This is a genomic window from Vibrio sp. 1457, assembly GCF_033340195.1.
Taxonomy (GTDB): domain Bacteria; phylum Pseudomonadota; class Gammaproteobacteria; order Enterobacterales; family Vibrionaceae; genus Vibrio; species Vibrio alginolyticus.
In genome coordinates, this window is the sequence record NZ_JAWOWA010000014.1 from 1 (window position 1) to 57671 (window position 57671).

The following is a 57671-nucleotide window of genomic DNA, read 5'->3' on the forward strand; positions in this document are numbered from 1 at the left end:
CACCTCCGCAGCCATTTATTGGTGTGGTCTACAGAGGATTATGTCTTTTTAGAGGGGAAAATCCCTAGAACCCCAAAGTGGTACCACGTCCAATGAAAGTTTGAGTACTTATCGTTGCGCCCAGGGAAATCAAACTCTACCCACGCTTCAATCCATTTGTCGCCGAGCTCAATATTTCGGTTGTTCCAATCGACTCGCTTGGTGTCGACCCAGGATTTACCATCCGCACCGCCACGGTGGTTAAACACTACATCACCATAAATCTGGATATTGTTTTTATGGGCAGCATTGATGGCGCTTAGGTACTGATCTTTGGTGCCATACTTGGTTCGCACCGATCCTTTTTGATCAAACTCCCCCAAGTCATACATATCGTAAACGCCATAACCGACGTCGTTGCTGCCACCAGCACCTTTATAGGCGGGCGGTAGCCATAACGCGGTGAAGCCGTTGTCCGATAGTGCCGGCGCGTTGTTTTCAACTTGTGTCCAGAGTGCACCGTCATTTGGCACATACCAATGGAAGTACTGCATCATGGTGCCATTTTGTGCCGCCATTACAGGCGAACTGAGCAGCAAAGTTAAGGGTAAAAGTGTAGGTTTAAGGTTGAATGTTTTCATTATTTTTCTCTCACGTTAAGGACTAGAATCCTCCTTTCTGCATATACGCACCAAGCGATGCTAACTATGACGCTAGCTAGGTTGCTGCCTGTAATACAAAAAGTTCGGATTACAATCGAAGAGAAACTATCACCAATCACACTATACAATTATTGAGTTGTCTAACATTTATAAAATCAATGATTAGCGCGTTAAAAATATTGAATGGTGATCAAAACATGGGAGACTTTAGGAAAGCGCGAAGGGTTACGAAAAGGTGGACTAAAAACGAAAAAAGCCAGTCATTTAAGACTGGCTTTCGAAATAGTGGAGGCGCCTCCCGGAGTCGAACCGAGGTCCACGGATTTGCAATCCGCTGCATAGCCACTCTGCCAAGGCGCCTTTCTGATTTTTTATCTCTGTCACCAAAGATTTTGATGGTGCCCCGGGCCGGACTTGAACCGGCACAGCGCGAACGCCGAGGGATTTTAAATCCCTTGTGTCTACCAATTCCACCACCAGGGCAACGCAATCATGCGATGGGTTAGACACCATCTGTCTCAGCGACCTTTGCCGTGAGAACGAGGCGTACTTTAACGGATTAATTTATCTGGTCAACAATAAATTTTATCTTTTTGATTTAAGTGCTTAAAAAGCGATCTACCTAGTATATTTGGCATTCAATTAGACCAATAAGCACCCGTTCCCTTTCATTAGCTATAAAGTCATACGCATACTAGTGCCCGAAACTGCTTCGAGGTAAACACGCGACTATCAGCTATGAACGCTGATCTTTTCACCGCTGTAACATCTGTAACAATTTGATTCCCTACTCTTGGCACGACTGCATACAGAACATCATATTTTGTTACCGATAACTTTATATCGAATGTGGTCGTACCTTTATAAAATCATTGACTTTTTTTATTTTCAAACAAAGCTCAATTCATTATCGAAAATATCAATAAATAATGGTACGTTACACGAGTTGCAGTAATTTAATGGACATATATCACATATAAGGATGTGGTTTACTTTGGCGACACAACATAAGAAAAACAAGGTATATCACTAATGTCTATCAAGAATCTTTCTATAGCGAAAAAGATATCGCTATCGTTTTTACTCATTGCCATCGTCAACATTGCATTTGGCGTGTTTTTATCTACAGAGCTCAAAAGCATCAAATCTGAGCTTTTAAACTATACCGATGATACGCTTCCTGCAATGGAAAGGGTCGATTCGATTCGAGATCATTTGTCTCGCTGGCGCCGAGCTCAATTTGCTGCGTACACTTATGAAGACGCAGACCAAGTCAAAACTAAAATTTCTAACAATATTAGAGAACGCGAAAAGATCACTAGAGAGCTCAACGCTTACGGTGAAACTATCTGGCCTGGCGAAGAGCAGCAAACTTACCAGCGTCTTATGCGTCAATGGAAAAAGTACTTGGTTACTATGGACCAGTACAATGAAGCGATGCTAGCTAACGACAAAAGCAAGGCCCACCCTATTTTGGCGAACTCTTTGTCTGCTTTCGAAGCGGTTGACTCAGAGTTAGGCGAACTAATCCGTCTCCTTAAAGAAGCTATGGACAGCAACAAAACTCACATCCTGTCCTCTGTAAATGGATTGAGTAATTCTTCAATTGCAAGTAACGTGATTATTCTACTGATCATGGTAGGCATGACATACGTGCTGACTCGCCTAATTTGTGGCCCACTTAAACTTGTTGTTGAGCAAGCAAATGCCATCGCGACAGGTGATCTATCAAGTGACATTGACCGTAAAGCAATCGGCAATGACGAGCTTGGTGAACTGGCAGACGCGACCACTAAGATGCAAGATGACTTACGCCAAGTTATCGATAACGTGATTGCTGCAGTTACTCAGTTAAGCAGCGCTGTCGAAGAGATGAACCAAATCTCCGATATTTCTGCGTCTGGTATGAAAGATCAACAGCTGCAAATTACGCACATCGCAACAGCAATGACAGAAATGAAAGCGGCCGTAGCCGATGTTGCTCGTAACACTGAAGACTCAGCGAACCAAGCTAACGAAGCAAACCGACGCACACAACACGGTGTTCGTGAAACCCAAGGTATGGTTGACGCGATTCAAGAAGTTTCAAACGTAATTGGCGCTGCAGGCGATACCGTAGCAGAGCTTGAACAGCAATCGAATAAAATTAACGTGATCGTGGATGTTATCCGCGACATTGCCGATCAAACCAACCTACTTGCACTTAATGCAGCCATTGAAGCGGCGCGTGCTGGTGAGTCTGGTCGTGGCTTTGCCGTCGTTGCAGACGAAGTTCGAACTCTTGCCGGCCGTACGCAAGATTCAACGAGTGAAATCACTTCGATCATTGAGCAGCTACAATCACTTGCAAAAGACGCAAAATCAGCTACTGAACTTTCTAGAACCAGTATCTCAGAATGTGCAGAACAAGGCATTCAATCAAAACAGCTGATGAGCGACATTGAGCATTCGATTTCGGACATCTCAGACATGGGTACCCAAATCGCCACGGCTTGTAACCAGCAAGACTCTGTTGCGGAAGAGCTTAACCGCAGCATTGAAAACATACATTTGGCATCTCAAGAGGTCTCGCAAGGTTCGGAGCAAACCGCACAGGCGTGCCGCGAACTAAGCCAGCTATCTATTTCTCTTAAAGATGTAATGAGCCGCTTTAAACTGAGTTAAACTCAGTGGATACCTTAGTAGATATCAAATCAATCCCGATTTGCTTAAATTGAATGTCATCACTGAGGTATATTTAGGTATATATTAAATCACTATCTTAATAAACGCTCCAAAGCACCACTTGGAGCGTTTTACTTCGTCAGGTACTTTCCCCAAGTACTCAATAACATAACCAATACAAAAAACGCGTACGGAGACTTTATGCGCTTAAATAAAACCTTACTATCACTGACTATCGCTGCTGCAGTCGCGGTTCCTGTAATGCAAGCCACTGCCGCTCCTCTTCAAATTAGCAATACAGCAGCAAAAGCAGAGCAAGTTCAAGGTGCTAACGCTTGGCTAGAAATAAACTTAGGTCAGTTCCGCGATAATATTGAGCAGTTTAAATCGCACATGGATGGCAAAACGAAAATCTGCGCCGTGATGAAAGCCGACGCATACGGCAATGGTATCGCAGGCCTGATGCCGACTATTATCGAGCAACAAATTCCTTGCGTTGCCGTTGCAAGTAACGCCGAAGCACAAACTGTTCGCGACAGTGGCTTTAAAGGCCAACTTATGCGTGTACGCTCAGCGGATATTGGCGAGATTGAAGCCGTAATCGACCTAAACGTCGAAGAGTTGATAGGCACAGCAGAGCAAGCTAAAGCACTGTCTAAACTAGCCGAGAAAGCTGGTAAAGAAATCAAAGTTCACCTTGCTCTGAACGACGGTGGTATGGGACGTAATGGTGTTGATATGACGACAGAAGCGGGCAAGAAAGAAGCGCTAGAAATCGCTCAACAAGCTGGCGTTAATATTGTTGGTATCATGACTCATTTCCCTAACTACAATGCAGACGACGTGCGCCAAAAGTTAGCTTCATTCAAAGACAGTTCTGCATGGCTGATTAAAGAAGCGAATCTAAAACGCGACAACATTTTACTGCACGTAGCAAACTCTTACACCGCGCTTAATGTTCCTGAGGCGCAGCTTGATATGGTTCGTCCTGGTGGCGTTTTATACGGAGACTTACCAACTAACCCTGAGTACCCTTCTATCGTGTCTTTCAAAACACGCGTGGCATCCGTTCACCACCTGCCAAAAAATAGCACAGTCGGTTACGACAGCAGCTACACAACAAGCAAAGAAAGCTTAATGGCGAACATTCCTGTTGGTTACTCTGATGGTTATCCACGAAAAATGGGGAATACGGCAGAAGTTCTGATCAATGGCCAACGTGCAAAAGTTGCGGGCGTTGCTTCAATGAACACCACAATGGTAGATGTGACAGATATCAAAGATGTTGAGCCTGGTTCTGAAGTTGTTTTGTTTGGCTCCCAACAAGGCAAAACGATTTCAGCTACTGAGATGGAAAAACACGCAGAAGTCATCTTCCCTGAACTATACACGGTTTGGGGAAGCGCGAACCCTCGTGTCTACGTAAAATAAACCTACTCAGTTATTCGTAACAGAGCGAAAAAGCGAGCCTCGTGCTCGCTTTCTTTCTTATTTACTAATCTGTACTAGCTCGTGATGTTATCAATTAAACAGAGCTTACTATTTCTGTTGTTTTAATCTCCTTTAGCACTACCAAGTACGACTCTCTACACTCTGTTTCTTAAAGCCGCTTGGATGGCTCATTTTCATATAGCACTTAGTGTTTGAAAGCCCCTCTAATTGATGTTAAACATGAAGTTTACAAAAGAACAACAAACACACTCGTATGGCACTGCCCCTTTGCCTGCTAGCTAGGTATCTCTATGACAGAAAATACTCAACATCTTCAACGCTCCTCCACTGAGTTGCACGAATTTAATCGGCTTGACGTCTGGAACGGCTTCACCCAACTTTTACCCCTCTCTATGTTCGTGGTCATATTTGGCCTCGCTTTCGGTGTTGCTGCCGTACAGACTGGACTAGATGTATTTCCCACTATGTTGATGAGCACACTGGTCTTCGCCGGTGCTTCACAATTTGCCACGTTAGAAATGTGGGGAGCAGAAGTCCCTCTCATTCCAGTACTTATTACTGTATTTGCGATTAATGCTCGTCACCTCTTGATGGGAGCCACACTTTATCCATGGTTACGACAACTCCCACCAACAAAACGTTACGGTGTAATGCTGGTAGCATCAGACGCTAACTGGGCAATGGCACTCAATGCATTTGGTAGAAGAGAACCAGGCTTTGGCTTGCTTGTTGGTGGCGGCTTAGCGATGTGGTCTTTTTGGATTGTGGGCACCTGGATCGGCATTTATTTTGGTAGCGCAATCAAAGATCCGGTGGGCCTAGGGCTCGATATGGTTATGGGATGCTTCCTGCTGTCTATGGTGGTAGCCGGGCCGAAAGACTTAAGAATCTTTGCGATTTGGGCCATAGCAGCAGCCTCTTCTATGTTGGCGTATTGGTATTTGCCAGAGAATAGCCACGTAGTGGTTGGCGCCATTACTGGCGGAGTATTGGGTGCTTGTTGGAAGGAGAAGAAAGCATGAACATCGAAACAACCATAGGTGGCACACTGCTTATCATCATCGCTATGGCGTTAGTCACGCTCATAACCCGCTGGGGCGGAGTGTATGTTATGTCATTCATTCCAATTAGCGAACGGGTTCAACGTTTCATTACTGCGATGTCAGGTTCCGTACTGGTTGCGCTTTTAGCTCCGCTAGCAGTAGAGGGGGATAATGGTGCTAGAGCAGCACTGTTTTCTACTGCCGTTGTCATGTTCATCGTGAAAAAGCCTCTACCCGCAATTGCAGCAGGCATCATCGCCGCCGCTGCAGTACGTGCTCTTTAGTCGCTGTTTCAACGCCGATACCAGTCATCAATAAAAGACCCAAAACACAAAACCCTGATGTCACGAGTGTCATCAGGGTTTATCTTATGCCCATCATTTTAACGATGAACAACGATTATTAATCATGGTGAGACAGCACATTACGCACAGCAGTTACAATTACGCTTATATTTGTCCATTTTCCCAATACCAGGGTTAAAGGTATTGGTTGGGTCTAATTCGTGGTAAAACTTCTGCAACGAGTTTTCGGCTTCATACAAGTGACCCACGTTATGTTCTGCTGGGTATTTGGCACCACGGCTATTGAGGTGCTCTAGCATCATCTTTTTCATCAACTTCGTGTCAGTCCCTTTTTTGAAAATGTAATCTTGATGGAAGACGTAACACATAAAGTGACCATAATAGAGCGCTTGAACAAGGTTCTTACTTACCTCTTCAGGCAAAGTTTCTAGCCACTCTTCATCATTACGTCGCAAAGCAATATCAAGTGCAACGATGTCTTCTACGTCTTTTCGGTGAATCGTCTCGTAACGAATTGCTGCACCTGCTGCTGCAAAGCGATGTAAATAAGCTTTTTTACCCTCTTCCGGCGTACACTCGAAGAAATCACAGTCGTCTTCAACAGCCCAAACTTCTTTGAGGTATTTTTGCGCCTCAGCAATACCACCATCACTCATTTTCAATACCAGGTGATGCTCATACTTGTCACGGAAATCCAGCATTCGTTCTGGTAAATGTTGTGGGAACAACTTGCTCGCGTAGTACAAAATGGTGTCTGGTAGATATTTACTGACAAATGGGATGCGCTCTAAGAAATTTTCTACCTTAGCTTTAAGTGCGAACATTTTTGGCAACTTATCTGTACCTAACAAGTCGATGGATAAGAACACATCCTTGCCGTACTTCTCTGCCATGTTGAAGATATCTCGATGCAAGTATTCTCCCATCTCAGGCAAGTTATCAAACGTAGATAAGAAGTCTTTTCGCAACTTCGTTAGTTTCGCAGGGTCATTGGTGCCAAGGTAAAAAACCTGCTCTTTTTCGGGTACTGGGTAGCTGTCAACCCGAACGGCAAAAACCCCCAACTTACCAGCGCAGCCACTGGCTTCAAATAATCGGCGTTCATCGGCATTAAAGCGAGAAGGAATGTCAGAAGTCACGTCTCGAACACGTTCATCGTATTCTTTGTCTGATGCCATTCGCTCATCATGAATGATCTTCGCTGGGTCAAAGTTCCCTTCTTGCAGGTTTGTTAGAATTTCTTCTGGCGTTTCACCTAATCCTTCAATACCAAGGTGGTTCACCAAATGTAACTGGCCTTGCTTATCCACCTGCGCATAGATCGCCAGTTCCGTATAAGCAGGACCACGCTTAACTAGCGCACCGCCTGAGTTATTGGCGATACCACCGACCACAGTGGCACCTAGCGATGAAGAGCCGATGATAGAATGCGGTGCTCGGTTCACTGCCTTCAACTCTTTCTCCAAAGAGTGTAAGCTCGCACCAGGCAAGCAAACCGCCTGCTTACCGCCATCTAATAAGTGAATCTTCTTGATTTTGGTAATATTGATCACAACCACATCGCGATCATAATCATTACCACTCGGAGCCGAGCCCTCTGTTAAACCTGTTTTAGCCGCCTGCATGATAATGATGCAGTTTGCTTCAACACACTGTTTAATAATCTTCCATTGTTCTAGAAGAGTGTTAGGAAACACGATAGCAAGCGCATTACCACTACCCGAACGAAACCCCGAGCGGTAATATTTCGTTTTAACCTCGTCGGTTAGAACATTTTCTTCCCCCACGATGGTTTTAAATTCTTCAATCAGCTGCTTTTGTTTCATATCCGTATCTCTAGTTATTGTACTTCGCTCACAACACCGCTTAGCGGCAGGCATGGCGTTTGAGCCACTATAAGCAGTCCATTTCTCTGCGTCTATGTCAGGCGGACGAACAATACGTAATCAATAAACAACAAACAAAATAATTCTTTATTTTTCTGTTACTTATCTTTCACATTTGAGAAATTTAACGTAAGAAACAGACCGTTTCTTAAAAGAAACAATAGCAAAACCATTTGTTAACAGTTGTGCGGGGTATCTTGTTATCAATATTAGTGAAGAAAACGAGGAGAAGCGTAAGCTCCTAAATTTAAGAGGACTCTTAGAAATGAAGATGGAAACATAAGCTCAACACCAACATAACGATCGGTGTTGAGTTATTGGCTTAAAATCGATGGTTTTGACTTTGAAAGCTTGTGTATAGATGATCGATAAAGATCTTAATTTTTTCTGGTTGCTGACGAGTGTAAGGGTACACCGCATAAATACCCAAACATTTGGCTGTTTCGTCTTTAAATAACTGAATCAGACTGCCTTGCTTTAAGTCTTCATAAACCAATACACGCGGCACATAGATGATTCCCTGCCCTAACAGCGCCACATTTCTCAATACAGAAGAATTGTTAGTACAGAGGTTACCGTCGACGGTGATTTGATATACCTCGTCTCCATCTTTAAACGCCCACTCATGCGCTCCGGTTTCTTGGTAGGAATAGACTAAACAATTGTGTTTAGCCAAGGCTTGAGGTTGTTTAGGTATGCCATGTTTAGCTAGGTATTGGGGTGACGCGCAAATGATCCAATTTGCATCCACCAGCTTTCTTGCAATCAGACTAGAATCTGGCAACACACCCGTTCTAATTGCCAAATCAAAACGTTCATTCACGATATCGACGAAACGATTATCTAGATCCATATCGATATTGATGTCTGGGTATTTCTGATTAAATTCATTAATCACTTGAGGAAGAATTAATTCACCAGAGATAGTAGGCACCGAAATTTTAATGTTTCCAGATAAGTTTTTACCTAAACCCACAATGGATTCTTCCGCCGTTGCCACCGCTTGATAAACCGCTTTTGCATGAGTAAAAAACGCTCGTCCTGCTTCAGTCAACGTTAGCGTTCGCGTTGTTCGGTAGAGAAGCTGTACACCAAGCTCTTGTTCAAGCTTGGCAATCCGTTTACTGACGACCGATTTGGTCAGTGACATATGTCTCGCGGCAGCACTGAATGAACCTTGCTCGATCAAGTGATAAAAAATGATGTAATCGTCGGTATTTCTCATGCGTCTTCGTCAAATCCTTTGGAAGCCCGTATTGTAAACTGAAATTGGCTGAGGTGCGAAACATCGGGTCACACTTAATATCAGAAACTCGTGACAGAGATGGGGTTGCTAAGCTCACAGGTAATGAAAAAGAGATGGTGTGAATTTATCAGTCTTCAGATACAAAAAAACCAGCTTTCGCTGGTTTTAAGTTGATGCACTTGGCATCGAGATACCGCCATGGCCATATCTGAATAATTTGGAGCGACACACGAGGTTCGAACTCGTGACCTCAACCTTGGCAAGGTTGCGCTCTACCAACTGAGCTAGTGTCGCATTTATTCTCGAAAGCCATTCGCTCTCAAAAGAATAATGGAGGCGCCTCCCGGAGTCGAACCGAGGTACACGGATTTGCAATCCGCTGCATAGCCACTCTGCCAAGGCGCCTTTTATTACGCTTCAGGGCTCTACCCCGTTGCGTTGGTGGCTACTTTACGTATTGAGAGAAGATAGTCAAACAAAAATATTTCATTTTCTGTTCGTTTGATTTCTTTTAAGTCAATTCGACCAAAGTTCGATCTTATTGGCTTAAAACGAAGCAATATAAATCTAGCTTTCAGTTCGTTTTGTCCCATGAAACATTAAGGCGTTTAATAGTTGCTGACCCTTTTTAGCAATCTTCCCACAACATTAGGGTGATAAGACCAAGTGTGATCAAACATCGACATTAATGCAGGATTTCCGTATTTCGATAAGCTAATCGCGTGAAAACGGTTTTTCTTCGCTTTGAGCACATCCACTTTGGCCAGTAACTCGTCTTGTTGTTTTGGCGCGATAAAGTCGGAAATGACTACCATGTCTGCGTTTTTATATTTATCACCGCTCATCAAGTCGATAGATTTAATCAAAGTTGGCTCTAAGTCTGTACCACCATGGAAGCTATAAGTTAGAAAGTCCGCCGCCTCGCGCAGACCATCTTGTTTGGTTAGTTCGTAGGTAATGTGTTCCGTAGAAAAAATAATGACATAGCAATCACGTTGCTCCGCTAGTGCGATTTGCATCAGAGCATAAGCCATGGCTTTGGCGCATTGCTCAGGAAAGCCACTCATGGAACCGGACGCGTCCACACAAACAATGAAGGGGCCTTTTTCGATATCTACCGCTTTATGGTCAGGTCGGTGAGCTTTAACTTTACGTAACGTGCGCGATTTGCCTTGTGTACGATAGTTCATGAGCCGTTTATCGACTAAGTGTTTATAGAACACAACTTCAAGTTCAGGATACGCCAAAAACATCGTTTCGTTGGGAAGTAGCTTATTTAGATCATCGCTTTCGTGAATACCAACAATATCATCCGTCGCCTCATCACTTTTCTCTTCGACCAATTGAAGTTCTTCAGTGGGCGCACGATTTAGTTCAGGATCATTTACTTGCCCCGCCATACGACCGAGTTGCTCCGCAATTTCTTGCAAGCCTTGGTGCTTCTTCAGAAACTCAGCATGGCGTTTCATCACCGTTAAGTCTGTTTTACTCAACTTGGCAGATGCCATATCCCACAGGCGCCCTACACTTTCAGCGTCACCCGACTCCGTGACTTTATCCATATTACGCATGGTTTCCATACGTTGATACAGGTCATTCAGCACCTTTTCTTTATTGGCTTCAAGCTCGCTTACTTGCGCTTGTTTTATAGCATCGGTGAGGCTTTTGTACCATTGATCACAAAAGTAATGAGGGAACATAGGGTTATTCATCCCTTTGTTCTTTTCCATCATTCGGCGAGCTTGCATGTAAAACGCAGAGTGCCATTCCAGCTTTTTAATCACATCTTCGATGTTTTCAAAAAACGCCTCTTCATCCCAATGAATAACCTCTTGATATAAAGACAGCTCTTGTTGGAAACGCTCTGTCTCACATACCTTGGTGATCCGTTTTTTGACGCTGCCTCGCCACTTTAACAAGTGACCTTTGACCGAAGATTTAACACCTCGGTTTTCTGCCATCATCATGACTTGTGAACGAGCCATCAAATCATTAACTGCGCTATCGATGATGCCGGAGTCGGCCACCATCAGCGCGAGGTTAAGTCCGTCTGCACCTAGCATGTCGTCTCCTTATGAGAAAAACTGATTTAAGTTTTTAAAGCGTTGGATAACTTTTTCACTTTCTGCTTGGATTGATTCAAGTCTCTGACTGACCTGTTGCAGACTCGACTCCATTAGGCGGGGTAGTTCAGGATCAACAAAGCTATGCGGAAGCGCATCATGAAAGTTCGCTTTCACCTTGCGCATATGGTGTTCTGCCTCACTAAGCTGATTTACGGCTTTTTCGCTCTGCGTTAACCACTTTTGGTAAAGCTCTACATCCAAGCCCTCTTGAGTCACTAGGCTAACCAAAATGCCTCGGTTCGCGATATCACGGATAACTAGATTATTCGCCGCGTCAACGTCAAATCGTAAACGGCACATGTTGGTGTTTTGATTGACGTAACCATACACATCACCGCTTCCCTCTTTAATGACTCGATCTAACTCATCTTTGGGTACATAAACCCAGCGGCTATCACCTTTTTCTGATTCTGAAACCGACATGTTGCTTTGCAAGACAACCAATTTAACTAAGTTAACGGCTGCGCCAACTTTGTACATCTTGGCTTTAGAGGTATCAAAGCGCATGGTTTCTTTACGCAAAATACCCGTTGCCGCTTCAGACGTTAACGTCATGCGGTAGGCATCTTCAAGTTCATGTTGAACATCAACCAAAGACTCTCGGCAGTACTCAATTTCCTGCTCCGCGTCTTGTTGATCAAATGCATGTTTTAACGCGAACTCTTGAACCACTTCACGTACCACATCTCGCGATTCAGGACTGTTCCATAAACAATCTTGCAACAGTAGAAGGTCAAGCGGATTGATTTCATCGCGACCATTAAAAAACGCGCTCGCTTTTAACAACTTCACGGCTTTCTTCCAGCGGCGGTCAGAGACATACATATCGGTATTGGCCACATCACCAAACTGAGCTTCAACTTTGCTTTCTAACATCGTTTTAAGCTGGAAAAGCTTTTCGAATGCATTGTCGGTTAACGTCAATTTGTCGAGCTGTTGTTGCCATTGATGATATTCTTCATCAGTTATCGCTAGGCCTTCTGGTACTTGTGCCTCTTGCGATGTGCCCACAGTCAACATCGACTTAAAGTTTTGTTTATTCTGAATTCGATTCACAAACACACGCACCAACATGCGGTCGTAGAGCGCATCCAATCCACTATCTTCATCGGGTAATTCATTGGAAGCCGATACCAACAAGCGCATTGGCACACGCTCGATATCGCTGCCATTTTTGAATGTTTTCTCATTAACCACTGTCAGCAATGTATTAAGAATTGCAGGGCCCGCCTTCCAAATTTCATCCAAAAATACTACTTGTGCAGTTGGCAAATACCCTTTAGTTAAGCGAACATAACGGCCGTTGTCTTTTAGCTCTTGGATACTCAGTGGCCCAAACACCTCTTCAGGGGTTGAGAAGCGCGTCATCAGGTATTCGAAGTAACTGCTGTTATCGAACGCTTGGATGAGTCGTTTGGCAATTAAGCTTTTTGCAATACCAGGCGGACCTAAAAGAAAAACACTTTCACCAGCAAGTGCAGCAAGAAGGCAGAGCTTGATCGTGTGTTCACGCTCATAAACGCCATCCGTTAACGCTTTCGCCAATTTATTGATGCGTTCTGAGAGAAGCGCTTTTTCGGCATTTGAGGCAAATAAGGTTTGTGTCATACGTTCTCCGGCTGCTGAAGTGGTATTGCGTTAACATTTTTATACACTTGTTATAACTTTGTTACAAATGTATTTTGTCGAATTCCCCTTATAGCAGATGCTTTTCCCCTTCTTGACGAAGCAATCAAAGTTTCCATTTATGAGACATTGCTCACTTAAAGTGCAAACGCTTTCGTCGTGTTGCAGTATTTTTTGCTTTTGTTTCCCACCATTTGTGGTTAATGTCGAAAAACGTCAAAAATGCGGTAACAGCTAGGGTTCATAACTGCATGAGCAAAATAATTCATAAATGGAAGCAAATTTCTCTGATTGAAGAAGACGTTATGCTTCCTACAGGACAGGCAATTACGCACACCACAATCCATCATCCGGGTGCTGCGGTGATTCTCCCTATTACAGCGGAGGGTCACATTGTCCTTGTCCACCAATTTCGGCCTTCACTTAATAAATGGCTATTGGAACTGCCTGCTGGTACCAGAGAAGGCAACGAAGAGCCACTCTGCTGCGCCAAAAGAGAGTTAGAGGAAGAAACTGGGTTTAGTGCAGAGAAATTCACGTCTCTCGGCCAAGTCACCCCTCTTGCCGGATTTTGTGATGAGATACAGTATCTATTTGTTGCCGAAAAGCTCAACAAAACAAACCGTTACGAGTGCGACGAAGACGAAGTGATTGAGGTCGTCACCTTGTCAATCAAGCAACTCGAAGAAAAGATTGTCGATGGCACGATCACCGATGCCAAAACGATCGCTTGCTTAAGCAAAGCGCGCCTTTGCGGATATATTTAGGACTTTGACCAAGGAGACATTCATGGATTTTCGATCAGATACCGTTACACAGCCCACCCAAGCCATGCGAGAAGCCATGTTTAAGGCCCCCGTTGGGGATGATGTTTATGGTGATGACCCTACGGTCAATGAGCTTGAAAAATTTGCTGCGCAGCTTGCTGGTTTCGAAGCAGCTTTGTTTACCACTTCAGGCACTCAAGCCAATCTGCTCGGTTTAATGGCGCATTGCGAGCGGGGAGATGAATATCTATGTGGGCAACAAGCACATAACTACAAATACGAAGCTGGTGGCGCGGCGGTTTTGGGATCAATTCAACCTCAACCAGTCGAAAATAACCCAGATGGCACGCTACCATTTGATAAACTGGCTGCTGCGATTAAACCAGATGATTGTCACTTTGCTCGCACTAAGCTTCTCAGCTTAGAAAACACAATTAATGGTAAAGTACTACCTCTGTCTTACTTAGCAGAAGCACGTGACTTCGTGAATAAACATAACTTGCAGATGCATCTAGATGGCGCTCGCGTTTTTAACGCAGCCGTTGCACTTGATGTTCCGGTAAAAGAGATCGGTCAGTACTTTGATTCAATGACGATCTGTCTGTCGAAAGGTCTGGCTGCCCCTGTTGGCTCGCTACTGCTTGGTAGCAAAGACTACATCGCAAAAGCACGTCGCTTAAGAAAGATGGTCGGCGGTGGTATGCGTCAAGCGGGTATTCTTGCCGCAGCAGGCAAACTTGCCCTTACCGAACAAGTGGAACAGCTAAAACAAGATCACATCAACGCAAAAACCTTAGCGGAAGGTTTAGCAGAACTGCCTGGTTTTTCAGTCAACCCTGAATTTGTTCAAACGAACATCGTGTTCGCGAAGCTTGATCCTCAAGTGGACATAGTAAGTATCGCTGCGAAACTAAAGGAACAAAACATCACGATAACCCCTGGAAATCCAATTCGTTTTGTAACTCATAAAGATATTTCAGCGAAAGACATCGACACTTTCTTATCAAGTATAAAATCTCTACTTTAATTTGATTTTGATCATTGAGCTTCCCCTAAGGGGAAGCTTTATTGTATCGGCATGATTTTTAGCGAATAGATAACCTCCATGCTCAGATTTGTACTTTTAATCTCTTTTATTTTCTCTTCCGCTATCTATGCCGAACCGTTTGGTGATGCTGATAAAGGTAAAATCAAATCACCTAGCTGTGTCTATTGCCACGGTGTTACAGGCATCGCAACGAACAACACCTATCCAAGCCTTGCTGGTCAAAATGCTCAGTACCTTTACAATGCAATGAAATCTTACCAAGCCGGTGAGCGTAAAGGGCCACTTGCAGAAATGATGGCAGCACAGTTAAAAATGTTAAATGATGGAGACCTTCGTGATGTCGCTGCTTTTTATGCAGAACAGACAGAAATCAAGTAATTAGATCACCTGTAGATGACTATGAAAGCTCGTGAATCATCCAAACTCAACGCATATTGAAACATTAACCCAACATTTGACCACAAAACAATCAAATTAACTTCACTTCAAATATTTGATGAATTTATAGTTCAACATAAGCATTAATATTGACTTTTTATTCTATTTTATCGATATTTCATGCTTTATTGAATTTGACGTGAAGTAAGTTATGTCTCACACACATGCGCAACCAGCAGACTCGGTTGCTACCCCTAAGTCGTGGCAGATGCCAGATACCCTCATTTTGATCTTCATTGTTGGTATTCTTGCTGCGATTCTTACCTACTTAATTCCTGCTGGTCATTTTGATAGCCAACAGGTGACCTACATGGTCGACGGTGCAGAAAAAACTCGCACAGTTATCGATCCTTCTTCTTTCTCTTATGCAACCGACGAAAACGGTGAATTGGTTTACAACAAGGTTGGTCTGTTTGCTTCTGGTGGTGGCATTGGCCTGATGAACTTCCCTTTCGAAGGGCTAGTTTCTGGCTCTAAATGGGGCAGCGCGATCGGCGTGATTATGTTCATGTTGGTTATCGGCGGTGCTTTCGGCGTTGTAATGCGCACAGGCACAATCGATAACGGTATCCTGCGCCTTATCGATAAGACCAAAGGTAACGAAGCGCTATTCATTCCAGTGCTATTTTTGCTGTTTTCGCTAGGCGGTGCGGTATTTGGTATGGGTGAAGAAGCCGTAGCATTTGCGATTATTATCGCGCCGCTTATGGTTCGCCTTGGTTATGATGGTATCACTACGGTAATGGTTACCTATGTTGCGACTCAAATTGGCTTCGCTACTTCTTGGATGAACCCTTTTTCCGTAGCTATTGCGCAAGGCATTGCGGGTGTACCTGTTTTATCCGGCATGACAGTACGCATGGGGTTATGGGCTGGCTTTACGTTAATCGGTATCGCTTTCACAATGATCTACGCCGCTCGTGTGAAGTCAAATCCTAAACTTTCTTACAGCCATCGCACAGACCAGTATTTCCGTCAGCAAGAGCTTGGCAATCAAGATTCTCGTTGGAACCTAGGTGACACACTCGTTATCCTTACGGTTATTGCGACCACGGTGTGGGTCGTTTGGGGCGTAGTCGCTAACGCATGGTACATCCCAGAAATCGCGTCTCAATTTTTCACTATGGGCTTTGTTGTCGCGATCATCGGTACGATTTTTCGCCTGAACGGTATGACACTAAACTGCGCAGCTGATGCATTTAAAGAAGGTGCAGCTATTATGCTTGCACCTGCCCTATTAGTGGGTTGTGCAAAAGGTGTATTGTTGATCCTTGGTGGTGGTACAACTGATGAAGCGAGTGTACTGAATTCAATTCTAAACAGTGCTGGCGGCGTGATTAGCGGGCTTCCTGACGTGGCTGCGGCATGGTTAATGTATGTATTCCAATCTATCTTCAACTTCTTCGTCACTTCGGGCTCTGGACAAGCGGCACTAACGATGCCTCTACTGGCCCCTCTGGCAGACATTGCAGGAGTTACGCGCCAAGTGGCAGTTTTGTCATTCCAACTTGGCGATGGCTTTACTAACGTTATCGTCCCTACTTCGGCATCTCTCATGGCAACGCTTGGTGTCTGCCGTATCGACTGGGGTGACTGGGCAAAATTCTGCTGGCGATTTATTCTATTACTCTTTACCCTATCAAGTATCGTCGTTATCGCAGCTCATATTATGGGTTTTGCGTAAAACGAAACCAATTGGTAATTAAGGCGAGACATGTTCTCGCCTTATTAATATTCATGGTATGACGACGCTAAGGTTTTAGATTAGCTTATGGTTTTGGAGTGGTAACTTTAATGGCAACACAATTTCTCGATGACGTGATTCAGGGTCATCAAGTGATTCAATCTCTCAATGTAGCAGACCTAAATTCGGGCGAGCATAAGTTTTGGTTTCGCATCGCAACGAATGCTCTCTCTCAGTGGCAACACCTACCTGTGCTAGTGTTCAAAGGTGAAAAACCTGGCAAGAAGATCATGATTACCGCAGGGGTTCATGGTGATGAGTACAATGGTGTGTTAGCAGCGCAGAAAACTGCTCGAGAGCTCATCGGCACTGAAGTCGCTGGTACTGTCACTATTGTTCCAACCATTAACATGCCTGGTATGCTAAACCACAGCCGCGATTTCTATTCCGCAGACCCTGATGCGTCTCCTGCAAACTTAAACCGCTTTTTTCCTGGTGACCAAAACGGCAATGAGGCCCAACGTTACTTATATGCATTGTGGAATGATTTGCTCAAGCCAAATGCTGATTTAGCCATTGACGTTCACACTCAAACCAGTGGTGCTGCCTATCCACTTTACGTGTTTGCAGATTTCCGAATCGAGCAATCATTAGAAATGGCTCGCCTCATTAATCCTGATGCGATTTTAAATGATCCTGGAGATGCTGGCGTCCTTGAAACGGTCTGGAATAACCATGGTGTCCCAAGCATTACTGTTGAAGTAGGTATGGGGCGATACACCGAGCAAGAACTTATCAGTCGAACTGTAACAGGCATTTTTAATGTGCTGAAAAAGCATAACATTGTTGAAGGTGATATGGACCCTATTACGTCATGCTTGGAAGGAAACGAAATCATCAGTGTGAAAGCGACACACGGCGGCTTTGTACTGCCTCATGTCAGTTTGATGGATTTTGTCGAGCAAGGTCAACTTCTTGCGATTCAATACGACAGCTTTGGCGCTGAGATTAAACGCTACACCGCCCCAACAAGCGGCACAGTACTTAGCCACAATGTTGAATCTATTCGAGCACCAGGTTCCCTGATCGTTCGTTTGATTAAGTAAACCATAACCGTTTGTTGATAGAGCAACCTTTCGACGCTCACTCAAATTTATATAAGCCCCATCACGAGTAATCACAAATGATGGGGCTATATCCATTTTGACCACATTAAGTTACGCCGTAACAAATTACTGTTAAGCGAAATGACAAACTGAGCTTTAATTAGGAAGCTTCCCCTCTGTCCGCTTTTTCAGCCACGCTGATGAACTTAAAGCTGCCGTTGTTTCTCTTGTTCAACAAAAATGAGCTCGTCGATAGCGAAACCTTTCTCTTTAGCTACGTACTTAAAGCGCTCCACTACTTTCTCATCAACATTAGGAGTTCTAGACAATAGCCACAAGTAGTCGTGGTTGTAACCTGAGACAAACGCATAGTCATAGTTTTCACCTAGCTCAAACACAATGTAAGAAGAGTATATTGGCCCAAAAAAGGAAACCTTTAAGTGTCCCACCGTTTCATCTTCAACAAAATAAGCTTTGCCTTCAGCTTCTGACCACTGTCGCTCTTCTTCGGAATATCCACGGTTTATCACCTTGACCCCGCCATCCTCACGAACCTGATACTCAGCGGTAACGTTGGATAAGCCTCGCTCAAATGAATGGTCTAGGCGTGCAATCTCATACCACTTACCTAGATATGGCTCTAAATCGAAATTATTCACGGGTTCCACCCCATCCGGCTTCGAGGTACAACCAAATAAAGTTGCAAGTGACAAAAGTAAAAATATTTTTATCGATTTCATACAACACCTAAATTTTAATTAGTGATTGATTTTACTCTAGAAGATAACAAATCGATCACTAAGCCGCACCATCGCCCTCATAGGTACACATCACAATTCTTCATCATCAATAGCGCGCTGAACACCGAAACCTCGTCATCTCAGCAAATCGATAACAAGATTGCTCTATTTTTGACTTACAAGCTGACCATGCTTGTACATTTTGTCAGCATTTAACCCTATGCATATAGAAACTTTGCACAACATAGACATTCGTAGGCATATCACCCTCCTATAATACGTTGCGTTATAGACAGAGGTTATTGTTATGAAATTAAAAACAGTGTCAGTTTGTGCACTTTTGGTGTTACTTGCAGGTTGTCAGCAGGAAAAGCCGAGCGAAACGACACAATTAACGACCTCGGCAGATGTATGTAATGCACAAGGAAACATGCCAGGTGGGTGGAATGAGTTTAACGCGACCCCTGATGCACAAAAGGCAATGGCCTTTGTTTTAAAGAAAATGGACACAATAGCGTCGTTTAAACAAATACTGAATGTTCACGCGCAAATCGTTAGCGGCGTCAACTATGCTATTGAGTTTGAATTGGATGATGGCTCTGTTTGGAACACGATTGTTTATCGCAACCTCGATGGCGAATATGCGATTACCCAATCGCCAAAAGAAGGCCACTTTTGCGAACAGTAGCGACTTAGTCAGAAAGCCCCTAACAATAGGGGCTTTTTGATCTAACAGTAATCACTGAATTAGACAGCGAAGCGACATTGAGATTTAATCGACACCGTTGAACCAAGTCTTGATGGTTCAACATCAATCCTCTGCGCCATTTGCTCTTTCAGCTCAGAAACGTGAGAAATAACACCGATCATGCGCCCAGTCTGTTGCAGGTCCACTAGCGTTTGAATAGCAAGATCTAAAGACTCTGGGTCTAAACTACCGAAGCCCTCATCAATAAATAAAGTGTCTAAACGGATACCGCCACTATAGGATTGCACAACATCCGACAAACCCAGTGCCAGAGCAAGCGCTGCCATAAATGATTCACCGCCGGAAAGTGTCGCAACATCACGCGTTTTTCCTGTGTAGCCATCTTCAACCATTAAATCTAAGCCGCGACCCGCAGCGCCTTTGAAGCCCTCTGTTTTTCGAGCAAGAATATAGCGCCCTTTACTCATAAGGCTTAAGCGTTGAGAGGCCTGAATCAGCACATCATCCAACAGTACACCAAGAACAAAGCGATGTAGGCTAACCCTGCTGCCTGTTTTACCGCTAGCAACGTCGTACAACGTACCAAAGACTTTGTATTCTTCTTCTAACTTACTATTTTTCTCATGCAACACGGCAATATCTTTACGAACCTTTTCAAGACGTTCAAATATTGAGCGTGTGGTATCAAGTTGATTCCTTACTTCAATATATTGCGCCTGCAGAGTGGTTAACCTATCGTTAAACGACTCTAAATTAGGCCTTTCAAGATCTTTCAATGCATGATTTAAATCATGTAGTGTTTGCTCAAGCTTGGTTTGTGCCTGTTTGAAGCTGTCTATTTCTTGCTGCCAGGCTTGAAGTTCATCATCTCCCACTCGACTACTTAGATAATGGCTTTCATCCTCAAATTTACTCGCCTGTAGTGCCTCATTCCACGCTAATTCTGCTTGGCTAAGTTTTTGCTCTGACTCAGATAACCACTGCTTGTTCGTCGCTAAGTGACTTTCCGCATTTGATTTCTCCAATATCGCTTGCTGCAAAGCGGTTTGCGCCTTTTCTAAGCCTGTGTTCAAACTCAGAATTTGCTCTTTTGTCAGCAAAATTTCACGTTCAAGCAAGTCAGCGGAACTGTATTTTGGGTCAATAGAAGCTTGTAATTGAGCCAATTGTTCTTGGTTCGCTTTAACGGTTGATTCATTTGCCGCCATTTTATTCTGCAGCTCATGAATTTTATTTTCACCCACGACGCAGCGTTGATTAAGCTGTTCAACGTTCTTTTCTAGCTTTTCAATATCAATAGCTTGTAGACGTAGGAGTTGAGCATTGATCGCTTGCAAATCATTTTGAACCGTCGAGATCTCAGATGTAGCATACTCACCCAACTCCTCTTTCAACTGGTTACACTGATTCTGATACTGACTAATGACAACGTTATGTTGTTCTAGCTGATTGCTTAGTTGGTTCAACAAGGTTTGAGCTTCTCGCTCTTTAGCTCTAGCCGCCTGAACTTGCTCTTTTGTAACGGCTTCTTCAACAAACGTTGCGGGGTTAGGATGCGTTTCGCTACCACACACCGGGCATGCTTCACCTGCTTTTAGTCGCTGCGCTAATACTGCCGCTTGAGCGTTGTGCCACTTAAGCTCTATCGTATCAGCGGCTTGTTGACGCTGCATATAGCGCTGACTGGCTTCGTGTAGTGACTGCTGCTTGCCTACAGTTAGCGCATTGAGTTTAGAGAGCTCTAAAGTAAGATCATGCAGCTTTTGTAGATCCTGTAACAGCCGTTGTTTTTGTTTTATTTCCGCATCGATGCTGCCAATAAGCGCAACATCAACTCGTGCTTTCTCTAGCTCCTTCTGTCCCTGCTGGGCCTGTAACGTTAACTTATCTTTTAGTTCTATGTACTGTTTTAACGTTGCTTCAAATTGTTGTTTTTGTTGATAACCCGCCGTTATTTTACTTTCCAAATTGTCTTTCTCGACCAACTTGTTTTTCATACTTTCAAGCTGATACTGCAGTTGCGTTAACTGCGGGACCTTTGCCGCTGCCTCTTTTGCACTTTGCTGCAAGTTTTCTTGTTCTCTCGCAACGACATTAGCTTTTTCGAGACTCTCTTCCAAAGCTACGATTTTTTGCCTAAGCTCTTGCGTTTGAGCTTTTGCATTTTGTAATGAGATGTAGGGCAACTCTATCTTATTGGCATTTTTAGCGTTTTCTAATTGCTGTTGACGAGCTTTTATCGAATCTGCGTGTTCTAGATGCAGCTTGAGTGCGCTTTCTGCTTGCTCTCGTTTCGAAAACTCTCCATTCAAGGTTTCCGCTTTTTGCAATTCAGATTTAGCAGTATTGAGCTTATCTAACGCTGCTTGCTCATTCTTTTTATCAGACTCTAATTGCTTAGTTACTTGTTCCAGTTGTTGTAATAGTTCTTGTTCAGAACTCGCTTCTGCAACTTGTAAAGCACCTCGAATTTGATTATCAAATTCGCCTTTCGCTTTACTAATTGCACTCGCTTTATCTTTGAGCGCGTACTCAATTTTTTTATATATGTCAGTTTGAAAGAGCTGGCCAAAAATTTCTTCACGCTCTTTAGAGCTAGCAAGCAACAGTTCTCGGAATTTTCCTTGAGGCAACACCATAACTTGACGAAATTGAGTTTCATTCAAGCCAATAATATTGCTAACTTCAGTTTTAACCTGAGTCGTCTTGCTGGTGATAAGCGTTTCAGTCTCACCGAGTTCATAAAGAGCCGCAGTGTGCTTTTTAATCGTCATCCCTTCACCACGGGCCTTGGGCGCTTCCTGCTCAGGGGATCGAACAACTCGGTATTGTTTGCCGTGTAACGAAAATTCGAGAACTACTTCGGTTGGTAAGTCTTGCGCGGATAAGTCACACCGCATCTGAATACCTTGTCGCTCATTACCTGTGGTTTCACCATAAAGGGCGAAGCAAATGGCATCTAAGATCGACGTTTTACCGGAACCTGTAGGACCATTAATCAAAAATAGAGGGTTACTGCCAAGCTTCTCAAAATGAATGATTTCAGTTTTTGCAAACGGACCAAAGGCTTGCATGGTTAGTTTAATTGGTTTCATCTTTGGTCCCTATTGCTGTGATAATTGCTTAATAATGTCAGTAACAGCTTGCTCTTGCTCTTTAGACAACTGGCTATCTTGCGCCTCAATAAAAAAATCTCGGAACATATCAATTTCGCTTCGCGCCAACTTTGCTTGCGCCATTTCCTGCTCTACCCCAATTAACATGCCAGGTTTCTCAAGGTGTAAAACGTTTGGATACACTGAACGAAGTTTTTCCATTGGGTTTAAAATCGCATGTTTATCCATCAAACGAACTAACAAATAATCTTCATTCTTGGGGTCTGTTTTCCCTTGCTCAATAACTTTATCCAGCTCGCCCTCTACAATACGCATTTCATGAGGAGCCGTAAGATCAATATGCTTTGCAGAAACGAATCCTTTCTTGTCCAGTTCAACTAACGTGAAACCTTTTCTCTGGTTCTGTTCACCAAAGCTATACTTCATGAGAGAGCCAGAGTAACGGATATGCTCTGCGCCTTTCTTTTGAGGCTGATGCAAATGACCAAGTGCGACGTAGTCAAAATCTAAGAAGTGTTCATGACTCACGCGATCAGAACCACCAATAGATAATGGTCGTTCAGAGTCTGACTCGATAGCCCCATCAACAAAACAGTGACTCACGAGCACGCGCTTTTGCTTAGAGATAAAGCGCTCTTTAATTTGCTCAACAAGCAATTGATGAGCCTCATCATGAGTGGATACCGAGGCTTTGTAGGCAAACCTGACCTGTTCAGGGTCGTTATAAGGCATACCATAAAACGCGACCTCGTCCGCAGAGTCCGTTTTTATGATGATGGGAGTGAGCATATCTTCAAAGTTGCTAACAATATGGAGACCTGCATTTTTCATTTGCTCTGAGCCGAAACCTAGCCTTTCTGCACCATCATGGTTGCCAGATATAAATATCATTGGTGTTTCTAACTCGGTACAAATGCGTTTCACGACTCGATCTAACAGTTCTATTGCAACCGTTGGTGGCACCGAACGGTCATAGATATCTCCCGCCACTACAACTGCATCGACGGGGTTGCGTTCAATATAGTTAATCAGTTGTTCGAGTACTGCTTGTTGATCTTCGAGTAGTGATACGTTGTGGAATTGTCGACCAAGATGCCAATCTGAGGTGTGGATAAACTTCATTCGAATTCACTTTCCGCCAATTCTATGAGTAGGCTTGCTTCTGTCAGAGTCCATGTACCGTTTATAAAAAGGAATGCGTCACGGGTGGGATCTCGAACAAGCCAAAACTCAAGTTATTTTATATCGGTAAGGATATCTTGAGTCGAACAGCTTTTCATGTGGTTTGTGTTCTATGGCTGGCTATTTAATCAGAAAGCGAGAAGAACACTGTAAAAACGCGGTGAGCAAAGCTATTTTGAAAAGCAAGCTGCGCCTAGTCATTGTCCAAACATCATTAAAGGGCCAGTTTCGAGTCAATCCCCCATAACATTTGCATCACTAAAACCTCAGCTACTAGAAGGAAAAGCAATAGCCAGACCTATTCGCTACGCCAATTGTATATTACTCCTACCGCATAGCCATCTGGCTCGATGTCGGCTTGCAAAACGTGAAAGTCTGGGCAGGGGCTGCTTCTTTGAAGCTCATCAATCACTAACGCTTTTAAAACTCCGCCACATGCACCCAATCCGCCAAGTTTTATATCAACAAATTGATACTGAGTTTGATCGGTCACCCACGGAGACAAGAATTGCATTGAGTTTAACCATTGCGGCTCTTCCTCATTAACGGATAAATACAATTGACTGAGTGGATGTTCACAACTTACTCCTAATTGCTTAAACACCTTGTCCACGGCGATGCGTTGTTGTTTGGCATCTAAATCAATTCGAACAACATCAGGCACAAGACCTGAATGTCGAAAAAAACACTTGGTTAAAATGATAGAGCTTTGAGGTTTGACATGCCCTTCTACATCGCTCGTAACCTCTATAGCCAGTATCCAAGTCGCTTGCGTTTCATTAACTTCACGATTTATCCGATTTAGTGCCATCAAAAATGCAGCTTGGCCATAAGGATAAAAGTAAATTTCAGTATTGACAGTTTGGCCAACGAAAATAGAAAGCTCGCTTATCAATGCTTTAAGCAAGCTTTTGTCTACCGAAGATGGTAAAAGAACACAGAGATTCCCTTTGATATCAACTTGCTCAAGACTCTCGCGCTCAGAGCGCACGAGGCTTAATATATGCTCATCTATTGATTGAGCGAAGTCAGGGGGTCGGATTTCCTCGGACAATCTAAAAGAATCATCAGCTATCTCGCGAACGGTGTGTGAACGGCCATTAAAGGATAGAAGATGCGTTTGAAATGCGAGTGGCATCTAGCCTCCGATTAAAACCGTAGGCATACCAGATAGAATTTTGCCACCATGAGACGTTGAATCGCCGACTCTTGCGGCTGGTTTACCGTTGATTGTTACGCTAGAAGAACCTGCTGAGATACTATCCGGAGGACCGATACAAATAAGCTTGTCGCCTTGTCTTGCCGCAGGTATCCCGCCAATCGTTACGTTTGGTGAACCAACAACGACGGGACCACCGACATGCGGTATCTTTCCTGTTTTTTTAGGGCAAAGATGAAAGCTGCCCAAAATTGCGGCTGGTTTACCCACTTTAAATCACCTTAGTTCAATGAAATTTGCCCAGCTTTAAGAGCAATAGCTGAGCCGTTAATGGATATTTTATTACCTTTGATATTGATTTCTCCAGAGCTAGACATCTGAATAGAAGCACCACCTACTTTGATCTCGACGCTCTTTCCTGCATTAAAAGACAGTACTTCACCCGTTTCATTCGAAAAGTTTTTACCTACTTTCAAGCTCGCGTTCTGACCAACCTCTTGATTAACATCATTGGTCACTTTTTCGGTTTTACTGTTTTCAACGGCGATATCAACACAGTCTTCAACTAGCATTTGGAACAGTTTTTCAGCATGAAGATAAATGTGCTCTTCACCAGGCTTATCATCGAAGCGCAACTCATTAAAATTGGATGTACCTTTTTGTACAGAGCGTGATTTATAACCACTCTGAGAACTTTGCTCTGGTAAAGCGTAAGGAGGGAGTTGACTACCGTTATATAGTGACCCCGTAACGATTGGTTGATCAGGGTCTCCGTTGACAAACTCGACGATGACCTCTTGTCCGACTCTAGGGTGAAACACCGACCCCCATCCGTTACCTGCGATATTTTGCGCAACACGAATCCAACATGAACTATTTACATCGTATTTACCAACACGGTCCCAGTGAAACTGAACTTTGATACGGCCATGTTTGTCTATGTAAATTTCACCATCTTTGTTCCCCGTAACTATAGCAGTTTGCAAACCTTTCATCTGAGGTTTCGGATAGTTAACTGAAGGACGAAGGATTGTCTTTGAGTCAACACAACTAAACGAGACTTTGACACCTTGCGCACCGGTGCCACCTTGACCAGTCTGGTTATAAACAGCAGCAGACAAAAAAACAGAAGACAGTACATATTCTTTGCCAACTCGAGATTTATCTTCATGTTTTTTAAACTTGAAGCACTTGCCTACGCTGAATGTTCTGCACGTAGCCTCGCCACGACACAAATATGCATTTTGCTGTAGTGCTTCTATTGCATGCGTGTTTCTCAGTGCGTATTGATCATTGCTCTCCATTTCACCCATGTATTCAAAATACTCGCTTTCAGGCACTGTAAAAAAATCACTTTCACCCTTTGCAGTATTTTTAGGATTCGAAGAAGGCTTGAGCATGTTATAGCCTGACTTTTGACTCGCTTTAGTAGTCAGAATTTGCGTTTCATGCCAAGAAGAAATGTGGCTAGATTTCGCCGTACCTGTATCAAAATCGACTAAAAACTCAGTACCCGGCTTATAAAAACTGATGTCATCAAAAATATTGAGCGTATGGGCAGACTTAGTATGTGTAAAAAAAAATGATAGCCCCTCTTCCGATAACAGACGTCGAACAAATTCAAGATCTGATTCTTCATATTGTACTTTGTACGTGTATTTAGGATAGGACTTGGTTAGCTCAAAACTAAAGGCAACACTATGCTCCGATAGTACTTCAGAGATAATTTCCTTTATATCTTTATGCTGAAATATTCTGCAATTTTTTCGATATTCAGCGAAACGTAATTTAGGCTCTATTAATAATTCTATGTTTTTATAATTTTCGCCTTTATGTGTATTAGAAACCCTTTTCCCTTCTAATCTTGCAGCAGAAACGTAACCATGCATATAACGAGGATTTGAAGAAACATCCTCATTATTTTCAAGGGTAATGGTAACTTCCTTACCAATAATTTCGTTTAACTCACTTCGTTGATCATTAAAGTAAGCTTTAGCACGCAATGAAAAAAGTTCTGAGATCTCTTCTTTATACTCAAACGAGTTTAGTATGATGGCATCTTTACCGAATGGGGAAGAAATTCGGATGAAATTGTTATCTTGAGTTGCTCTTTTCATTAAATACTTCTTTCAAAAAAATGCGGAGGAATACTCCCCCGCATGAAAATTACATTTGTTGACCTTTAACACCGCTGTAGCCGTATACCAATGGAGCAGAAGTGTTGTTCTTATCGTCAGTAGGAGTCACTGTCATCATCATTTCTGTGTAAGAAATTGTGATAGTTTCAACTGGACGATCGTCTTGGATAGAAACTGAGTAGTTAGAAATCATCGCATCAGTCAGTTCGATCTTCATGATCTCTTCAACCTTCTCACCCTGCTTAGTAATATGGAAAACCGCTGGTTTACCTTTACCAATCGTCGCTTCTTTAAATAAGTCAGGAGAAGAACGGTCTTGAAGTTTAGTGATAGTCAAATCATATAGACGAGTAGCGCTCGCTTCACGGTCCATCGCTGTACCAGTGTATGATGAGATCTCACGACCTACACTCCAATCTACAGATAGTAGTGTAATCAAATCTTTGTATTGCTCGGCTGTTGCCTCACCCTTAATATCTGCGTATTTAAGATACGTATTAGACTGCATGCTAATCTCCTATAGCATTATTAATTGACATATATCGTAGTAATTTAATTATCTGACGTTTGGTGATAATTAGTGATTAATGTATCAAAAACTTCATTTTAAATACGCCCTGTTATATCTTTAAATAAGATTTAATTTAAGCGTTTTTTATAAAAAATAATAGTTAATATGAACCAACTCCCAATTATTATTGAGAGTGTAAAGGATGTTAAACTATTGAGACATCAAGTCCACTAGTTGTACCTTTAACAATAATTTCATCAAACGTCTTATCATTAAGAATTGCATGCAATATTTCATGAGAAATCTTCGGAAGCAATGTATTTTCTATGGTTGTTTGTACCACACGCGCACCACTCCCAGACTCATTGCTATTGTCTACAATATCATTAATTAGTTCCTCATCAAAAAACAGGTCAGCGTTATAGTGCTTACGAATACGAGTCGTAATTTTATCTAACTTTAATTTTGTTATTTCTATCAATACTTTTCTTGATAGAGGCAAATAAGGTAATACATTCACACGCCCTAAAAATGCTGGTTTAAAGTCAACCAACAAATCATCGCGTAAAGCATCTTTTAGTGCTGACGGCTCAGGCGCTAAATCAGGATCAGAATACAAAGACATCGTCGTTTCGGTCCCTGTGTTCGCGGTCATAATAATAATAGTGTTTTTAAAGTCTATATCTCGACCTTCACCGTCTTTAATTGAGCCTTTATCAAATACCTGATAAAAAATATCTTGAACACCAGGGTGCGCTTTTTCCATTTCATCGAGGAGAATTACACTATAAGGTTTACGTCTAACAGCTTCAGTCAGTACACCTCCTTCTCCATAACCGACATAACCAGGAGGAGAACCTAATAGCAATGAGACTTTATGCTCTTCCTTAAATTCCGACATATTGATAGTCGTGACATTTTCTTCACTACCATACACTTTCTCTGCAATCGCCAAAGCCGATTCGGTTTTACCCACTCCGCTTGGTCCGGTTAGGAGAAATACACCATTTGGTCGTGTCTCATCCGTGAGCTGCGCACTCGCGGTTTTTATCACTTCAGACATGAGCTCTAAAGCGTGATCCTGCCCGACAACTCGCTTGCACAAACTTTCTTTCAAACCCAATACTGCTTGGATTTCATCATCCTGAAGTTTACCCAGCGGTATACCGGTCCAATCCGAAATAACTTCTGCGATTAGCGCTTCATTTACATGCGAAAAAACTAAGGGCTGTGAGTTAACGGAGAGGTTATTTTCAAGCTCTTGTAACTTGTCTCTAGCAGTTTCAGAACCCTCCTGGATTATTTGGGTTCTAAGTGACTTAGCTTCACTTACCCATTCTTTTTCTTTTTCCCAAAGTACCTCTAATTCAATAATGTCATTAGATAGCGCATCAATCTCTTTTCGGACACCTTGGAGCTGCACATCAAGAGATGCTCCTAATCGATTCTCTTGGCTAAGATGCTCATACTCAGCTTGCTTTGCTTTAAGTTTGTTTCTTTTTGCATCTAGACCTCCCGGTGTAGATGACTGACTTAACGCAACTCGAGAACAGGCCGTATCCAAAACAGAAACCGCCTTATCTGGCAGTTGACGACCATTAATGTATCGAGCTGAGAGTTGGACCGCTGCATTGAGAGCTTGGTTAGTGATATGAACATCGTGGTGTTGTGCCATTACATCAAGTAAGCCTCGTAACATTTCGATCGCGAGCTCAGGGGCTGGCTCATCAACCTTTACGACTTGAAAACGCCTAGTTAAAGCTGCATCTTTTTCAAAATACTTTTTATACTCTGCCCACGTAGTTGCTGCGATCGTTCTGAGTTCGCCTCTCGCTAATGCTGGCTTCAGAATATTCGCCGCATCACCTTGGCCCGCTTGCCCACCACCGCCAATTAGGCCATGAGCTTCATCAATGAACAATATAATAGGCTGTGGAGCGTCGTTTACTTCCTTCACAAGGTTCTTAAGCCTGTTTTCAAACTCACCTTTCATGCCTGCGCCGGCTTGCAGTAATGCCAAATCCAGAGACTTAATCGCCACATTTTGCAGAGCGGGAGGTACATCGCCATCAATGATCTTTTGCGCCAAACCTTCAACAACGGCTGTTTTTCCAACACCAGCTTCTCCCGTAAGAATCGGGTTGTTTTGTCGGCGTCTTAATAAAATATCGATCATTAGGCGAATTTCATTATCTCTACCAATCACCGGATCTATTTTACCTTCCCTAGCTTGCTCAGTAAGGTCTGTTGTAAATTGATTCAAGGCGGAATTCGCGTTTGACTGCGCTAAGTCATTCGATCTTGATTGAGGCGCATTACTTTCTTTAAAGTTCAATAAGCGAGATGGTTCTATCTTGTTTAGTTCAGGACTAATCGAACCAGCCATGTTGACTAACGTATCATCAGACAAGTAGGCAAATAAAAGATGGATGCACCCCAACTGTTCTTGATTGAATTCAATGGTTGCAGATAACAAGGCATTTTGCATAACAGTCACTGTATGAGCTGATAGCCCAGGCACCGACTGGCATCCTGTTTTGTATTTTTCTAATGCCTTTTGAATATCGGTTTCAACCTTGATTGTATCGACATCAAATTCGTCAAAAACTTCAGAGTAAATATCGTCAGGATGGCGGATAATCATCATTAACCAGTGAGACATTTCAATACTGTGATGAGTTCGGGAGCTTGCCATCGCAGCTGCCTGTTCAAGTGTTTCCTTAGCCTGAGGAGACAATCTTTCGACCAACGCTGAAAGTGAGAGTGAAGCCATTACATTTCCTTTAAATAGTAATTGTTATAGTTCGATCTTTTGTACGTTCGTGTTTTTTAAGCACAGAACCAATACCTAACTGCCCCTGCTGTTTCGATAAGCAAGCTTGTGGTAGCAAACTATGTTTGGTGGTGAGCTGCCACTTCAGTTGTTTATGTTTTCCAATCAACTCATAAGCAGCGTTCTTAATGATTGCTATATTGGGTTGGTTAGGAAGCAATTTACTAACTAGCTGTTTATCTTTTGGCAGAAATTCTATTGTTGTCCCCGCGTTGATATTCCATGCTTTCGAACCCAAAGAAGCTCCTAAACCAAGTTGAGCAAACTGCCCTTCAGGCATAGTTCGGGATGCAAGGCGTGTTTGCTCTTCTTTCGTAAGGTGTAACCATTGTCCTTGAAATTCATGAACTTTTACTTGGCATCCAGATAAACATTCAAGAATACTTTTTAGTCCACCTTTACTTCTCATTGGTGAAGCAAACACACCACCATAGTGCAGGGACAGTGAACTCCCTTCCCCAGTTAATGCCGATTTACAGCTTTCTAACGGCGAACGCGCGCCCTGCGCATGCGCACGAGATTGAACTGTCAGCTGACTCAGTTGCCAACATCGATAATAAAGAGATAATAAGCGATGATTGAAAATATCGTAGAAGTCCACCATAGCCGTATCGCCTTCTTTTTGGCGATGTAAAGCTAATTCACTATAGTGCTGGGGAAGCACACCTTGCTCACCCGTTAGGCCTATTAAATTGGTCTCAATCTCTAACTTGCTGTCATCTATATTTTTCAGTTCACAAAGCTGAGCATTTTCAAAACCTAATGATGGATTAACCTTTAAGTTTAGCTTTTCATGCTTCGGTAACGCATCTGTTCCTATTTGCGCCTCTGCTTGCAGAACTTCGTGTTCAATAAGATGAATCGCTTCAAACAATGGATGTTGCTTTAATTCTCGATAAAATTGTTCCGCGCTCATAGCAACACCTTATCGCCAGTTAATGCGGGCCATAGGTGGAAAAACTTTCCCGTGGACTTAAGTCTTATTTCTAACTGCGTAAAAATGTTAATTTCAGCATATTGCGAGAAGTAAACAGATAAAACACTACCTAAGAGAAAGATCTGCTCTTTAGGTAAAATTTGATCAGAAACCGTCAAAATAACTTTTATACCGTGCGCAAATCCAACTTTGCCTTTCTGACTAATTCTTCCTGTAGTAGGCTCAAACTCTAACTTAGTTAAAGCATCGATTACCGCTTTCGTTTCTGCTGTCCCAGAAAATGCATAGAGATTAAGGGTCTGCTTCAAAGTTGCTAAACCATCTTCCTCGGTAAAATGGTTTAAAGTTAAAAGCTTAGTTAACTGCCATCGTGTGCTTTCATCCATTTCTGGCCGAATAGTTTCTGATAAAGAGACTAAACAACGAACAGATTCGAAATTGTCATTTACCTCCGGTAAAGATACTTGCGGCAGCCCACCTCCAAATGGAAGTTTCTGCGCTAAGTTGCGGTTACAGCACTCAGCTTCCACGTACATTAACCAGTTTTCCCGGCTATCCGGGCTGAACAATTGATGTTTTTTATCAACAAAAGAAATGTAAGTTTCTCTACCTGGCTCATCATACCCACCAGCCCAGTTCTTATCCTCACGTCTCATCAACCAATAAATCTCACTAGTGTTCGTATAATGCGTGTGCTCACCAGCGTGATAACATGGCAAATTGTGGTACGTTTTGTTCCAATTTCTCAACGTTACGTCAGAAATTGAGACAACCTCATTACTTTCAGCTTCTTGGTATTGCGGAGACAAGTGGTAATCGTATTCAGTTGGTAGAATACGCTTAGGCTCCATAATACTTTTAAATAAGTTGATTACAGGCACACAACCTACCATTAAGCTTTCTTCGTCCACTTGCTTTGGAAGCCAGTCATCGTTGGTATCAAAGTAAAAATACAGTTCGAATTGCTCTCCAAGATCTAGCTCAGATAATCCAAGTTCGGTGATATCAAAGAACATAAACTTCTCAGGAAAGTGCAAATACTCAACAAGTAATCTTGCTCCTGAAAAGCTTCTTTTACTGTATGGCACAACTTTCTCATCTTCTGAAAATCCCACTTCAGAAAGATGCCTTTTGGTTAAAGGACGAACTTCTTTGCCATCCACAACAACAGATAAACCAATTAGGTTTTGAAACAGCATTTGGTAGAGCTTAAAAGTCAATTGAGATTGACCGTTTAAATAGAAGCGCAGCCGTTCTGCCCCCATTTCACCAAGAGGAGTCTCTTCATCTTGAGCCGTGAGCTGTACTTTCAAAACTGAATGAGCATTGCTTTCCCATCGTGAGCCAACTGGCTTGAAAGGCGCATTTTTAAAAACGCCAGAGGTCACATCAACAGGATACATTCTGACCGGATAACAAGTTCTAAACTCGCACTCATGATATCCAGGAGCACCGATAACAACTCGCTCGCCTTCTTCTACATCAAAATAAGAGGAAGTGGAGTTAGAACAGCTCATTTTAATGACTGACATTGACGGGATTGGGGCGTGAAAATCAGGATATAACTGTCCCATCAAAGACTCTGTAAATTGAGGGTAACTATTGTCTAAGCTTTGTCTAATCCTTGCTGTTAGAAATGCGCAGCCTTCTAACAATCTTTCTACGTGCGGATCGTCAACCTGTTCCTCACTAATACGAAGTCTCGCAGCAATCTTAGGATACTGCTCCCCAAATTCTTGCCCTTTGTGACGCAAATAAGCTAACTCGCGATTATAGTACTTGAGAAACTCTTCACTCATTTTGCTCTACTCAGTTTCATACCTAAATTTACCGGCTCTACTTCAGAATTGAATCGCACTTCATGAATACTGTTATCAATTAAGCAAGTGGCATTTATCTGTAACCTCAATACCCTATCAATAGCGTTTTTCTCGTCTGAAATCTGGACATGAGGGTTCCTTAACCTCGGCTCAAACTCTTTAATTGCATCATGAACGATGTCGCAAAGCTGATTCTGCCCTTCTTGGCTGCTATAGGGCATTGAGGAAAAATCTGGCAGCCCATAATTCAATATTGAATAACGAACCTCTAAAAGATCATCAGGAATGTTTTTCCATCCAATACGACTATTCAGCATCGACTCTAGATCTCTAAGTAAGCTGCTCAACATCTGTTGCTGGCTTGCAGGGAAGTCTTTCTCATCTCGAGTGAGAGGATCACTATCTATCAATTTGTCGAGCAGAGAAACGGTTAAAGACATGATATTTCTACGCTATTTGTTTCTGTTCTAATAATGTAGTCAAATCACAGATTGGAAGCGCTGAATCACCGACTAACCAACATTTTTGACCCAAGCCAACAAAAGATTCTTGCTCACCAATCTGCTTCCAATCCGTTTCTCGACCTAACTTTTGCGCATCGGTCTCTGAGTCAACATATGTCAACGGCATATGGCCTTCGCCTTCACCAAGTCCATCGATATCAAACTCGACAGGTCGCCAAATACTCTCTAACAATGAAGTAGGTGCTTTAACTTCTAGCGTATGGATGCTCGATATGGGTACAAGAAAATAGTTACCTGCTGTAGAAAACAGTTCAATGTAACCACCTAAACGATCATCAATATCTCTAGCATCTTCGTAGTTTGTGCCGTTTACGTTAAACCCTTTAATAGTACGATGCTCTTCAATGCGATGCGATAGACGTGACGCTTCTTCGTACTCTTGATTTCCGAGAGCAAGATTAAATCGAACAAGCTCTTTAGTTAATTCCTCATCACCTATTACTTTGGCACTAGCCGCACCATTGATAAAATCCTTTCTAGCTTGAGCTGCTTTCACTAAATGTCGTAGCTGACTTGCACCAGGCAGATACTCAGGAAACAATTTAATCGATTGCATGAGCTGAGCGTCCGCACGCTCGAAGTCCCCATCAATGCAAAGAAGCTCAATGAAGGAACTTCTCAAGCTCGCATCTTTAGGTGTTGCTTTAATTTCATCAGTTAATTGCTCTAGAGCGTGTTGCAATAGGCCTTGGGACAAAGCATTTTTCCATTGAGTCATTGTTATTTCCTTACACCATGTGCTCTGGTGATAATTCGGTAATTAATTTAATGCTAGATACCATTTGATCGAGTTGAAAATGCGGTCGCAAATGGATAACTGAGTAATAATGTCCAGGAGTTTCTCTTTTCTCTCGAACTGTAATTTTCGCTTCATTTAGGGGATATTTAGCTCGAAGCTCATCAGACGCTTCATCTGATGCGGTAGTGTACTGATGTAACCAGCGTTGAAAGTCACGCTCTAGGCTTTCTGCATCTTGATACCCACCAATTTTGTCACGCCCCATAACCTTGAGATAATGTGCGACTCGCGATACACACAATGTGTATTGCAACATCGATGTCAGTTTTGCATTCGTTGAAATATGCTTTTCTGCGTATTGTTTGGGCTTGTAGAGAGATACATTCGAGGTCATCCCTACCATATCAGTCTCAGGTATTGGAGAAATAGAAATAAAACCGCACTCAGACAATTCTTGTTCTTTTCTCTCAGAGATTTTCAAGTTTAACGGACATCTTTCACGATCATTCTTGCCGTTAACACGCATCTTGCTCCTTGTAGGAGCGACGATAATGCCCTGACTGTAATCGCCTTGTTTAATCCCTCGCATATGCGTGAACCAACCATGTTCCTGAAATGCTCTAATTGATACGGCAGCAAAACAGTACGCACTACTCCCCCATAGCAAATCTCGGTTGGAGTCGTAGATGTGTTCTTGAAAATTGAATTTATCATTCCGCGAGCCATCACTTTTGTATGGCTGACGGAACAAGACGTTAGGTGCAGTCAAACCAATAAATTTAGCGTCATCGTTATCTCTCAAACTACGCCACTTTGCATAATCTTCCTGTTCAAATTGGGCTGCTATATCTCTTATCGCAGAGAGTTGAGCGAAACTATCAACACCAAACATCTCTGGCGATGCAGACATGATAAATGGGCTGAATGCTGCAGCTGCAGACTGAGAGATCTTACTCAACACAGACAGATCTCTATCAAAATAATTTTTACTAGGATCACAGCGAAGCTGATAATCTCCAACCACCACACCAAAGGGTTCTCCCCCTGCCATGCCATATTCATTTTGATAGAGCAACTTAAATAGTGCTGATTGGTCAAACTCGATGGCTTTTAAAGCATCTTTACTGATTTCATTCCATGTCGCCGTTAAAACCTTAACTTTTACAGAGTCCGATGAACGAGAATCAACCTGTTCACATAAATACCTAACTCCAACCCACCCCCTTTCGAGCTGTTGAAACTCAGGATGATGTAATATTTCATTTAGTTGAGATTCTAATAGCTCATCAATGCGGTTAATTGTGTTCATCACACTATGACGAAAGCTGTCCAAATCTCTTGAACGTGTACCTTCTAGCCAAATTCGCGCTGACGCTACAAGATCAGAAGATTCATTGAATCGAGTCAACCACGGGCTATCAAGTTCAGCATAGCCTCCGGTACTGAACTCATGTTTTAGCTTGCTAGGGTCGCGAAAGTTAAGTGACACTGCTAATTCCATCTAGAACATAAAGATTGGTCATGGCTGGCCTTTCGACCAGCCAATTCATTTCTTATCCACCTGACTGAGGGATCTTTGCCACAAGTCGCAAAGATGTGGTCAGTTCTTCCATTTGTAACCAAGGCTTCAGCCATGCTACGGCATTGTAAGAACCAGGTGCGCCAGGAATTTCCTTAACCTGAACACGAGCGTCTGCTAGAGGGTATTTCGCTCTGATCTCTTGACCACCGCCTTCAGAAGCATTGACGTAACCTAGGATCCAGCGGTTCAGCCAAGACTCAACGTCTTCTGCTTCCATAAAGCTACCAATTTTATCTCGGGCCATTACTTTCAAATAATGCGCAAAACGAGATGTTGCCATCATATAAGGTAGGCGGGCAGAAATGGCCGCATTGGCCGTTGCTTCAGGGGATTCATGGTTCGCTGGTTTTTGACAGGTTTGCGCACCAAAGAACACTGCATAGTTGGTGTTTTTGTAGTGACAAAGCGGTAAGAAACCAAGCTTACCAAGCTCCGCCTCACGTCTGTCGGTAATACCAATCTCTGTTGGGCACTTCATATCAGGGTCGCCATCATCACTCATGAAGAAATGCGTTGGCAAGTTATCCACTCGACCGCCGCCTTCTGCACCACGGATGGCAGTACAAAATCCATATTTTGAAAATGCGTCGGTTAACTTAACACCAAGAACATACGAAGAGTTCATCCAACAGTAGTCGTTATGTTCAGCGTTAACAGCAATACCTGAAACAGGATCTACTTCGAACTCTTCAAACCCAAACTCTTCGACTGGAGCGGTAGCTTGTCCGTATGGCAAACGAGCAAGGACTTTTGGCATCGTCAGACTAACGAAGCGCGAATCGGCACTCTCGCGGAACGAACGCCATTGGGCGTATTCTAGTGATTCAAATACCTTATCTAGGTCGCGTGGTTTTGACAACTCAGTCCACTCATCAAAGCCGAATAGTGCTGGTGAAGCTGCGGACAAGAATGGAGAGAAGCCAGAAGCCGCTACATTTGACATTAGGCGTAACGACTCAATATCTTCTGGGTGGTTGGTAAACTCATAGTCTCCAATCAATGCACCATACGGTTCACCACCAGCACTACCAAACTCAGACTCGTAAACCTTTTTAAAGATCTGGCTTTGATCAAACTCAACAGCTTTGCTCAAGTCTTTATGTAGCTCTTTCTTGGTCATGCTCATCATGCGAACTTTCAGAGTAGAGCTGGTCTCTGAATTCATCACTAGATAATTTAAGCCGCGCCAAGAACCTTCGAGTTTCTGTAATTCTGGGTGATGCATTACTTCAGACAACTGATCAGAAATCTGCCTATCGAGCAAATTAATCGCTTCACGAAAAGTTACTGTTAGGTTTTTGTTCCAAGTAACTGTCCCTTTCATTGCTTCTTCAGCGAGCGTTTTAATCAGCTCCTCAGCACGAGAAGCTTCGGTCTGCTTAGTCGCACCAATAGCTTGATCTAAGAATGAAGTTGTCTGTTCATTAACAGTTGGATCTAACTGTTTTTCAGCTTCAGTCGTCATTATTCCGCTCCTTCAGTACTGTCTGACTTCGCTTTCTTGCCAAGATCTAACTCGCCTGCAAGTCTTGCCAGATTGTCTGTATTGTTCAAAACATCCTCTAGGATATTTTCAAGCTCTTCTGAGCGGTCAACTTTTGTCATCAAATCACGCAGTTTATTACGCGTTTCCATCAATTGGCGTAGTGGATCAACTTGATTTACGATCGCAGCAGGCTCAAAGTCTTGCATTGATTTAAAGTTTAAATCGACCTCAAACTGTGAATCGTCATTCGCAAGCTTATTCGCAACTTTAAACTTCACCGATGGATTCATTTTTTTGAGTACATCGTCAAAGTTATCTCGATCGATCTGAATAAAACGGCGGTCTTTTAATGGCTTCAACGCTTCTGTGTTTTGACCAGCGAAGTCACCCATTACACCTACAACAAAAGGCAGTTCTTTCTTAAGAGTCGTACCTTCAGTTTCAACATCATAGGTAATGTGGACACGAGGCTTCCGTACTCGTGATAGTTTCGAGTGGATACTCGTCATACCATTCTCCCTTTATTAATTTTCATTTTGTTCTGCTATGCCAACCAAACGGAAGTAGCTTTTCTTTGCATCCCCGTCGGAGATAAGTTCCGCCAGTAACTCCGGCAGAGGCATCCCACACCAACGAATAATCTGTTCGATGGAGTAAGAAACTGGTGAGTGAGGTTCACTCTCTCGGAAGAAATCTGCTACTTGCTGCAATTGTCTAATTGCCTGCTCTCGTGATTTCATGTTTGTCGCTAATAATGCATCACAACTTTGTGAACTTAACGGTTGTTCAGAAGAAGATTCATCAAGATCCTCTAGCTCTTCAAACACGGCTTGTGGTTGATTGAAACGATCTCCTAGAAGGTGCTTTAATGCCGAGTGTATTGATTCAAGTCTTTTTGATATATAAGAGCTAGGAGTCACATCACCGGCCGCTTCGTCTAATCGCTGACTGAATTCATTAAATGATTCTGTAGCGAACTCCAAATCCGTGATTAATTCTTGATAAAACGTATCAGAAGTCGACTTAACCGTAGTTATAATTTCAGATAACTCAACAGCCCCAAGCTCGACTCGATTTCGGCGCTTATCTTCGTCTAAACGCTCAAGCTCTATAGCTTGCTGATATTCCCAATAGGCATAAGCTTGCTCCACGCCTAAGTCAGTCAATGGTATACAAGCAATTGGAAAAATAAGTGTTCCTTCACTATCGATACCATTGAGGCCAATAATCGCCGATATTCTTGTCTCAATACCATCTTCATCAGGCATTGGGTACAGATCATCCCAAAAGTTCTCAATTAAACTGGTTGCGAGTTTGTAGCCAACGCCCATACCACGAAAACCATACAATCGAGTTAGGGCTTCTATAAGCCAGGCAACAAATTCCAAATCTTTAGACTGATTCGTGAGTATTTCTGGGACATCTTCAATAAATACTCGCCATAAATTACTGTGGGTATAGATACTTTCTTCTTCTATAAGAGCATTACGTTCAGCGTTGCGAGCGGCCATACGCTGATCTTTCAACCGATAGTAAGCAGACTGTGGTGATACATCCTCTCTAGGATCAACACCTGTAGGATTTTCTTGAGATATAGGAGCCAACGCTTGTTCATACCAATCAAACATTTCATTACTCATAAGCTCTCCCTCTTAGAAAGACAGGTATTGTCGCGTCTTCTCTAGTTACTGTTTCGCACTCCGTTTGCGCTTGGCGAACTTTGATCAAAGCACAAGTTACGTTATCACTTGCGCCCCGAACCAAAGCCGAATGCATGAGCGCTAATCCAGCTTGGTTGACTGAGTCTGCATACAATGTCCGATGAATTTCATCACTCGTAAGTTCCTTAGAGAGTCCATCGCTACAGAGTAGAAACTGATCGCCGTCAGCCAACTGCCCTGAAACTTGATCAATAGTGACACTTTCGTCGACCCCAACAGCTCTGGTAATAACATTTGCAAGAGGGTGAGATTCGGCATCTTCAAATGCCAATAAGCCCTGATCCACTAAGTCCATGACTTGACTATGATCACGTGTTTTTTGGACAAAATTACCACTTCTAAGCTGGTAAATTCGGCTATCCCCCACCCAAAGGCAGTGGTAATACCCATCCTGAATAAACAACAAAACAAGTGTTGTTCCCATCGTTTTACCGTCTAAGTGATTTTGTGCGTATTGGTAAATTTCTAAGTTCGCTTCTTGAACCACTCTTCGGATATCATCGATATTAGTATTGGAGACATCCTGCATGTGGCGCGCGACTCTATCCACTAGCATCTGGCTTGCTATATCGCCAGCACTGTGTCCACCCATTCCATCGGCAACCACCCAAATATGCTGCTCTGTCATATCCAACAGAGCATCCTCGTTATAAGGGCGTACTTTTCCTGCGTGCGATTTAGCAAAGGTAAAATAGTTCCAATTCATTCTTCTATCCTACCAATTCCACTTTTTCCAGCCGCCATCAAGCATGGCTGAAAACTGACCAATTGAAGGAAATCCACTAGTAATGAACATGCATGGTTCAACCTTCGTTGAACCTTCAGTCCACCAAAAACATGGTTTACTCAATTTTTCTTTAATGAGGTAATTCAAAAGCGTATTTTGATCAGTATTGCCGTGATCATGAAAAACTGTAGATATTTGGCTTTGATAAAGAAACTCTAGAGGCCTCACTTCACTTGTTACATTCGCAACGAGGTCATTTTTTTCTTGAGTACTCTTATGCCAAACATCAAAGACAAAGTCGTCCTCAAGTACTGAAAGAGCAAGAGCGGCACTGTCCTCTGTCCAAGCTCTGTCACCCCAATATTGCGCAGCTTCACCTTTTACGGCACGAGCTATAGTAAAGAAAAAGTATCTACCGCATGCATCAACACTAGGAATCATGCTACCAATGTAGGTTGAGTCTTCTAAATAGCTAATATCCAAAGCAAAGTGCCACACAGGAGCCGTTAAAAAGTGCTCATTCCAGCTTTCACCCAGTTGTTCCCTGCTGACTGCAATAACCGCCTGTTGCCAATCATGCCAACGCTCCGAGAAATCTTGTGATAAACCATCTTTCACAAAGTCCCCTTTTGCGGGCATTTTACCGATATAGCCCCAGCCTGATGTTATAAGGTTCGTGGACATCTGAACCTCTCCATTTCATTTGACCAAAAAGGATTAATGGCACTAGAAGGAATAAGCTCTAGCTGCACCTTATTTCCCTTTAAATCAATCATAACTATATTGTCTTTACGCGATTCTGGCCTTGCTTTAAGTGATTGATCCAAAAGCTTGAATATGCCCCACTCACCTTCATAGGTATGCGCAATTTCGCGTTTAGATTCAGGTGGTGTGAACACAATTCGAGTCTGATCTTGACCGGCAGGCCAACTCAACGATTTAGCTCTTGCTGGTCCATGCTTATAAACCAAATCTTGTCCACCCAACTCTAAGACAAATCGAGTAATGTGCTGGTCTAGATAAACAGGCTTCATCCCAAACTCTACGCGTAAGGAATTATCAGATTCAAAGAAAGACTGCCTGATACGTTGCGCTCTTTGAAAGACCATTAGTGTTTCTGGGCGAACTCCAATTTCCTTTTCTAATCGCCAACGACTTTTCGAAGTATCCACAAACGGTTCGAGGTATTCTTGGAAGAATGCGTCAAGCGTACCTCCATAACCAAAGAATCGCTTAAAGTCTTTCAATCTAACTTCTCTGCTCGCGTTGGGCTCGAATGGATATCTGCCAGCAATAGTCCGCTGATAAGGGCGGACCACTTGTGTTACCCAAAGTTGATTTAGATGATCCTTCGAACCGCTCTCCGCAAACTTAACCGACTCTTGAGAAAGCTCACCTAGCCATTGATTAAATGGTCTCGGCAAAAGTTCTTTAGCACGAGCAAAGGAAGCTGCGACATCTTGTGTAACGGTTCCATCTAAAATACTTTTGTAGGCAATTTTCTGATTGTTACCAGAGCTTGATAAGTCACTTAAATACGAACGCAAGTTAACCATTGCTTGTTGAATATCATCAAAGTCTTGCTCACCAAGGCGTAAGATCTCTGAAAAATGCGATTCGACTTCTTTACCTGGCAGAGCAACATTGAAACCGTTTTCTTCAGGTAAATACATGTCTAGTCTATCTGCCGTATTTGAAAACTTAACTTTGGCAACTTTACCAGCAACTTCAGAAGCGGCTTTTTGATTTTCTGACAATGATACTTTTGATAGAGCAACCTCTTTTTGGATTGCTCTCAACAAAGATTCGATTGGTCTTTCAACTCCAGATAAAACCCTCGCTTGCTCTGTCGCAAGTTCTAGGCTCGGAGCCTGCTTCAATTGAATATCTTCGATCAACGTTTTCCATTCATTAACATAATCTTGATAGTATCGAGACTGAACGCCTTGGATGGCACTATCTTGATCAATTTCATGAGCCTTAAGATCGTCACCATAAACCCAGTTCTCTTCCATTAAGCTTTTTACTGTACGGTTGATCTGAATCTGAAAAATGCTATGAAAACCATTGTACGTGTAGAAACCCGAAATGCCTTGTGATAGCGGTTTTCCACTAGCTCGCTCGAACTGCTCAAGCCCTTTAGGTCCCAATACATCAGTCAAGCGAAATGAAGGTACATGACTCTTAGAAAATTGTATTTTCATTCGCTGATAAGCACGTTCAGGTAGAGACATTTGAGTCAACACTTCTCGAGCACTCGTCACGGCAGCAGTGTTGTAAGTAAAGCCTTGTCCATCGTTGCCTAATAAATATTGAGTGTGCTGTAGCAAACGTCTTCTTAAGTCTGCGTTTAGCTCACCCGGATATTGACGTTCGAAATAAAAGTTAAACCAAGCCAACACTTCATCTTGTTGATATTTGTCTGGATTGAATAACATCAAATACGTTTTTAACGTTTCGTACAAATACTCACGATGCTGTTGATTGCTCTCCATTTCTGACACCAAGCTATCAAGAAGCAGAGGGGCGTAATATTGGGTCAAAGCATCAGAATATGCATTGTTTGCCGCCTGAGACACTTTGTCTCCTTGATAGAGACCAAACCTCTTTACAGAGTCGGCATCACCGTAGTCGCTTTGCTTTCCGAGAGGAAGCGTCATCAACCTATCTAATGTTTCTACAGCTGAAACAATATCCGCTTCAAAATCTAAACTTTGAGCGCCAATCATTGCATCAATATGGCTCGCTTGTTCATTGGTATCGACAATTAACTGTGAGTTCCACTTATAACTCATAAACCAAAGCGCAGAAGCTCCTAGCAGTAGCGTTGTACATCCAATGTAAACACCTCGACGCATCCAACCTGACTGCTTTTGATAGTGACGATTAACTGTTCCTAACAGTTGCTCTTTGAAAATAACCTTGTCAAAAAGATTCTTTACGAAATAACTATGAGAACCAGTCTGACTCTTTGCTAGAGCTAAACGATTTAACCCAAGTCCATTGGTTGATTCATTCATCAGCTTATCGACTGGTAAGCCTTCTTGAACCGAACTCAACATAAACACACCACGAATCAAGGCAGGCTCTTCAAAACTGTTTTGTGCAAAAATTTCAGCTAAAAACTCGTCAAGATTAGCTTGTAGCACTCTTAATTGCTTTGGAAATTCAAAGATAAGCGCGCGTTTATCTAAATCGTCCTCTGTTTCAAGTATTCTAAGCATACGGGCATCAAGGCGCTCCAACATGCCATGAAATTCTTTGTTGAATAGAGAAATAACGCCTCTTTCATCATCCACTTCACGAGGGAACATGAAACCAAATAATTCCTCTCGCTCTTCCTTACTTAAATCGGCAAAAAACTCATTGAAACCGGCAACTAAATCCATTTTGGTGAGCAATACGTAAATCGGAAACTGCATGCCTAACTGGTTTTTCAGTTCTTGAAGTCTCGACTTAATTGCTCGAGCATGAAGACTTCGCTCGGTTCGAGTCTGAGACATCACGCTGGCTAAACTTATCGTAACAATCGCACCATTAATTGGTCTTTGCGTTCTATACTTTTTCAACAATCCTAAGAAACCATGCCACGCTTTAGAGTCGACCTTTTCTTGACTGTCTTGTGTCGTATACCGGCCAGCCGTATCTATAAGAACTGCTTTATTTGCAAACCACCAATCACAGTGGCGAGTGCCACCTACACCGGCAATAGAGTCAGAGCCAAGGCTGTCTCCTAATGGAAACTCTAACCCCGACTGCTTTAATACGGTTGTTTTCCCCGTTCCAGGAGGGCCAATCAACACATACCACGGTAAGTCATACAAGCTTCTCTTGCCTTTGTGTGTTTTCGTCACTACTTTGACAGCTTGCTCAATACGCTCGCGCATTAAGTCAATTTCACTTGCCGCTTCTTTATCTGATAGGCTATCAACCTCAAGCAACGTTTGAATACTTTCGTCTTCTTTCACCTTTTGCTTATGCTGCTTGGTAACGTTAAATATCGCCCAAAGCAACACCAACACTAGAATAGTGACTAGCCGTTGAAAGTCACTCTTTAGGGGCTCATATCCCGCTATCGCAATAAGTGGACCAACAACCCAAATGAAAATAGAACAAGCAGCGACACCTATAAGACCGAGAAACCATCTTTGAGTAAATATTCTGCCAATTTCTTTAATACGCATCTCTATCTACCTATTATTAATTCGCGACAAGAAGGTCGATTTCAATCCGGCGGTTAATAGCTCGGTTTTCATCACTACTGTTTTCAACTAATGGTCTTGCATCCCCCAATCCCTCGGGTATCACTCGCCCTTCTAATGCACTATTCGAGATCAGTTGTTCAGACATAGCAGTGGCTCGAGCTAATGATAGGTGCCAGTTCGAGGGATATTTACTCGTGAAAATAGGCCTATCGTCGGTGTGACCAGTAACAATGATCTTGCCTTGGGTCGACTCCAATGTTCTCGCAAGCTTAGAAATAACGGGTTGGATGTAAGCGACAACATCAGCACTACCTGATTCAAATAGATCTTGAGACTTTAACGAAATTCTTACCCTGTCTTGCAGCGGCTCAACATTGATTAGCCCCTTACCGATCTCAGTTGCTAGATACATTGAAATCTTTTCTGCAATTGGCGCTGATTTTGATTCTGACGTTGCATCTTGGTTAAGTTGTTGCGGTTGAATCAAATTGACTAATTGAGAAAAGGTGCGATTGGATGCCTTATTTAGCTCATAACTAAAATACATATATATGCAGACCAATAGTGCCGCCGTTACAGAACATACAACCCAAAGAGGAGCTCTATCAGAAGCCTTTGAGCCATTCAAAATGTGTTGGTCGATACTATTGCTTAGTTCCTGAGGGACTCCTCTCCCATAAGTCTTAAGAGTAGCAATAACCTGTCTTCTCAATTTCCGGTGCGATTCCAGTCCATTTTTTTCTAAACGGTATTGACCCAGAAACCCGAGAGATAAGCACACATACATTAGTTCAAGCAAATCTAAGTTCACATCTGGTTTCGCCATGCACTTATCAAGATGCTTAAAGAACGCTTCCCCACCTTGACTGCTAGCATAGAAGGAGCTAAGTAATGAATCGTGACTCCAGAATGAATTCCCACCCCAATTGGTGTTAAGGACAACTTCATCTAGTGAACAGCATAAACAATAACGAGCTGTATCAATGGTATCCAAATCAACGTCATGCTGACGTAATCGGTTCTCATAATCTCTAAGCTTTTGTGCCAATGTCTCTTTTAGAAACAACGGATCGGAATGAGTCGCTGTCGAGCGAATTTGACCGATAATAGATAACAGGCCATTCGCCTCTGCTAGTAGAGAGTTATTCCCATAAGCGACCACTGAATCATTGTTCACCAATTCAGGACTTTTTGAGATAACTACGGTATTATCCACAGACTTTTCTGATTGTGGTTTCGATGCGGGTGCTCTTCCACCCGGTGTTGGTTTTACTATCGTTTGTTCCATACAGAGTGCGCCTATTGATTAATACTCCAAAGCTCAAGTTCAGCATTCGGAAAATGCCCTGATAGGTGAAGCGCAATACCGCCACTATCTTTTAGCCTCATCCAAAATGGCCCTTTCTTGACAACTTCGAAATAAACATAGCCCGTTTGGTAAGGAATCTGTCTCGGGACGACACTCAACGGCACTACGTTTATACCGTTGATCTGATTATTAATTAGATCGCGAATCTGTTCTGCCGGGCCAAACTTGAGTTGCGCTGGGACCAGGCGTCTTATTTCATCTGTTGTGGTGTCTGCTTTAATTGCTAGCACAAATTGGCATGACTCAAGCAAGCGTTTATCTGGAAGCGGCGTCACTTGAATACCGTATTGGCGAGGCTCCAACGGAAGTTTGGTCGCAGTGTGGTCAAGGACAACACTGAGGTACTGACTGAGTATCTGATTCAACTCGCTATAGACACTTGATACATCTAAGTGATCATACGCAAGCAAACTTGGGACTCTTTTAGTTTTATTAGAAAAAGTGGCTAACTCACCAATGTAACCTTTAAGTGTCGTCGCTAATTCCAGTGGATGTAACCTATCTAACTCACTGAAATGCTTTAACTTCGCCTCATATCGGTTCAGCATTTGGAGCATGATGAAATCAACAGCAGATGCCGATGCAGACTTACCCTTAATCAAGCGCTGTGCAATAACGTCAGCACGCATCTTTGTCATCGCGATAACGTTACGTAGATAAGCTGACATAACTTTGTCGCTAAGGAGGTTGATAAGCGGAGGAACGTACTCATCGTCTAGTATAACTTCCCCTTCAGGAGTTACCTCTTTGATCCTTAAGATAGGTAACTCCACATAACCCGCTAATTTGTCATTACTCGCTTTCAACTCTAGGTTAAGGGCTGCAACTTGGATGGTTTCTTCATCTTGTCCTGTAAGGTTATCTATCACGTCGATATCTTGAAGTACATAACGAGAGACGATCGATTCGCTTACATCCGAAACGTTTTTACCTGTAACACTTGAAAGAGGGAGAGTTATTTTTACTAACGTATTTTCAGTGTTTTTATCAATAAGTAGAGGCGAAACTGAATCGTTGGATATTAACGTATTAACCAACGTCATATCTGGCAAAACAGCTTCAAGATGCTCAAGTTCAATAAGACCATCTTTTAGCGCGTGTTTTTTTACTCGACATTTCCAAACTCCCCAATTGTAAGCCCCACCTAACTGATGTAAGCCCTTGAATTCTTGAGAGGTTGCGCGTTCTTGTTGCTGGAAGTGCTGGGGACGTAAAAACATTCCTTCGCACCAAGCCGTCTTGGAGTATTGCGTCATTTATAATTAGCCAACTAAACGTTATTTAACGACCAAAGACAGATCTTCTAACAATACTTGATATGTGTTGTAACCGGTCTTATCCACTTTAATGACTTGTCGCCAATTTGAGTTTTCAATATCTCGAAACGCTACGACAATACCTAAATATTCTGTCTTTGGAGACATACTTGCTTGATATGTTTCTTTCTGACCTGGAGTTAATGAAACTTCATATTTATTCACTAAATCAGGTCCTAAGACTTTTTCACTTTCTTCATAAATAGAAAAAAAGTCCTGGCTTTCGAAAATGGTATTTGACGTTAATTCAAATACATACACCACTACAGGAGAAGGCCTGCCGTTTGAATCAGGATTAATGTTATGACTTGCTGCTATTTCTAAATCTGAGTATGGATCAACAACTAGGTTCGCTGCTGAGCACCCAAATAAAGCTATTGAAATTAATAACAAAATATATTGGTAAAACTTTTTCATCACCCTAATTCCTAGCCTTTGTTTTTTAATGCTAATTCATAGTGCTTAGCGAAGTCTTCTAAATAGAACGGAGACTCTTTATTGATAATATCATCGGATAGCTTTTCATGAATATCCTCAAACCTCTTCCAACTTTGAGCATATTTCCTAGCTGGAATAACCTTATTAATAACCGTGTCTTTCGCTAAAGCATCTGAGTATATAGAAGTAGGTTCAACAAGTGACATAACACTCGAAACCGTACCTTCAACACCTTTCATTAAGGCTTGCTCATGACTTTCGATGTCATTAAATGCTTCTTTAATGGCTGCATTTGGCTTTAAGAAGCTAGCGGTTTGACGGTTATATAAGTTATGAATCGCATCTTCTAAGTTTGCAGAAAACTTTAAAGGGTTATTTTCTGACTTACGAAATGCGGTATGACTAAGTCGATTTGTTTGTTTAAACACTGCTCTGTTATGCAGTGTTTCCATTAAACCAACTAGCATCAAAGAAAATGACTCCCCCAGTTGTTCGAACCATTCCTCTCGGTTATCGCTGGGAATCATCATTGGATCTATACCCACCCCTCTAACAAAAGCCGCAAGTTCACCCCCATTGGTATCAAAGTTGGGAGTCGATAGGTGTTCTGATTGTCGGTTAACTTTCGGTAAAGTTTCAGATACGGTGCTCTGTTTTTCGGGCTTTGGGATATCAATAAAATCATCGACTAAACCAATATCTAGCTGAAAATCAGAAGGAACACTTTCGTTTAAGAGTTCACTAGCACTAAGGCCTAGGTCAACAAATTCTGCTTCCGATGGACTTGAGACTACTTCAGGGGGTGCGCTAGAAAGACTTTTACTTGTCTCAAGACTGACTACATCTGTATCTGTTTGAATAGAAACTGAAATTTGATAATCCCCTAAGCTAACCATATCGTCATCGCTTAGTGCTATTTCATTTCCTTGACCCACAGGAGTTACAGCATTATTTACAAAAGTACCATTAGTTGAGAGGTCTTTTATCAAGTATTTGTCACCAAACTTAATCAGTTCTCCGTGGGTTCCGGATACCACTCTTTCAGGATCTGGTAGTGTCCAATCACATTGTTCAGACCTACCAAATGTAACCTTGGCATGTTCATCACTTGATTCAAACACGAACTCACTCTCAATCTCTGGAGTAAATTTGTGAAAACTTGTTATGGTTAAAACCAACTTCATGTAAACCTCGCCAAAGACCTGCTAGATATTATTTTTAATTTTATTATTAACTACTTTCTATTAACAGTAAGATTAATAAAAATCTTAATACTGCCATTGAAAATCATGCACGGAATAATGAATCATTTTTTTATCAAAGCAATCACGTATTGTTCAACAATTTTAATTATCCAACCAAGTTCAAATTTTTGACACTTAGACTTTCATCAATAAAAAAACGAATGTTAGTTTGGCCGAGAAATTCTAACATAATGACTTTTCATTGAGCAGAAAGGTATATATTCCCCCATCATTTATACGGAGTTCTTGTGATGGAAGACAGTAATAAAAACAATTCTATAAATAACGAAGAAAGCGGAGATAAAACTAAAATTGTAAAGACTCAAAAACGAGACAATGCAATTAAATCAACCAAACTCACTAATAATGAAACCTCCGTTAAAAATAAAAATGAAACAAATACAAAACTGTCTCAAAAAGAAAACACTCCGTTAGTTAATAAGAAAAAAAACAATAAAGATGACTCATTAAATAATAACAAAGATGTTATTAACGAAAGCTTAATAGGAGCGACCGTTAAAAATCGGTATGAAATTGAGTCGGTTATTGGGCATGGTGGGCTTTGCGATGTTTACTTAGCTAAAGATAGGATTCTTGAATCTTCAGGTTCAGAAACACCCTACGTTGCGTTAAAAATATTACAGAAAGAGTTTGCTTCTCAACCAGAGACTGCACGCATGTTAATACGTGAAGCTCAACAAACTCAAAGGTTAAGCCACCCTAATATCATTAGGGTTTTTGATTTTGGTGTTGATGGCGAAATATACTTTTTAGTTATGGAGTATATTAACGGAGAAACATTAGAGAGTTTAATACAGCGTTCTAGGCCCCATGGGCTGAAGTTTAATGCAACTTTATCAATCCTAAATCAGGTACTCGATGCACTCTCATATGCTCACTCTCTTGGTGTAGTGCACGCCGACCTAAAGCCCGCTAATGTGATTTTAACGTCTGAGGGTAACGTTAAGTTGCTTGATTTTGGTGTATCTAAAACTCATCAATTAAAGCAGGATCAATATGCGGCTAAACGTAAATCCGAAAATGTTGAAACGCTTGGTTATACTCCCAACTATGCATCACTCAACCTGTTATCCGGTAAGGAACCGAACTTAAGCGACGATATGTTTGCTCTATTTTGTATTGCTTACGAGCTATTGAGTTGCAAACACCCTTACGCAAGAACTCCAGTTAATGAAGCTCTCAAAAAGAAGATCAAGGTCTCTAAACCAACTAACATGCCTGCATCTAAGTGGCCAATATTTTCAAGCGTATTTTCAACTGGCATCATTCCGAACGAGCTGACCCCTGAGCAGTTGAAACGCAAATTGAATATGCGCTATTGGCCTATCGCTAGCGGCGCGGCAGCGAGTATATTATTAGTTAGCGGCATTGTATTTGGTTATCAGCAGCAACAAGAAACCATCGCCAATTTGGAAACCGTTATTAGCAAGCAAAATGATCAAATTGCCGGACAAGAGTGGCAGCTTGATACGCCAGCAGAAAAAAGTTTGGCACTGATTGATAGTGAAAAAAGCTTACATCCAGTCGTTAAGGCTGGCTTATTACGCTTACACAAGACCTATATTCTCAGCGAGTTTGAATCTGAAATTGATCAGGTTTTGAATTCTGATGCCAACAACTACCCGAATTATGATGAAATTGAGTCCATACTTGATAAAGCAAAAACCTACTACCCTGACTCACATAAAATAGAAGTTCTTGCCTTAGATATTCAGTCAAGCAAGCACTCCACGTTACTTTCGATAGCAAGGCAAATCAACAGTCAACTTGAAAAGTCTCGGTACAGTAAAGAAGACGGCAGTAAATCCATCTATGAGCTCAAGGATGAGTTAAATCAGATTCATCAAGGTTATCCTTTCACGCCAAGTTCGTTATCTAGCGATGTTTTCGGTCAGCACCTCACTGAAGCACTCAAAAAGAAAGACGCAGCTGTACTTGTTGCTCTTATTAAGGTTGGGAACACCTTCTTTTCAAACGTAGAAGAGCATCAAGAGAACTTACAGATAAGTAATGCGATGAAAGATGCAGTGCTGGAAATGAAATTATATGAGACAGCGCTAGATTCCAACAGCCCTCTACCGTTTCCAGAAGATGCCGCTAGAATCCTGTTCCAAGAAGAGTTTGAAAACTTTTATTCTCGCCTAGAAAAGGCAAGGACGACAACTCATCTCGATAACTTGGTGAAGGATGTGGATCTGTTCTCGAAAAACTTTCCTATTGGTTTTCAGGATGTTAACGATTTAAGATTCAAAACTGCTGATAAATACTTACGCTTCTCCGATATATTGCTTAATAAGCGAAGGACTTCAAGCGCAAGACGCGCTATGAAGAAAGCCAACGAGCTTATGAAGCAAATAGAACAGGACTCTAAGCAAAGCTAGTAATACAAAAGGGACGCGAGTCCCTTTTTTGCCGTAGATTACTTGCCAATATGCAACTAGATTGCTAATTTATACTTGTACTTAATGAGGAGAGTTAGCCTTGACTGAAGGAATAGTCAAAGTTGGCGAACGTCTGGCGTCCGTATGTAACGATAGCCTTAAACTAGGACTGCAAGACACTTACCGACTCGGCGTTTTACTTGGAAACATCCCCTTTGCTACTTGTGTTAAAAACACGCGAGTTGAAGTTTTTTCATCCCTACATTTCGACCATTGCCGTTTGGATATAAGTCAAAATATCTTTAACAATGACTTTCTTTTTGTAAGTTTATCTCAAGCGACAAGCAAACTATTTCTGCTCAAATACTGGTTATGCCATTCATACCTTCGGCTAAGCCTTCATTATCCGAAACATTCCTCTACCTCAACGTTTAATAGGGGTATACATGATTAATTTTGATGTTCTCAATACATACATGGATAACGACGTAGATCTGATCGTCACTGTTTTTTCTACATACCTTGAAGATCACACGAATGATATAGAGCGTATAGATGAGCTATATGCAAGCAAATGTTGGTCAGAACTCTATCTATTAGCTCATAGTTTAAAGGGCATTTTAGAGAGTTTCGGAGAAGACACCGCGGTCATTGCGTTTCAAAGAATAGAAGAAAAAACCAGAAACGATACAGCGCCAGATAGCTCAGATATAGCTATAGTTACTAAAGAGCTAGCTGCAATTAATCAACAAATCTTCACTTACTTGAAGAATATGCAATAAAGAAATTCAAGGCTTAACTGGGGGAAATATGGCAATGAATAATAGCAATTTCAGGGAGTTGATTGAGTCTCTCAAAGACTTAACACCAACTCAAAAAAGGTACTTACTTAGCCGTACAAAGATGGCGCTAGATGATGAAAGTAATATGTTAAACATCAGTGATATTCTAACACCAGAAGAGTTGGAGGCGTTACTATCACCGGCACCAACAACGAATACAAAATAACAATGATATACAACGCAACCGTCAGATTAACGCTAGGGACCAAGTGAAGCAAATCGACTTTGCTTGGTTGTTAGTTTCTCTCCCTATTCCTTTTCACTACAACAAACGTATTGTTTTCGAAACCTTTTTCCAATGTAAACAGGTCAGATAATTGAGCGACTAACATCAGTCCGCGACCTGAGGAGGACCAACTATCGTCATCCATTAAGTTAGGTGCCTCAATCTGTTTATTTTTATGTTGGATGAACGTCTTTTCATTGATCGGCGCTCCGCAATCAGAGACTCTCAGTTCCACGAAACCGGACACTTGGTCATCCCCAACCCTACACTCCACTTCAATTGGTAGGCCTTCTATTTCACTGTAAGAATGAATATAAGCGTTATTCATGAGTTCAACGACACAAAGCTCCAATGATTGAATTGCATTTAAGGGGATTTGATGACCCATCAAAAACCGAACAACGTCTTTGCTCGCACTTCGTGAGTGAGTAAGGGAGCTCCCGTAAGTTCGTTTAAATTCGCTCTTTGACATTCTTTTCCTTAAAATCGAGCCTCTCACCATGCCATTTTACCTGTAAAAGGCTGGCATCATCATCAAACTCATCTTCGTTATGCCAAGATTGTACTTTTTTAAAGACGTCTCCCACTTGGTCTTCAACTGTCAGCGTGCAAACAACTTTTATACTCGATGCCAATCGTTGTAGTGAAAACATCTCCTCACCCTGCCTCGCTTCAATCAAACCATCCGAATAAAGCCACAATGCATCGCCCTCATCCAGACTAATTTGGTTACCGATATATTCCATCGGCTGCATTGCACCAACGATAAAGTTATCGTCACCTATCTGTTCCATCGTTTTCGTACTCGTTCGCCAAACTAAGATCCTGGGGTGGCCAGCCGTGCAATAGCTAAGTTGCCCTGATTTTGTGTTAAGAATGGCGTAAGCCATAGTAAAGTAAAGTTGACTGTTTCTAGTTTGCTGATAACGCCGATTTAGCCGTTCAATCACAGATGCAGGCTCGCTTACGCAATAGCCGTCATCTCTCAACTCCATCGTGATCGAATCAGGCCCCTGACTTTGAGATAGCGTCTGTTGAATAGAAAAAGCCATCAAAGCTGAAGAAATACCATGACCAGAAACATCAAATACATAAAACGCAACATGTCGTTCATCGAGCTCCAAATACCCCAACATATCACCACCAATCTGGGAGCATGGTTTGTAGACATAGCTAAAATTTACATTCTGAATAGTTGATTCAGCAGGGAGTAGTTGCTCCATCAGATGACTAGCAGACTGTAGGTCTTGGTGAATTGTTTGATAGGCCGCATCTAGCTCTTTATTTCTCTCAACGAGTTTGTTGTGCAGTTCTAAAGTACGAAACCCCGCACGGATTCTGGCCTGAAGTTCCTCTACAGACGTCTTCTTATCTACGAAATCATCTGCGCCAGCATCAATGCCTTTCACGATCGAACTTTGGTCATTTCTAGAAGACAGTAGAACAAAGAAAATGTAACGTTCGCTAACTTTAGATTTTAATTGGCGACACAATTCAATACCATTAATTCCAGGCATCATTAAATCACTCAGCACAAACTGAATATCAGGGCGGTGGGTTAGCACCTCAAGCGCCGCTCTTCCGTCTTCAACTGCAACCACTTCATAGCCCTGCTTTTCCAATGCACTGCTGATGTAAAGCAGTACTGTTTTACTATCATCGACCAAAAGAATGGGTTTCATCTTCCTCCTTAATACGGTTGCTTTACTGGCTAACGCAAAACACTAGTCACTGACTGCTCATTTCTAAAACGGCTGTAGTCTTCGGCTAATAATTGGTGTTGATATCGAGTGTAAGACAACGCTTCATTAGAAATTAGTATCTGATGCTCTTTTTCGATTAACTGACTTTGCAGCCTTTCAATCTGTTCATTCTGCTGTGTGTAATTGAGGTACAGTGCGAATAGACCAAAAACCGAAACCATTAACAGGGCGATTAGAATATTATTGATAGTTTTCACTTGAATATTCATGACCTCTCCTTGTCTATTATTAGACTTTCCATGATGAAAGAGAGCGTCTACGGACCAAGAGCTCAAGGCTCTAAAACGCAACGAAGCAAATTGAGGTTGTTTTTCCAATTATAGGCGATAGGAGAAAAAATAAGAAAAATCTGAAAAAATTTGAATATCCTGCTGAGTTAAGAATCGGTAAGGTGGTAGCAGCGAGCTATCATCCACTCGCTGCAATACATTAACTCTGAAATGCAGGTCTAGCTAAAATTTGGTTATACCATCGAGCAATGTTTGGCGACGTCGATAGCACATCAATTTCTAGGCCTTTAATTGCGAAACTGATCAAAATAAAGCCTGTTATATCGACGATAGTAAAATGGTCTACGGCGATAAAATCATTATGTTCAAGACGCTTGTCTAAGACAGGCAGAAATTCGTAGACGCGTTGTTTTGATTCTTCGCCCCATGCTTCAACACAACGTTCTCTGTCTCCATAAACTCCGGTCATGTTTCGAAACGCCTGAAATGCCGCATTTAGTCCTTGGAACTCCACCACACGATGCCACATTTCCACCTGAGCACGTTCGAGCTGGTTTGCACCAAACAGCGCCAGATCATTTTCAAACGCTTCATCTAGGTAGCGACAAATCGCCACGCTTTCACAGATCGTCGTGCCGTCATCCAGTTCCAGTAAAGGCACTTTGCCGTTCACGCTTTTCGATTTAAACGGTTCAGATAGGTTATCGCCCTCACGAACGTTCAGCGCAATTCGCTCAACCTCGCCACCGATTTCCTTTAGAAAAATGCTAACTCGCTTACAACTTGGAGTCATTGCGGTTTCATAGAGCTTCATTTCACATCCTTTTATCTTTTTCTAACCGATTGGTTAGGATATACTGTAGCCAGTTTATAAACGATCAGTCAAGAACTTCACTATCAAAAATTTTCAAACAGTTGTGGGTCTGTTTGCTGAGCGAGATTTTTGATGCCGTTTGTGAGTTCACATGAATTTGGAGGCTGATACCCAAGCATAGATGGGTATTCATCATATTGGTTCAGTTCGAACGCTAGAGGTTCTCTGTACCATCCCTCCAAAGCAATTTAATTACCCGATAAGCAGACCCAGGCAGGTAATTTATGGCAAGAAAAGCCAACTTCGACCGAGATGAAAAGCTTCTCGTGGCTATGGATGTGTTTTGGCGCAAGGGCTTTGCGAACACGTCTATCTCGGATCTCACCGACGAGTTGAACATCAACCGCTTCAGTCTTTACAACACCTATGGTGACAAGCAACAGCTCTACTACGAAGCGCTCGATACTTACTTAAAAAAGGTCTCGCTACCGTCACTCAATGATTTGGAAAAAGACGATGCGTCTTTACCTGAGTTAGAATCGTTCCTTAAATCTTTTGCTGAGCTGCAGCGCAAACGGAACTGTGGGTGCTTTATTCAAAATGCGTTGATTGAGCACGCTGGCGAAGACGATGATGTACTGCGTAAAGGGCATTTTTTGTTTGACCATCTTATCGACATCATTGCGGATGCGCTGACCAATGCGCAAAAAGAAACCTTAGTGCCGAAAACGCTGAAACCAGAAGAGCTCGCTCGTTTTGTTCTCAACAACATGCAAGGCATGCGCGTACTTGGCAAAGCCAAACGTTATGCCGATTTGGATACGGCGCTTTCCTGCTTGCTGGTTTTGATTAGGAAGTGACATGTCGATTGAAGTGATAGCAGTACGTCTTACCAAAGGCATGGACTTAAAGCTGAGCCTAGCGAAATTGGTCGAGCAGCATGGTATCAAAGCAGGCTCGATTGCTTCATGCGTTGGCTGTATCTCTCACCTCAACCTTCGTTTGGCAGGTGCAGAGAGTACGTTAACCAAACAAGAGCCATTTGAAATCGTCTCTGTGATGGGAACACTAACGCCTGAGCATCAGCACGTTCATATCTCAGTGTCTGATCGTGATGGACTAGTTTGGGGTGGGCATTTGCTGGAAGGCACAGTGATTGATACTACCGCAGAATTGATCATCCATTCTTACTCAGAACTTGAGTTTACCAGAACGATGGACGACTCGACTGGCTATACCGAGCTGAAAGTGAATCCTTCCAAATAGTAAAAAGCTCCAGAGCCATACTGTGCTGTCTCTGGAGCTTTATTCGCTTGTCTCTTACGCTAAGAATTTACTCATATCGAGCAAGCTAATTTCGAGGATCATTCTTCGGCTAAATAACAAACCTGATTATCGTCGATCGTTACTTGCCACGTTTTTAGACAGTGCGCTTCGTCTTCCAAACATTGCCCACTCTTTAAACTGAAGTGCTGTTTATACAGTGGTGATGCAACACACATCTCACCATCAATATCACCGACAATCCCTCGACTCATTACATAAGCCTTACCTATTGGGTCCCAGTCCTGAACAGCGTAAACACCGCTATCTGGAATGTAGAACAACGCCACATGCTCGCCTTCAATCAATACAGTAGCACCGATAAACGGCATTAAGTCATCAAGCTGACACAAATTCACTTTGGTTAACGCTGCCATTTACACCTCCTGTTTCACTGGAATACGCTGACCGCGCACACGCTGGTACGGCAAGACTTTGCTGCCCGACGTGCTGTTCAAGAAAGGACGGAAGCGTTGCAATTTTTGAGGATTATCCAACGTACTCTTCCACTCACATTGATAGGTATCTACGACGCGCGCCATTTGTTCATCCAACGAGTCACATAGATTCAGAGAGTCATCCAAAATCACTTGTTTAAGGTAATCTAGGCCCCCTTCCATGTTCTCCATCCACACCGACGTGCGCTGCAAGCGATCTGCGGTGCTGACGTAGAACATCAATACTCGGTCGATCATGGTGATCAACTCTGATTTGGATAAGTCGGATGCAAACAAATCTGCGTGTCTTGGTCTCATGCCGCCATTCCCGCAAACGTATAGATTCCAGCCGTTTTCAGTGGCGATCACCCCAATGTCTTTACTTTGCGCTTCTGCACACTCGCGAGTACAGCCCGATACGGCAAACTTAAGCTTATGGGGCGCTCGCAATCCTTTGTAGCGGTTCTCTAACTCAATAGCTAATCCGACCGAGTCATCAACACCATAGCGACACCAAGTAGAGCCGACGCAAGATTTCACAGTGCGCACCGATTTGCCGTAGGCGTGCCCTGTTTCAAAACCAGCATCAATCAAGGTTTGCCAGATTTCTGGGAGTTGCTCTAACTGCGCACCAAATAAATCCACGCGCTGACCGCCGGTGATCTTGGTGTACAAATCATATTGCTGCGCAACTTCGCCTAGCACGATAAGTTTATCTGGTGTGATTTCACCGCCCGGAACACGAGGTACAATTGAGTAAGAGCCATCTTTTTGCAGGTTTGCCATAAAGGCATCGTTAGAATCTTGCAGAGATTGATGTTGAGGCTCCATGATGTGTTCATTCCACAAAGAAGCAAACACAGATGCCGCTGTCGGCTTACAGATATCACACCCATGCCCTTTGCCATGCAGTGCAATTAAGGTGTCGAAGTCTTTGATTTGTTCCACTTGGCAAATATGGAACATCTCTTGGCGACTGAGCTCAAAGTGCTCACAAAGGTGGTTGTTAACCTCTACCCCCATGGCTGCCAGTTGAGTATCCAATACCGACTTGACCATATTGCTACAGCCACCACAGCCAGTACCGGCTTTAGTGTTGGCTTTAA

At 42.5% G+C, this 57671-nt stretch carries 48 protein-coding genes, 4 tRNA genes and 1 pseudogene (1 of these 53 running past the window's edge); 15 read left to right on the forward strand and 38 right to left on the reverse strand.

What is annotated here, in order from left to right:
• Positions 1 to 74: 74 nt before the first annotated feature.
• The 3 genes and pseudogenes from R7Z41_RS15345 to R7Z41_RS15355 all read right to left on the reverse strand — a co-directional run.
• A pseudogene (locus R7Z41_RS15345) lies at positions 75 to 620 on the reverse strand (alpha-amylase family glycosyl hydrolase); the annotation flags it as partial.
• Between the two features lie 307 nt (positions 621 to 927).
• A tRNA-Cys gene (locus tag R7Z41_RS15350) sits at positions 928 to 1001 on the reverse strand.
• A gap of 36 nt (positions 1002 to 1037) precedes the next feature.
• Positions 1038 to 1124 (reverse strand) — tRNA-Leu (locus tag R7Z41_RS15355).
• A 549-nt stretch (positions 1125 to 1673) separates the two neighbouring features.
• On the opposite strand from R7Z41_RS15355, the gene R7Z41_RS15360 reads away from it, so the two are divergent.
• The 4 genes from R7Z41_RS15360 (at position 1674) to R7Z41_RS15375 (ending at position 6084) form a co-directional block, all read left to right on the forward strand.
• Complete coding sequence (locus R7Z41_RS15360; RefSeq protein WP_005375988.1) at positions 1674 to 3305, forward strand: methyl-accepting chemotaxis protein; 1632 nt, start codon at positions 1674 to 1676, stop codon at positions 3303 to 3305.
• Positions 3306 to 3506: 201 nt separating this feature from the next.
• Complete coding sequence (gene alr, locus R7Z41_RS15365) at positions 3507 to 4736, forward strand: alanine racemase (RefSeq protein WP_206969306.1); 1230 nt, start codon at positions 3507 to 3509, stop codon at positions 4734 to 4736.
• 311 nt (positions 4737 to 5047) lie between these two features.
• Positions 5048 to 5779, forward strand: a complete 732-nt coding sequence (locus R7Z41_RS15370) for an AzlC family ABC transporter permease (RefSeq protein WP_213897011.1) — start codon at positions 5048 to 5050, stop codon at positions 5777 to 5779.
• Entirely contained in the window at positions 5776 to 6084 is a 309-nt protein-coding gene (locus R7Z41_RS15375; protein ID WP_005375985.1) for an AzlD family protein, read from the forward strand. The genes R7Z41_RS15370 and R7Z41_RS15375 overlap by 4 nt, the downstream gene beginning before the upstream one ends.
• Before the next feature lie 140 nt (positions 6085 to 6224).
• Here the strand turns inward: R7Z41_RS15375 and dld are convergent, their stop codons facing one another.
• The 6 genes from dld to R7Z41_RS15405 all read right to left on the reverse strand — a co-directional run bounded on the left by dld (position 6225) and on the right by R7Z41_RS15405 (position 12971).
• Positions 6225 to 7931: a D-lactate dehydrogenase gene (gene dld, locus R7Z41_RS15380; protein ID WP_206969303.1), complete on the reverse strand. Its 1707-nt coding sequence runs from the start codon at positions 7929 to 7931 to the stop codon at positions 6225 to 6227.
• Positions 7932 to 8313: 382 nt separating this feature from the next.
• Positions 8314 to 9216 (reverse strand): LysR family transcriptional regulator, encoded by a 903-nt coding sequence (locus R7Z41_RS15385; RefSeq protein WP_017633645.1) that lies wholly within the window; start codon positions 9214 to 9216, stop codon positions 8314 to 8316.
• A 239-nt stretch (positions 9217 to 9455) separates the two neighbouring features.
• Positions 9456 to 9531 (reverse strand) — tRNA-Gly (locus tag R7Z41_RS15390).
• Positions 9532 to 9568: 37 nt separating this feature from the next.
• A tRNA-Cys gene (locus R7Z41_RS15395) sits at positions 9569 to 9642 on the reverse strand.
• Positions 9643 to 9845: 203 nt separating this feature from the next.
• Positions 9846 to 11300, reverse strand: a complete 1455-nt coding sequence (gene viaA, locus R7Z41_RS15400) for an ATPase RavA stimulator ViaA (RefSeq protein ID WP_225477813.1) — start codon at positions 11298 to 11300, stop codon at positions 9846 to 9848.
• A 9-nt stretch (positions 11301 to 11309) separates the two neighbouring features.
• Positions 11310 to 12971, reverse strand: coding sequence for an ATPase RavA domain-containing protein (locus tag R7Z41_RS15405; protein WP_054576741.1), 1662 nt, complete (start codon positions 12969 to 12971; stop codon positions 11310 to 11312).
• Between the two features lie 269 nt (positions 12972 to 13240).
• On the opposite strand from R7Z41_RS15405, the gene R7Z41_RS15410 reads away from it, so the two are divergent.
• The 5 genes from R7Z41_RS15410 (at position 13241) to R7Z41_RS15430 (ending at position 18032) form a co-directional block, all read left to right on the forward strand.
• Positions 13241 to 13756 carry an NUDIX hydrolase gene (locus R7Z41_RS15410; RefSeq protein WP_054579018.1) on the forward strand — a complete coding sequence of 172 codons (516 nt, stop codon included), beginning with the start codon at positions 13241 to 13243 and terminating at the stop codon, positions 13754 to 13756.
• Between the two features lie 22 nt (positions 13757 to 13778).
• On the forward strand, positions 13779 to 14783 hold the full coding sequence (gene ltaE, locus R7Z41_RS15415) for a low-specificity L-threonine aldolase (RefSeq protein ID WP_005375978.1): 1005 nt from the start codon (positions 13779 to 13781) through the stop codon (positions 14781 to 14783).
• Between the two features lie 78 nt (positions 14784 to 14861).
• Complete coding sequence (locus tag R7Z41_RS15420; protein ID WP_054701389.1) at positions 14862 to 15182, forward strand: c-type cytochrome; 321 nt, start codon at positions 14862 to 14864, stop codon at positions 15180 to 15182.
• Positions 15183 to 15393: 211 nt separating this feature from the next.
• Positions 15394 to 16926 (forward strand): putative basic amino acid antiporter YfcC, encoded by a 1533-nt coding sequence (gene yfcC, locus R7Z41_RS15425; RefSeq protein ID WP_005387492.1) that lies wholly within the window; start codon positions 15394 to 15396, stop codon positions 16924 to 16926.
• 110 nt (positions 16927 to 17036) lie between these two features.
• Complete coding sequence (locus tag R7Z41_RS15430) at positions 17037 to 18032, forward strand: succinylglutamate desuccinylase/aspartoacylase family protein (RefSeq protein ID WP_042520988.1); 996 nt, start codon at positions 17037 to 17039, stop codon at positions 18030 to 18032.
• 206 nt (positions 18033 to 18238) lie between these two features.
• Here R7Z41_RS15430 and R7Z41_RS15435 read toward each other — a convergent pair whose 3' ends face one another.
• On the reverse strand, positions 18239 to 18772 hold the full coding sequence (locus R7Z41_RS15435) for a lipocalin family protein (protein ID WP_025767720.1): 534 nt from the start codon (positions 18770 to 18772) through the stop codon (positions 18239 to 18241).
• Between the two features lie 307 nt (positions 18773 to 19079).
• Here R7Z41_RS15435 and R7Z41_RS15440 point away from each other — a divergent pair, with 307 nt between their 5' ends.
• Positions 19080 to 19460, forward strand: a complete 381-nt coding sequence (locus R7Z41_RS15440; RefSeq protein ID WP_005387498.1) for a cystatin domain-containing protein — start codon at positions 19080 to 19082, stop codon at positions 19458 to 19460.
• A gap of 59 nt (positions 19461 to 19519) precedes the next feature.
• On the opposite strand, the gene R7Z41_RS15445 is transcribed toward R7Z41_RS15440, so the two are convergent.
• The 22 genes from R7Z41_RS15445 to tagH all read right to left on the reverse strand — a co-directional run bounded on the left by R7Z41_RS15445 (position 19520) and on the right by tagH (position 48468).
• Complete coding sequence (locus tag R7Z41_RS15445; RefSeq protein ID WP_115386666.1) at positions 19520 to 22576, reverse strand: AAA family ATPase; 3057 nt, start codon at positions 22574 to 22576, stop codon at positions 19520 to 19522.
• A gap of 9 nt (positions 22577 to 22585) precedes the next feature.
• Entirely contained in the window at positions 22586 to 23719 is a 1134-nt protein-coding gene (locus tag R7Z41_RS15450; RefSeq protein ID WP_017820209.1) for an exonuclease SbcCD subunit D, read from the reverse strand.
• A gap of 358 nt (positions 23720 to 24077) precedes the next feature.
• Positions 24078 to 24917: a hypothetical protein gene (locus tag R7Z41_RS15455; RefSeq protein ID WP_054578967.1), complete on the reverse strand. Its 840-nt coding sequence runs from the start codon at positions 24915 to 24917 to the stop codon at positions 24078 to 24080.
• On the reverse strand, positions 24918 to 25208 hold the full coding sequence (locus tag R7Z41_RS15460) for a PAAR domain-containing protein (protein ID WP_005375969.1): 291 nt from the start codon (positions 25206 to 25208) through the stop codon (positions 24918 to 24920).
• Between the two features lie 11 nt (positions 25209 to 25219).
• Positions 25220 to 27055, reverse strand: coding sequence for a type VI secretion system tip protein TssI/VgrG (tssI, locus tag R7Z41_RS15465; protein ID WP_186585264.1), 1836 nt, complete (start codon positions 27053 to 27055; stop codon positions 25220 to 25222).
• 49 nt (positions 27056 to 27104) lie between these two features.
• Positions 27105 to 27584, reverse strand: coding sequence for an Hcp family type VI secretion system effector (locus tag R7Z41_RS15470; protein ID WP_005375967.1), 480 nt, complete (start codon positions 27582 to 27584; stop codon positions 27105 to 27107).
• Positions 27585 to 27792: 208 nt separating this feature from the next.
• Entirely contained in the window at positions 27793 to 30360 is a 2568-nt protein-coding gene (gene tssH, locus R7Z41_RS15475; protein WP_171344059.1) for a type VI secretion system ATPase TssH, read from the reverse strand.
• Between the two features lie 10 nt (positions 30361 to 30370).
• Positions 30371 to 31336: a type VI secretion system baseplate subunit TssG gene (tssG, locus tag R7Z41_RS15480; RefSeq protein WP_017635619.1), complete on the reverse strand. Its 966-nt coding sequence runs from the start codon at positions 31334 to 31336 to the stop codon at positions 30371 to 30373.
• Positions 31333 to 33156 carry a type VI secretion system baseplate subunit TssF gene (gene tssF, locus R7Z41_RS15485; protein ID WP_086047345.1) on the reverse strand — a complete coding sequence of 608 codons (1824 nt, stop codon included), beginning with the start codon at positions 33154 to 33156 and terminating at the stop codon, positions 31333 to 31335. The genes tssG and tssF overlap by 4 nt, the downstream gene beginning before the upstream one ends.
• Positions 33153 to 33617, reverse strand: coding sequence for a type VI secretion system baseplate subunit TssE (gene tssE / locus R7Z41_RS15490; protein ID WP_017635621.1), 465 nt, complete (start codon positions 33615 to 33617; stop codon positions 33153 to 33155). Before tssE ends, tssF begins: the two co-directional genes overlap by 4 nt.
• A 7-nt stretch (positions 33618 to 33624) precedes the next feature.
• Positions 33625 to 34419 (reverse strand): type VI secretion system accessory protein TagJ, encoded by a 795-nt coding sequence (locus R7Z41_RS15495; RefSeq protein WP_005375952.1) that lies wholly within the window; start codon positions 34417 to 34419, stop codon positions 33625 to 33627.
• A gap of 10 nt (positions 34420 to 34429) precedes the next feature.
• Positions 34430 to 35941 (reverse strand): type VI secretion system contractile sheath large subunit, encoded by a 1512-nt coding sequence (gene tssC, locus R7Z41_RS15500; RefSeq protein WP_064369227.1) that lies wholly within the window; start codon positions 35939 to 35941, stop codon positions 34430 to 34432.
• Positions 35942 to 35993: 52 nt separating this feature from the next.
• A complete protein-coding gene (tssC, locus tag R7Z41_RS15505; RefSeq protein ID WP_005375950.1) occupies positions 35994 to 37487 on the reverse strand; it encodes a type VI secretion system contractile sheath large subunit in 1494 nt (497 codons plus the stop codon).
• Positions 37487 to 38017, reverse strand: coding sequence for a type VI secretion system contractile sheath small subunit (gene tssB, locus R7Z41_RS15510; RefSeq protein WP_005375949.1), 531 nt, complete (start codon positions 38015 to 38017; stop codon positions 37487 to 37489). Before tssB ends, tssC (R7Z41_RS15505) begins: the two co-directional genes overlap by 1 nt.
• Positions 38018 to 38032: 15 nt before the next feature.
• Complete coding sequence (tssA, locus tag R7Z41_RS15515; RefSeq protein WP_054701384.1) at positions 38033 to 39148, reverse strand: type VI secretion system protein TssA; 1116 nt, start codon at positions 39146 to 39148, stop codon at positions 38033 to 38035.
• Entirely contained in the window at positions 39141 to 39935 is a 795-nt protein-coding gene (locus tag R7Z41_RS15520) for a PP2C family protein-serine/threonine phosphatase (RefSeq protein ID WP_005375947.1), read from the reverse strand. The genes tssA and R7Z41_RS15520 overlap by 8 nt, the downstream gene beginning before the upstream one ends.
• A 9-nt stretch (positions 39936 to 39944) precedes the next feature.
• Positions 39945 to 40640, reverse strand: coding sequence for a type VI secretion system-associated protein TagF (gene tagF, locus R7Z41_RS15525; protein ID WP_005387528.1), 696 nt, complete (start codon positions 40638 to 40640; stop codon positions 39945 to 39947).
• Positions 40622 to 44140, reverse strand: a complete 3519-nt coding sequence (gene tssM, locus R7Z41_RS15530; protein WP_047100988.1) for a type VI secretion system membrane subunit TssM — start codon at positions 44138 to 44140, stop codon at positions 40622 to 40624. Before tssM ends, tagF begins: the two co-directional genes overlap by 19 nt.
• Positions 44141 to 44156: 16 nt before the next feature.
• Positions 44157 to 45449, reverse strand: a complete 1293-nt coding sequence (tssL, locus tag R7Z41_RS15535) for a type VI secretion system protein TssL, long form (RefSeq protein WP_005375939.1) — start codon at positions 45447 to 45449, stop codon at positions 44157 to 44159.
• 11 nt (positions 45450 to 45460) lie between these two features.
• Positions 45461 to 46786 (reverse strand): type VI secretion system baseplate subunit TssK, encoded by a 1326-nt coding sequence (tssK, locus tag R7Z41_RS15540; protein ID WP_206969299.1) that lies wholly within the window; start codon positions 46784 to 46786, stop codon positions 45461 to 45463.
• Between the two features lie 21 nt (positions 46787 to 46807).
• Positions 46808 to 47263 (reverse strand): type VI secretion system lipoprotein TssJ, encoded by a 456-nt coding sequence (gene tssJ, locus R7Z41_RS15545; RefSeq protein ID WP_005375933.1) that lies wholly within the window; start codon positions 47261 to 47263, stop codon positions 46808 to 46810.
• Between the two features lie 11 nt (positions 47264 to 47274).
• Positions 47275 to 48468 carry a type VI secretion system-associated FHA domain protein TagH gene (tagH, locus tag R7Z41_RS15550; RefSeq protein ID WP_054578971.1) on the reverse strand — a complete coding sequence of 398 codons (1194 nt, stop codon included), beginning with the start codon at positions 48466 to 48468 and terminating at the stop codon, positions 47275 to 47277.
• 311 nt (positions 48469 to 48779) lie between these two features.
• On the opposite strand from tagH, the gene R7Z41_RS15555 reads away from it, so the two are divergent.
• The 3 genes from R7Z41_RS15555 to R7Z41_RS15565 all read left to right on the forward strand — a co-directional run bounded on the left by R7Z41_RS15555 (position 48780) and on the right by R7Z41_RS15565 (position 51938).
• Entirely contained in the window at positions 48780 to 50930 is a 2151-nt protein-coding gene (locus R7Z41_RS15555) for a serine/threonine-protein kinase (protein WP_206969294.1), read from the forward strand.
• Between the two features lie 446 nt (positions 50931 to 51376).
• Positions 51377 to 51712 (forward strand): Hpt domain-containing protein, encoded by a 336-nt coding sequence (locus R7Z41_RS15560; protein ID WP_031781126.1) that lies wholly within the window; start codon positions 51377 to 51379, stop codon positions 51710 to 51712.
• A gap of 34 nt (positions 51713 to 51746) precedes the next feature.
• Positions 51747 to 51938: a hypothetical protein gene (locus R7Z41_RS15565; RefSeq protein WP_025767706.1), complete on the forward strand. Its 192-nt coding sequence runs from the start codon at positions 51747 to 51749 to the stop codon at positions 51936 to 51938.
• A 70-nt stretch (positions 51939 to 52008) separates the two neighbouring features.
• Here the strand turns inward: R7Z41_RS15565 and R7Z41_RS15570 are convergent, their stop codons facing one another.
• The 4 genes from R7Z41_RS15570 to R7Z41_RS15585 all read right to left on the reverse strand — a co-directional run bounded on the left by R7Z41_RS15570 (position 52009) and on the right by R7Z41_RS15585 (position 54805).
• Positions 52009 to 52470 carry an ATP-binding protein gene (locus tag R7Z41_RS15570; RefSeq protein ID WP_025998580.1) on the reverse strand — a complete coding sequence of 154 codons (462 nt, stop codon included), beginning with the start codon at positions 52468 to 52470 and terminating at the stop codon, positions 52009 to 52011.
• Positions 52451 to 53680: a PP2C family protein-serine/threonine phosphatase gene (locus tag R7Z41_RS15575; RefSeq protein WP_064376518.1), complete on the reverse strand. Its 1230-nt coding sequence runs from the start codon at positions 53678 to 53680 to the stop codon at positions 52451 to 52453. The genes R7Z41_RS15570 and R7Z41_RS15575 overlap by 20 nt, the downstream gene beginning before the upstream one ends.
• A 29-nt stretch (positions 53681 to 53709) precedes the next feature.
• A complete protein-coding gene (locus R7Z41_RS15580) occupies positions 53710 to 53970 on the reverse strand; it encodes a hypothetical protein (RefSeq protein ID WP_005375908.1) in 261 nt (86 codons plus the stop codon).
• 220 nt (positions 53971 to 54190) lie between these two features.
• A complete protein-coding gene (locus R7Z41_RS15585) occupies positions 54191 to 54805 on the reverse strand; it encodes a glutathione S-transferase family protein (RefSeq protein ID WP_005375905.1) in 615 nt (204 codons plus the stop codon).
• Between the two features lie 284 nt (positions 54806 to 55089).
• On the opposite strand from R7Z41_RS15585, the gene R7Z41_RS15590 reads away from it, so the two are divergent.
• Entirely contained in the window at positions 55090 to 55665 is a 576-nt protein-coding gene (locus R7Z41_RS15590; protein WP_005375904.1) for a TetR/AcrR family transcriptional regulator, read from the forward strand.
• A 1-nt stretch (position 55666) separates the two neighbouring features.
• Positions 55667 to 56071 (forward strand): PPC domain-containing DNA-binding protein, encoded by a 405-nt coding sequence (locus tag R7Z41_RS15595; RefSeq protein WP_054701378.1) that lies wholly within the window; start codon positions 55667 to 55669, stop codon positions 56069 to 56071.
• Between the two features lie 98 nt (positions 56072 to 56169).
• Here R7Z41_RS15595 and nirD read toward each other — a convergent pair whose 3' ends face one another.
• Both nirD and nirB read right to left on the reverse strand, forming a co-directional pair.
• Positions 56170 to 56505, reverse strand: coding sequence for a nitrite reductase small subunit NirD (nirD, locus tag R7Z41_RS15600; protein ID WP_171342577.1), 336 nt, complete (start codon positions 56503 to 56505; stop codon positions 56170 to 56172).
• A protein-coding gene (nirB, locus tag R7Z41_RS15605) for a nitrite reductase large subunit NirB (RefSeq protein ID WP_053053059.1) crosses the window boundary here: on the reverse strand, positions 56506 to 57671 show its end. Its footprint extends 1354 nt past the window's final position; 1166 of the gene's 2520 nt are visible here — the last part of the coding sequence; its start codon lies beyond the right edge, outside the window; its stop codon occupies positions 56506 to 56508.

Excerpts from the sequence above, each read along its gene's own strand:
- tssE (WP_017635621.1), bottom strand. The coding sequence starts at position 33,617 with ATGTCTTTAACCGTTTCTCTGCTCGACAAATTGATAGATAGTGATCCT.
- R7Z41_RS15595 (WP_054701378.1), top strand. The coding sequence starts at position 55,667 with ATGTCGATTGAAGTGATAGCAGTACGTCTTACCAAAGGCATGGACTTA.
- tssJ (WP_005375933.1), bottom strand. The coding sequence starts at position 47,263 with ATGAAAAAGTTTTACCAATATATTTTGTTATTAATTTCAATAGCTTTA.
- R7Z41_RS15585 (WP_005375905.1), bottom strand. The coding sequence starts at position 54,805 with ATGAAGCTCTATGAAACCGCAATGACTCCAAGTTGTAAGCGAGTTAGC.
- tssG (WP_017635619.1), bottom strand. The coding sequence starts at position 31,336 with ATGAGCGCGGAACAATTTTATCGAGAATTAAAGCAACATCCATTGTTT.
- R7Z41_RS15565 (WP_025767706.1), top strand. The coding sequence starts at position 51,747 with ATGAATAATAGCAATTTCAGGGAGTTGATTGAGTCTCTCAAAGACTTA.
- R7Z41_RS15590 (WP_005375904.1), top strand. The coding sequence starts at position 55,090 with ATGGCAAGAAAAGCCAACTTCGACCGAGATGAAAAGCTTCTCGTGGCT.
- R7Z41_RS15360 (WP_005375988.1), top strand. The coding sequence starts at position 1,674 with ATGTCTATCAAGAATCTTTCTATAGCGAAAAAGATATCGCTATCGTTT.
- R7Z41_RS15575 (WP_064376518.1), bottom strand. The coding sequence starts at position 53,680 with ATGAAACCCATTCTTTTGGTCGATGATAGTAAAACAGTACTGCTTTAC.
- alr (WP_206969306.1), top strand. The coding sequence starts at position 3,507 with ATGCGCTTAAATAAAACCTTACTATCACTGACTATCGCTGCTGCAGTC.
- R7Z41_RS15410 (WP_054579018.1), top strand. The coding sequence starts at position 13,241 with ATGAGCAAAATAATTCATAAATGGAAGCAAATTTCTCTGATTGAAGAA.
- tssI (WP_186585264.1), bottom strand. The coding sequence starts at position 27,055 with ATGAAAAGAGCAACTCAAGATAACAATTTCATCCGAATTTCTTCCCCA.
- R7Z41_RS15430 (WP_042520988.1), top strand. The coding sequence starts at position 17,037 with ATGGCAACACAATTTCTCGATGACGTGATTCAGGGTCATCAAGTGATT.
- R7Z41_RS15455 (WP_054578967.1), bottom strand. The coding sequence starts at position 24,917 with ATGCCACTCGCATTTCAAACGCATCTTCTATCCTTTAATGGCCGTTCA.
- tagH (WP_054578971.1), bottom strand. The coding sequence starts at position 48,468 with ATGAAGTTGGTTTTAACCATAACAAGTTTTCACAAATTTACTCCAGAG.
- tagF (WP_005387528.1), bottom strand. The coding sequence starts at position 40,640 with ATGTCCACGAACCTTATAACATCAGGCTGGGGCTATATCGGTAAAATG.
- R7Z41_RS15440 (WP_005387498.1), top strand. The coding sequence starts at position 19,080 with ATGAAATTAAAAACAGTGTCAGTTTGTGCACTTTTGGTGTTACTTGCA.
- R7Z41_RS15385 (WP_017633645.1), bottom strand. The coding sequence starts at position 9,216 with ATGAGAAATACCGACGATTACATCATTTTTTATCACTTGATCGAGCAA.
- R7Z41_RS15580 (WP_005375908.1), bottom strand. The coding sequence starts at position 53,970 with ATGAATATTCAAGTGAAAACTATCAATAATATTCTAATCGCCCTGTTA.
- tssH (WP_171344059.1), bottom strand. The coding sequence starts at position 30,360 with ATGGCTTCACTCTCACTTTCAGCGTTGGTCGAAAGATTGTCTCCTCAG.
- R7Z41_RS15520 (WP_005375947.1), bottom strand. The coding sequence starts at position 39,935 with ATGAATTGGAACTATTTTACCTTTGCTAAATCGCACGCAGGAAAAGTA.
- dld (WP_206969303.1), bottom strand. The coding sequence starts at position 7,931 with ATGAAACAAAAGCAGCTGATTGAAGAATTTAAAACCATCGTGGGGGAA.
- R7Z41_RS15570 (WP_025998580.1), bottom strand. The coding sequence starts at position 52,470 with ATGTCAAAGAGCGAATTTAAACGAACTTACGGGAGCTCCCTTACTCAC.
- nirD (WP_171342577.1), bottom strand. The coding sequence starts at position 56,505 with ATGGCAGCGTTAACCAAAGTGAATTTGTGTCAGCTTGATGACTTAATG.
- tssC (WP_064369227.1), bottom strand. The coding sequence starts at position 35,941 with ATGGAATTAGCAGTGTCACTTAACTTTCGCGACCCTAGCAAGCTAAAA.
- R7Z41_RS15450 (WP_017820209.1), bottom strand. The coding sequence starts at position 23,719 with ATGAAGTTTATCCACACCTCAGATTGGCATCTTGGTCGACAATTCCAC.
- tssL (WP_005375939.1), bottom strand. The coding sequence starts at position 45,449 with ATGGAACAAACGATAGTAAAACCAACACCGGGTGGAAGAGCACCCGCA.
- viaA (WP_225477813.1), bottom strand. The coding sequence starts at position 11,300 with ATGCTAGGTGCAGACGGACTTAACCTCGCGCTGATGGTGGCCGACTCC.
- tssB (WP_005375949.1), bottom strand. The coding sequence starts at position 38,017 with ATGACGAGTATCCACTCGAAACTATCACGAGTACGGAAGCCTCGTGTC.
- R7Z41_RS15470 (WP_005375967.1), bottom strand. The coding sequence starts at position 27,584 with ATGCAGTCTAATACGTATCTTAAATACGCAGATATTAAGGGTGAGGCA.
- R7Z41_RS15555 (WP_206969294.1), top strand. The coding sequence starts at position 48,780 with ATGGAAGACAGTAATAAAAACAATTCTATAAATAACGAAGAAAGCGGA.
- tssA (WP_054701384.1), bottom strand. The coding sequence starts at position 39,148 with ATGAGTAATGAAATGTTTGATTGGTATGAACAAGCGTTGGCTCCTATA.
- R7Z41_RS15495 (WP_005375952.1), bottom strand. The coding sequence starts at position 34,419 with ATGACTCAATGGAAAAATGCTTTGTCCCAAGGCCTATTGCAACACGCT.
- yfcC (WP_005387492.1), top strand. The coding sequence starts at position 15,394 with ATGTCTCACACACATGCGCAACCAGCAGACTCGGTTGCTACCCCTAAG.
- tssC (WP_005375950.1), bottom strand. The coding sequence starts at position 37,487 with ATGACGACTGAAGCTGAAAAACAGTTAGATCCAACTGTTAATGAACAG.
- R7Z41_RS15420 (WP_054701389.1), top strand. The coding sequence starts at position 14,862 with ATGCTCAGATTTGTACTTTTAATCTCTTTTATTTTCTCTTCCGCTATC.
- R7Z41_RS15375 (WP_005375985.1), top strand. The coding sequence starts at position 5,776 with ATGAACATCGAAACAACCATAGGTGGCACACTGCTTATCATCATCGCT.
- R7Z41_RS15370 (WP_213897011.1), top strand. The coding sequence starts at position 5,048 with ATGACAGAAAATACTCAACATCTTCAACGCTCCTCCACTGAGTTGCAC.
- R7Z41_RS15435 (WP_025767720.1), bottom strand. The coding sequence starts at position 18,772 with ATGAAATCGATAAAAATATTTTTACTTTTGTCACTTGCAACTTTATTT.
- R7Z41_RS15560 (WP_031781126.1), top strand. The coding sequence starts at position 51,377 with ATGATTAATTTTGATGTTCTCAATACATACATGGATAACGACGTAGAT.
- tssM (WP_047100988.1), bottom strand. The coding sequence starts at position 44,140 with ATGCGTATTAAAGAAATTGGCAGAATATTTACTCAAAGATGGTTTCTC.
- R7Z41_RS15445 (WP_115386666.1), bottom strand. The coding sequence starts at position 22,576 with ATGAAACCAATTAAACTAACCATGCAAGCCTTTGGTCCGTTTGCAAAA.
- ltaE (WP_005375978.1), top strand. The coding sequence starts at position 13,779 with ATGGATTTTCGATCAGATACCGTTACACAGCCCACCCAAGCCATGCGA.
- R7Z41_RS15405 (WP_054576741.1), bottom strand. The coding sequence starts at position 12,971 with ATGACACAAACCTTATTTGCCTCAAATGCCGAAAAAGCGCTTCTCTCA.
- tssF (WP_086047345.1), bottom strand. The coding sequence starts at position 33,156 with ATGAGTGAAGAGTTTCTCAAGTACTATAATCGCGAGTTAGCTTATTTG.
- tssK (WP_206969299.1), bottom strand. The coding sequence starts at position 46,786 with ATGACGCAATACTCCAAGACGGCTTGGTGCGAAGGAATGTTTTTACGT.